The organism is Psychrobacter glacincola (assembly GCF_965118485.1).
Taxonomy (GTDB): domain Bacteria; phylum Pseudomonadota; class Gammaproteobacteria; order Pseudomonadales; family Moraxellaceae; genus Psychrobacter; species Psychrobacter glacincola_D.
In genome coordinates this window covers 1-42,238 of record NZ_CBCPJH010000028.1, presented here as the reverse complement: position 1 = coordinate 42,238, position 42,238 = coordinate 1, and the positions used below count along the sequence as shown (strand labels likewise).

35 protein-coding genes and 2 pseudogenes are annotated in these 42,238 nt (G+C 41.3%); 19 read left to right on the top strand and 18 right to left on the bottom strand.

The annotated features are described in order from the left end of the window. Positions 1-338: 338 nt before the first annotated feature. The gene (locus ACMHKH_RS10940; protein WP_413520674.1) at positions 339-686 is read right to left on the bottom strand and encodes a hypothetical protein; all 348 of its coding nucleotides are present in this window, start codon (positions 684-686) and stop codon (positions 339-341) included. Positions 687-947: 261 nt separating this feature from the next. Here ACMHKH_RS10940 and ACMHKH_RS10935 point away from each other — a divergent pair, with 261 nt between their 5' ends. Together ACMHKH_RS10935 and ACMHKH_RS10930 are read left to right on the top strand one after the other, a co-directional pair. After that, positions 948-3,584: a MobA/MobL family protein gene (locus tag ACMHKH_RS10935; protein WP_413520673.1), complete on the top strand. Its 2,637-nt coding sequence runs from the start codon at positions 948-950 to the stop codon at positions 3,582-3,584. A 30-nt stretch (positions 3,585-3,614) separates the two neighbouring features. Further along, positions 3,615-4,571: a DNA-binding protein gene (locus tag ACMHKH_RS10930; protein ID WP_413520672.1), complete on the top strand. Its 957-nt coding sequence runs from the start codon at positions 3,615-3,617 to the stop codon at positions 4,569-4,571. A 337-nt stretch (positions 4,572-4,908) separates the two neighbouring features. Here ACMHKH_RS10930 and ACMHKH_RS10925 read toward each other — a convergent pair whose 3' ends face one another. Then, complete coding sequence (locus ACMHKH_RS10925; protein ID WP_413520671.1) at positions 4,909-5,184, bottom strand: hypothetical protein; 276 nt, start codon at positions 5,182-5,184, stop codon at positions 4,909-4,911. 156 nt (positions 5,185-5,340) lie between these two features. Continuing rightward, positions 5,341-5,565, bottom strand: coding sequence for a helix-turn-helix domain-containing protein (locus tag ACMHKH_RS10920; RefSeq protein WP_413520670.1), 225 nt, complete (start codon positions 5,563-5,565; stop codon positions 5,341-5,343). A gap of 318 nt (positions 5,566-5,883) precedes the next feature. Between ACMHKH_RS10920 and parA the strand changes: the two genes are divergently transcribed. The 11 genes from parA (at position 5,884) to ACMHKH_RS10865 (ending at position 20,102) form a co-directional block, all read left to right on the top strand. Next, complete coding sequence (parA, locus tag ACMHKH_RS10915) at positions 5,884-6,522, top strand: ParA family partition ATPase (protein WP_413520669.1); 639 nt, start codon at positions 5,884-5,886, stop codon at positions 6,520-6,522. 3 nt (positions 6,523-6,525) lie between these two features. Continuing rightward, the gene (locus ACMHKH_RS10910; protein WP_413520668.1) at positions 6,526-6,735 is read left to right on the top strand and encodes a plasmid partition protein ParG; all 210 of its coding nucleotides are present in this window, start codon (positions 6,526-6,528) and stop codon (positions 6,733-6,735) included. Positions 6,736-6,990: 255 nt separating this feature from the next. Beyond that, the gene (locus tag ACMHKH_RS10905; RefSeq protein ID WP_413520667.1) at positions 6,991-8,532 is read left to right on the top strand and encodes a type I restriction-modification system subunit M; all 1,542 of its coding nucleotides are present in this window, start codon (positions 6,991-6,993) and stop codon (positions 8,530-8,532) included. Next, positions 8,529-9,800, top strand: a complete 1,272-nt coding sequence (locus ACMHKH_RS10900; protein WP_413520666.1) for a restriction endonuclease subunit S — start codon at positions 8,529-8,531, stop codon at positions 9,798-9,800. The genes ACMHKH_RS10905 and ACMHKH_RS10900 overlap by 4 nt, the downstream gene beginning before the upstream one ends. Positions 9,801-9,812: 12 nt before the next feature. Continuing rightward, complete coding sequence (locus tag ACMHKH_RS10895) at positions 9,813-10,856, top strand: virulence RhuM family protein (protein ID WP_149493394.1); 1,044 nt, start codon at positions 9,813-9,815, stop codon at positions 10,854-10,856. Then, a complete protein-coding gene (locus ACMHKH_RS10890; RefSeq protein WP_413520665.1) occupies positions 10,853-13,954 on the top strand; it encodes a type I restriction endonuclease subunit R in 3,102 nt (1,033 codons plus the stop codon). Before ACMHKH_RS10895 ends, ACMHKH_RS10890 begins: the two co-directional genes overlap by 4 nt. A gap of 185 nt (positions 13,955-14,139) precedes the next feature. Then, positions 14,140-16,119 (top strand): ATP-binding protein, encoded by a 1,980-nt coding sequence (locus tag ACMHKH_RS10885; protein WP_413520664.1) that lies wholly within the window; start codon positions 14,140-14,142, stop codon positions 16,117-16,119. Positions 16,120-16,353: 234 nt separating this feature from the next. Beyond that, positions 16,354-16,944: a recombinase family protein gene (locus ACMHKH_RS10880; protein ID WP_413520663.1), complete on the top strand. Its 591-nt coding sequence runs from the start codon at positions 16,354-16,356 to the stop codon at positions 16,942-16,944. Positions 16,945-17,594: 650 nt separating this feature from the next. Continuing rightward, complete coding sequence (locus tag ACMHKH_RS10875; protein WP_413520662.1) at positions 17,595-18,566, top strand: tetratricopeptide repeat protein; 972 nt, start codon at positions 17,595-17,597, stop codon at positions 18,564-18,566. A gap of 273 nt (positions 18,567-18,839) precedes the next feature. Continuing rightward, the gene (locus ACMHKH_RS10870) at positions 18,840-19,217 is read left to right on the top strand and encodes a hypothetical protein (RefSeq protein ID WP_413520661.1); all 378 of its coding nucleotides are present in this window, start codon (positions 18,840-18,842) and stop codon (positions 19,215-19,217) included. 255 nt (positions 19,218-19,472) lie between these two features. Beyond that, positions 19,473-20,102, top strand: coding sequence for a tetratricopeptide repeat protein (locus tag ACMHKH_RS10865; protein WP_413520660.1), 630 nt, complete (start codon positions 19,473-19,475; stop codon positions 20,100-20,102). A 582-nt stretch (positions 20,103-20,684) separates the two neighbouring features. Here the strand turns inward: ACMHKH_RS10865 and ACMHKH_RS10860 are convergent. The 9 genes and pseudogenes from ACMHKH_RS10860 to ACMHKH_RS10820 form a co-directional block, all read right to left on the bottom strand. Continuing rightward, a pseudogene (locus ACMHKH_RS10860) lies at positions 20,685-20,783 on the bottom strand (hypothetical protein); the annotation flags it as partial. 281 nt (positions 20,784-21,064) lie between these two features. After that, positions 21,065-21,685 carry a GNAT family N-acetyltransferase gene (locus ACMHKH_RS10855; protein WP_413520659.1) on the bottom strand — a complete coding sequence of 207 codons (621 nt, stop codon included), beginning with the start codon at positions 21,683-21,685 and terminating at the stop codon, positions 21,065-21,067. A 400-nt stretch (positions 21,686-22,085) separates the two neighbouring features. Next, positions 22,086-22,445 carry a DUF3817 domain-containing protein gene (locus tag ACMHKH_RS10850; RefSeq protein WP_413520658.1) on the bottom strand — a complete coding sequence of 120 codons (360 nt, stop codon included), beginning with the start codon at positions 22,443-22,445 and terminating at the stop codon, positions 22,086-22,088. Positions 22,446-22,691: 246 nt separating this feature from the next. Then, positions 22,692-23,393 (bottom strand): signal peptidase II, encoded by a 702-nt coding sequence (lspA, locus tag ACMHKH_RS10845; protein WP_110924232.1) that lies wholly within the window; start codon positions 23,391-23,393, stop codon positions 22,692-22,694. A 141-nt stretch (positions 23,394-23,534) separates the two neighbouring features. Beyond that, entirely contained in the window at positions 23,535-24,815 is a 1,281-nt protein-coding gene (gene ccmI, locus ACMHKH_RS10840; protein ID WP_413520657.1) for a c-type cytochrome biogenesis protein CcmI, read from the bottom strand. After that, positions 24,812-25,297 (bottom strand): cytochrome c-type biogenesis protein, encoded by a 486-nt coding sequence (locus tag ACMHKH_RS10835; protein ID WP_413520656.1) that lies wholly within the window; start codon positions 25,295-25,297, stop codon positions 24,812-24,814. Before ACMHKH_RS10835 ends, ccmI begins: the two co-directional genes overlap by 4 nt. An 80-nt stretch (positions 25,298-25,377) precedes the next feature. Continuing rightward, the gene (locus ACMHKH_RS10830) at positions 25,378-26,040 is read right to left on the bottom strand and encodes a DsbE family thiol:disulfide interchange protein (RefSeq protein WP_413520655.1); all 663 of its coding nucleotides are present in this window, start codon (positions 26,038-26,040) and stop codon (positions 25,378-25,380) included. Further along, a complete protein-coding gene (locus tag ACMHKH_RS10825) occupies positions 26,041-28,101 on the bottom strand; it encodes a heme lyase CcmF/NrfE family subunit (protein WP_413520654.1) in 2,061 nt (686 codons plus the stop codon). A gap of 138 nt (positions 28,102-28,239) precedes the next feature. Further along, positions 28,240-30,441, bottom strand: coding sequence for a heavy metal translocating P-type ATPase (locus ACMHKH_RS10820; protein ID WP_413520653.1), 2,202 nt, complete (start codon positions 30,439-30,441; stop codon positions 28,240-28,242). Positions 30,442-30,582: 141 nt separating this feature from the next. Here ACMHKH_RS10820 and cadR point away from each other — a divergent pair, with 141 nt between their 5' ends. Then, complete coding sequence (gene cadR / locus ACMHKH_RS10815; protein WP_413520652.1) at positions 30,583-30,990, top strand: Cd(II)/Pb(II)-responsive transcriptional regulator; 408 nt, start codon at positions 30,583-30,585, stop codon at positions 30,988-30,990. A gap of 157 nt (positions 30,991-31,147) precedes the next feature. Here cadR and ACMHKH_RS10810 read toward each other — a convergent pair whose 3' ends face one another. Then, a complete protein-coding gene (locus ACMHKH_RS10810; protein ID WP_413520651.1) occupies positions 31,148-31,864 on the bottom strand; it encodes a CHAP domain-containing protein in 717 nt (238 codons plus the stop codon). 796 nt (positions 31,865-32,660) lie between these two features. Further along, the gene (locus tag ACMHKH_RS10805; RefSeq protein ID WP_413520650.1) at positions 32,661-33,311 is read right to left on the bottom strand and encodes a DUF411 domain-containing protein; all 651 of its coding nucleotides are present in this window, start codon (positions 33,309-33,311) and stop codon (positions 32,661-32,663) included. Between the two features lie 227 nt (positions 33,312-33,538). Here ACMHKH_RS10805 and lnt point away from each other — a divergent pair, with 227 nt between their 5' ends. The 5 genes and pseudogenes from lnt to ACMHKH_RS10780 all read left to right on the top strand — a co-directional run bounded on the left by lnt (position 33,539) and on the right by ACMHKH_RS10780 (position 37,819). Beyond that, a complete protein-coding gene (gene lnt / locus ACMHKH_RS10800; RefSeq protein ID WP_413520649.1) occupies positions 33,539-35,152 on the top strand; it encodes an apolipoprotein N-acyltransferase in 1,614 nt (537 codons plus the stop codon). A gap of 27 nt (positions 35,153-35,179) precedes the next feature. Further along, positions 35,180-35,728, top strand: a complete 549-nt coding sequence (locus ACMHKH_RS10795) for a manganese efflux pump MntP family protein (RefSeq protein WP_413520648.1) — start codon at positions 35,180-35,182, stop codon at positions 35,726-35,728. 160 nt (positions 35,729-35,888) lie between these two features. Further along, positions 35,889-36,431: pseudogene (locus tag ACMHKH_RS10790) on the top strand (ATP-binding protein); the annotation flags it as partial. Between the two features lie 199 nt (positions 36,432-36,630). Continuing rightward, positions 36,631-37,515: a prolipoprotein diacylglyceryl transferase gene (gene lgt / locus ACMHKH_RS10785; protein WP_413520647.1), complete on the top strand. Its 885-nt coding sequence runs from the start codon at positions 36,631-36,633 to the stop codon at positions 37,513-37,515. Between the two features lies 1 nt (position 37,516). Then, positions 37,517-37,819, top strand: a complete 303-nt coding sequence (locus ACMHKH_RS10780) for a helix-turn-helix domain-containing protein (RefSeq protein ID WP_413520675.1) — start codon at positions 37,517-37,519, stop codon at positions 37,817-37,819. Between the two features lie 1,185 nt (positions 37,820-39,004). Here ACMHKH_RS10780 and ACMHKH_RS10775 read toward each other — a convergent pair. The 4 genes from ACMHKH_RS10775 to ACMHKH_RS10760 form a co-directional block, all read right to left on the bottom strand. Next, positions 39,005-39,973 carry a DNA-binding protein gene (locus ACMHKH_RS10775; protein WP_413520646.1) on the bottom strand — a complete coding sequence of 323 codons (969 nt, stop codon included), beginning with the start codon at positions 39,971-39,973 and terminating at the stop codon, positions 39,005-39,007. A gap of 182 nt (positions 39,974-40,155) precedes the next feature. Continuing rightward, on the bottom strand, positions 40,156-40,413 hold the full coding sequence (locus ACMHKH_RS10770; RefSeq protein ID WP_413520645.1) for a hypothetical protein: 258 nt from the start codon (positions 40,411-40,413) through the stop codon (positions 40,156-40,158). Between the two features lie 262 nt (positions 40,414-40,675). Continuing rightward, positions 40,676-40,915 (bottom strand): type II toxin-antitoxin system RelB/DinJ family antitoxin, encoded by a 240-nt coding sequence (locus ACMHKH_RS10765; protein ID WP_413520644.1) that lies wholly within the window; start codon positions 40,913-40,915, stop codon positions 40,676-40,678. A gap of 80 nt (positions 40,916-40,995) precedes the next feature. Beyond that, complete coding sequence (locus tag ACMHKH_RS10760) at positions 40,996-41,952, bottom strand: replication initiation protein (RefSeq protein ID WP_413520643.1); 957 nt, start codon at positions 41,950-41,952, stop codon at positions 40,996-40,998. Between the last annotated feature and the right edge of the window lie 286 nt (positions 41,953-42,238).

Genomic DNA, 42,238 nt, shown 5'->3' with positions numbered 1-42,238 from the left:
GTGAGGAAAAGAACAATCAACAGACGTCATAGGCTAAACTCAATGATTAAAATAAGACTGTGGGCACTCATAAAAGCTACTATAAAATTCTAAAACGCTCCAAAACTCCCTGTAGGCACTAAGAAAAATTTAAAATAATGAATCGTACGTAAATAACAATTAGAAGCCTTGTAGGTGCCTTTAATCGACATTTAAGCCCATCTACGACTTATATCTCTTACCACAATCACAGATCAAGCTTAAATAGTGAGGCATTATCTCAGTGAACCGCCAACGTTGGGTAATCTCTGAAAACCACTGTACCTCGCAAACAAAGCTTCGATTTACAGAACTCTCAATCACAATGAACTGTCTCCTGTGTTGTCATCAAAAGACAAGTTTTCCTGATTGTCCGATGTATTCTTAGGTGGTGTAAAACTGCTTGGTATCACTTTTGTTTTAGATTCCAATTTATTTGCAATCAACTTAGTCAATTCACGATGTCTTTTCAAGCGTAGATACTTAGCATTGCCATACTCAGCCATAAATATTTTCTGTAGCGCATCGTTATCGTCATCATCTAATGCATTGGCCAACCACTCACCCAATACTTGATAAACCTCATTTCTGTCTTGATCTATCTCATCTTTAAGTGCTTTTAGCTGCGATACTTTATCGGCGAATAAATCATCTGATACAATCGACATTTAAACATCCTTTTTTAATTAAATATGATAGAATTAATCCTAGCAGCATACACATAGGGATGCAAGGTAGTAAAATACACAAGACCACATCTTTTCGTGGGCGTAGTAGTATTTTAACCCTCTGTTAAGAGCGAACTTAGGAGTTTGTACAGAAAAGACCCTCAAGGGGTACTATTTTTCTATACAAACTCCGTCGTCCGGCAGGGGATAAAGCCCCCCTACAACCCCCAAAAGCCTCACTGTTGTCTTGGATCATCGACCATGAATAGTAAAGGATTTCACCTATCTGTTACAGCTATTAGCAAGGCAAAAAATCATAGTGTCGTGGCAAAATCTGCCTATAATTCAGGTTCAAAACTGATCGATGAGCAGTCAGGGGAAGTACATGATTACACCAGTAAAACCAAGGATAAAATCTTAAATTTAGTTGACAGTGATGGTACTAAGTACACACAAGTGATTGAGAAAAATGTGATGCATACGGCGTTAATAACGCCAACTGTTGCTGGGGATTTTGCAGTAACGCGTGAGGGATTTTGGAATGATATCGAACGAATCGATACTCGTAAAAACGCGCAATTGGGTACTGAGATTGATGTAATGTTTCCTGAGGGGATCACAGCTCATCAGCGTATAGTGCTGGCCGAGCGATACGCTCAAACCTTATCTGATCGCTATAATGTGCTTGTCGATGTGGCTATTCATCGGCCCCACAGTCATGAAAAGCATGTAGGAGAGGTTGAAGTGGTTGAGCTGACCAGCAGTAACTTTCATGCTCATATTTTACTCTCAAGCCGCGAGATAGCCGCAGATGCTGATAAGGGGTATATCTTATCAAAGCGCAAGAATTGGTTGCAGTGGTCAACCAGTGAACGGTTATCCAAAGGACTAAACGGGCGCGGCGACGAGCTTAAATTTCAACGTACCCTTTGGGCGGATATGGCCAATGAGCTATTGCCTGAGAACAAAGCTATTACTGAAAAATCCTACCGCGAGCAAGGGATCAATCGCTTACCAAAAATGAAACTGGGTAAATCCTTATACAAGGATGTGCTCAAAGGCAATCGCTCCCTGATTAAGGAGTACAACGAAACGATTGATGAGATCAACGCCCATATTGAACAAACGGGCCTAGTGATTGACTACAACGACAGTGGTCGCATTGACCTAAAGAGTAATGTGCAAGAAGTCAATGGAGTAACGGTACATTATAAGAAACGTAAGCCCTATGCCCGAATTGATCTGAATGAGATTCGCTTGGTAGACCCAGCCGTTGTACTCAAGCCTATCGCACCTGAAAGCGAGCGTGAGGTTGAGGATGAGATTGATATGAGGGTGCTCGATGATTTTTTAGACGTCTCAGACAACTTTGAGCAGCAAAAAAAGACCATGCGTAGTGCTTTGTTTTCAACCATCAATAAACTGTATGAGGATTTGGCCCACCAGTCTAAACAGACTATCGCCATTCAAAAAAATATGGATGATACACGTCGATTCACCCAAGAGGTGGGGCAAGACTATCAGGGTGAGCGTGAAAAAATGCGTGTCTTCACGCAACAAGTGCGAACGCAAGATGAGCGGAAAGCATTAGAATCTGCTTTAGAGTTGGTTGAGCAATTTAGACAAGACGATACCCTGCAAACCCAGCGTGCGATTACCCGTCTTGAGAAGCAGCTGTCACATATTGATAATACCGTGCTCAATAACAAATCGGTACTAAAAATACTGATTCCTATCAACAATAAGGTCATCGCTGAGTACAAAGCGCTCAAGGTGACGCTAAAACCGTTTGCGGCGCAGCTGGAGAAACTGGCAGATAACTTTAAGGCCCTTGATAAAATTGATATTGAGAAAACTGAGTTACAGCAGCACTGGCATGAGGCGTTTGAGGATCTGCAAAACATTGAAGTCACAAGCAATATGGAAACGTATCATAAATTTTCGGCACTTGCTGATCTTGACGTTGAGTACCTTAAAACGCTTGAGCAGGAACGTGATGCCCTAAGTGCTCTTAAAGCGGTTGATATCGATGTGGCGGCTAACACTCGCTTGGCGACGCTGGTGACTGATGTGCAGGCGTTTAAAACCGCCAATGATACCGATATCAAACAATTAAAGCAGCAAATCACCACCAGTGAAAAAACCTACCAGCGCCTATCGCCGTTTTATGAGCAGCGCCGTGAGCTACTTGATCAAAGCGGCGCGGTAATTTCCCAAGACGATGAGCTATATGATGAGATTGTCAGTACCAAAACTACCCAATTGAATGCCGTTCGACTTGATGAGTGGCGTACCCGCACCATGGCGCTACATCAGCAGCTCATAAAAGCGCATGAACAAGCCGAACTTGAGAACAAAGCCAAGCGTGAGCGAGAGGCGGCAGGTAAGAGGCGGCAAGCACAACAACAAAAAGAGCAAGAGCAGGCCGCCCTTGCCCGTACCCGACTGGCAGAGACTGAGGCATATCAGGATAGGTTTGATAATATGGTTGTACGGGTTAAGCGCCATGTTGATGAGATCGACTTTAAAGTCATTGATACGGCTGCTACGGTGATAGCGGCGGCTGAAAAATTGGCTGCTGAGGCCTTTGTTTTAGAAGCGCTTCAGCAGACGGATGACTTTACAGGGTTGCAACAGCGTTTGCGAGATACGGATGAAAAACGGGTGGTGATAGACGTTGAGCAATCTACCCAAACACTATTACAAGCGTTACGCACGCTTCCTGACAACCGCCATAAAATGGACACCATAAACGCACTCAATAAGCGCTTTGAGCGGGTTCCTGACATCCACGTGGACACAAAAACCTTAACCCAAATCTTGTCGGCACAAGTGCTAGAGGTAGACAAGGCTATTCAAGCAAAAACGCGCCGTTACTCGTCACCACGCCCATTTTAGCGGCGATTATTATCATAATGAGCATCTACTATGAATAAAAACGACAGCACTGAGCAAGACACACACGATCAACTCATCAACCTAGTGACTACCCTGAGACCGGTGATTAAAGCCTTACGTGAGCTGATTAAGCAAGCCGATGATGCGGTGGCAACGCGGCTTGAGCGCTCCCTTGGTCGTATTGATGGCACTGTGAATGAGGTGACCGCTGCTATTAAAGCACTCGGCGGTAGCGCAAGCACGACATCAAAGGCACTGAATCAGTATCAAACGCTCGTCCTAGAGCAGCTACAAGCAGCAGTGGTGCTGTTTACTGAAAATGAGATGCCCAGTCGGTATGATGACAAGATCAAACAGCTCATTGATGACATAAAACAGCAGATAGACACTGCTTTAGAGACAGTAGTGACCACTAAGAGCGACAGCCTAGAGGCTCAAGTGAGTGCCATGCAAGTGGTTGCTGATAAGCTTGATGATAGCGCGGCAAGCCTTGCACTATTTACCAGCCAGTACCACGCTGGTCATGAGCAGATTATTACCGACATTGAAACGTTTGAGACTTCCACAAAAGAACGGATTGGAAAGGTAAAAGAGGATGCTGATAAAGACTTAGATAAGATTTACAAATCCATTGAGTCCATGAGCATTAAAAGGATAGCAGCAGCGGCCGCTGCTGCTACGGCTGCGATGGTGATTAGTCTGGTGGCACTTGTCTTTTGGTATGTCCCAAGCCTAGCTAATATTAACGATCTAAGAGAACAGCAAGCAGCGCTGCAACAAGGCATTGATGAGCTAGAGACGGGATGGAAACAGGCCTTTAATAACGCTCGAAGTCAGCAGCTTATTTTGGCTTGTGATGTCAATGAAGAACAGCCCGATGTGATCAGCTGGTGCGTTAGAGCAGACAGCAAAAGCGTTTTGAGAGATGAGAAAGGCTTTGTTTATTATAAAATAGCTGAGTTGACGCGCGCGAAACCGACTGAGTAAAGGTCTATGATAATAGTGAACCATACTGCCCAAAGAGGACTTTATAGGCTTAGGGTGGTTTAGATAATTGTAAGCGCATTCTTAGGTTAGATATTGGCAGCTGATAGATCTGGTAAAGAATGAGTCTCCTAGAAAATATAATACTTAAAAAATGGTTTGTTTGGCTGCTGTTATCTTTGTCTATGTTAAAAAGCCACCGATATAGCGTCTGTTAAATTTTTATGGCTAGGTATACGGTAAATACTGTATGGCTAGATCAGATAAAGGCCAGATAATGATGGATCATCTGGCTTTTAAGGTTGTTGATCATTAGATCTGTGAGTGTAGGCTAAAACGGTTATGCCACTTGGTCGGTGTGAGCTATGACCAAATCAATAAATGCGGTTTCAAGGGTGCTTAAAGCATAATCGTCAACTATAAGACCGTCATCTAGCAGTCGTTGAACCCAGACATAAACCGCTTCATCATTATAAAGAATAGTATTAACACCAAGTAATGATGCCAACTGTACGCCTTGCTGTATTTGTAAATTTAATAATAGCTGAGAAGCTAAAGTTTTAGTCTGTTCGCTGAACCATGTGCAGCTGTTGAGCCGCGACAAATTGGTATTCATGGGTATTCTCCTGTAGATTATTATATATTAATAAAGGTTTAAATGACTTCTTACAGGTCAAATTATACCTATATTTTAATCTTTTGCAAGACAAAATAATCTTCTACAGGTCTTTTTGTTTTTTTGAAGGTAATAAAGGGTTATAAGTGAGGTTGTTTACGCTGGCGACACACTGCCGTCCTCAGTTATGATTTCGTATAAATCACCAACATTGATTCTAAGATAAGTGCATAAAGACTCGATGACATCTAGATCAACTCGGGTGGCTTCTTCATGGTACATGCGAGTAATGGTGCCACGATTAATGCCAGTATCTCTTGAGATATCGGCAATTTTAAGGCGTCTTTCACCCATGATGGTAGATAAGTGACACTTCACCATAGTGGTTTCCTCATTAGCGGTTAGTGGTTTTTGATTGGTGAGCGGATTATAACGAATATGAGCTGATGAAGTATTCCTTTTAGTAGCTCAAGTTGCTATTCAATAGCAGCAATTTATGTATTAGTAGGTAGTCTACTATGCTGGTATCAGTCTTTGCACATAGCGTCTATCATGATGGCTGTGTTTTATTTAGAAAAGGCGGTGCTATTTTAGCTATTGGTAGTGATGTGACGTACAGTTTTAGATATACTTATATACTTATATACTTATATACTTATATACTTATATACTCAATACATGCTACAGGGATCTGTATTTATGAAGGTAATCGCGGTATTAAATCAAAAGGGCGGCAGCGGTAAGACCACCATTGCAACGCATTTGGCGCGTGGGCTACAGCTAAAAGGTCATAGCGTGCTGTTGGTCGATAGCGATCAGCAAGGCAGTGCGCGTGACTGGAGGGCAGTGTATGAGGACAATCCGGTACCAGTGATTGGGCTCGATAGACCAACGCTCGATAAAGATTTAAAAAGCGTTTCTGATAAAGATTATGTGGTGATCGATGGGTCACCGCAAGCCACTAGTCTGGCCATTTCTGCTATTAAAGCAGCTGATTTTATACTAATTCCTGTGCAGCCGAGCCCCTACGATATTTGGGCGACCAGCGATTTGGTGGATCTAGTGCAACAGCGTATTGAGATGATGGATGGCAAACTAAAGGCGGCGTTTGTCGTATCACGTGCCATTCAAAACACCAATATAGGTAAGGAGATAGCGACAGCACTACTCGATTACAATCTTCCAGTGTTAGAAGCTAGAGTTATGCAGCGTGTTGCTTATCCTAACAGTGCTGCCCTTGGCAAGACAGTATTTGATACTGAATCGCCTAATAGCAATGCGATACAAGAGATAACCGCATTGGTCAGTGAGATTCAAACATTTTTTGGTGAGGAGTAAATCATGAGTTTATCAGCAGGTCGTCCTAGTAAAAACGCTAAAGATACTTTGGCTTTATCAGATGTGACAGACAGTCCCAAAAAGACGGTACGAGTAAATTTTAACTTAGATGAGGATAAGCACATTGCTCTTAAACGTTACGCACTTGAGAGCCGCAAAACGGTCACTGAGCTATTGACTGAGATGATTGAGGAAAAGCTGGTTGAGAGGTAGGTATAAAAAAGTGGATTTTTTATACTTATGAAAAGGATATGTATAAAAAACTCGAAAAACTATACATATTATTGAAAGCTGTGAACAGCTTCAGTACCATCGGATTTTTGTTTGCTTAAGTCAGAATCAGAACCAGAAACGGTTAGCAGTAATAAGATATATCGCCCCTGATCTTAGAAAATTAATTACAAATCGAAATTTATACAGAGCGTAGGGGCTTTTTAAGCCCCATCATTATTTCTATAGGATTTTATTATGACAAGTACCCAACAACGTGCCGAACTACATCGCCAAATTTGGCAAATTGCAAATGAGGTTCGTGGCTCAGTTGATGGCTGGGACTTTAAGCAATATGTACTGGGTACTTTGTTTTATCGTTTTATAAGTGAGAACTTTGCCACTTATATCGAAGGTGGTGATGATAGCGTCAACTATGCGGCGCTTCCTGATGAGGTGATTACTGATGATATTAAAGACGATGCGATTAAAACCAAGGGCTACTTCATCTATCCAAGCCAACTGTTTGTCACTATCGCAACAGGGGCGCACAGAAATGAAAACCTTAATACTGATTTAGCTGCTATATTCAAATCGATTGAAGGCTCAGCGAATGGCTACCCATCCGAGCCCGATATTAAAGGCTTGTTTGCGGACTTTGATACCACCAGCAACCGCTTAGGTAATACGGTTGCCGATAAGAACACGCGCTTATCAGCGGTGCTAAAAGGGGTGGCTGGTCTTAAGTTAGAGCAGTTCGCTGATAATCAAATCGATCTGTTTGGTGATGCCTATGAGTATCTAATCTCTAACTATGCCGCTAATGCTGGTAAGTCAGGGGGCGAGTTCTTTACCCCACAAAGCGTCTCTAAGCTGATCGCACAAATTGCCATGCATAAGCAGGAAACCGTCAATAAAATTTATGATCCAGCGGCAGGGTCAGGCTCACTGTTACTGCAAGCCAAAAAGCACTTTGATAACCATATCATCGAAGAAGGGTTTTTTGGTCAAGAGATCAACCACACCACATATAACCTTGCACGTATGAATATGTTTTTGCACAATATCAATTACGATAAGTTTAATATCGTGCTGGGCAATACGCTGTTAAATCCGCATTTTGGTGATGATAAACCTTTTGACGCCATTGTTTCTAACCCACCTTATTCCGTGAGATGGATTGGTGCTGATGATCCAACGCTGATTAATGATGAACGTTTTGCGCCAGCTGGCGTCTTAGCGCCCAAGTCTAAAGCCGATTTTGCGTTTGTGCTCCATGCGCTGAACTATCTATCTAGTAAAGGTCGTGCTGCAATCGTTTGCTTTCCAGGAATCTTCTATCGGGGCGGTGCTGAACAAAAAATTCGCCAGTATCTGATAGATAACAACTATGTAGAATCGGTGATATCCCTTGCGCCCAATCTGTTCTTTGGCACAACCATATCCGTTAATATCTTAGTGCTGTCAAAACATAAAACCGATAGCAAAACGCAGTTCATTGATGCCAGTAAGTTATTTAAAGCAGAGACCAATACCAATATTCTGACCGATGAGCATATTGCGCAAATGATACAGCTGTTCGATAGCAAAGCAGATGTAGAGTATTTAGCAGTGAGCGTTGATAACAGTGCGATTGCTGAAAATGATTACAGCCTAACAGTCAGTGCTTATGTGGAAGCGGAAGACACGCGTGAGGTGATTGATATTACTACCCTTAATGCTGAGCTAAAAATCACCGTTGCGAAGATTGACCAGCTCCGCGCTGATATCGATAACATTGTTGCGGAGATTGAAGCATGATTGATTTAGGTTATATGGATAATTTATCAAAGAGTGCTGAAGCAGAATGGAGAGCTCTAGGTGATATCTCCATAATTTACGGAGGCCTCACTGGTAAGAGTAAAGGTGATTTTGATGATGGTAATACTTCATATGTTCCATATAAAAATATTTTTTATAACACCGCTGTTGATTTTGATAACCTTGAATTAGTAAAAGTATCAAATACAGAGAATCAACGTGAAGTAAAATATGGGGATGTTTTATTTACAGGTTCATCAGAAACACCGGACGAGGCAGGTATGTCTTCCGCTATTACACGAGAACTGTCAAAAACTATTTATCTAAATAGTTTTTCGTTTGGTTTGCGATTTAATAGCGATATAAAAATAAATCCTCACTTTTCTAAACATTTATTTCGCAGTCATTTTATGCGTAAGGAAATCATAAAGACTGCAAGTGGTGTTACACGGTTTAATATATCTAAAGCAAGATTTAAAAAAATCCAAATCCCCATACCACCCCTCAATATCCAAGCCGAAATCGTCCGAATTTTAGACGCATTTACAGAGCTTACCGCAGAGCTTACCGCAGAGCTTACCGCAGAGCTTGTAGCACGTAAGCATCAATATGCTTACTATCGTAAACAATTATTAACGTTTAATGATGATGAAGTTGATTGGAAAACGTTAAAAGAAGTTGCGCTTGAACTTGGTCGCGGAAAATCAAGACATCGCCCTAGAAATGATCCAAAGCTATATGGAGGAGACGTGCCACTCATTCAAACAGGGGATATTAGGAATGCTTCTCATGTTATTAATGAGTACACACAAACTTATAGTAAATTTGGATTGGAACAAAGTAAGTTATGGCCTAAGGGGACGCTTTGCATAACCATAGCAGCCAATATCGCAGAAACTACCATACTTGGCTTTGATTCATGTTTTCCAGATAGCATTATAGGTTTTGTTGCAAATCCGGAAAAAACAACTGCTAGCTACGTCGAGTATCTTTTGACTTCATTCAAATCAGAACTTCAGGCGAAAAGTACTGGTAGTGCTCAAAGCAATATAAATCTTGCAACTTTCGAACGTATAAAATTCCCATTTCCATCTCTTGCCGAACAAGAACGCATCGTCACCATACTAGATAAGTTCGACGCCTTAACCACCTCACTTACCGAAGGCTTACCGCATGAGATTGCTTTGCGTCAGCAGCAGTATGAGTATTATCGTGAGCTGTTATTGAGCTTTCCTAAATTAGAAACATGCACAGACACCAATTTGTAAGGATAAACCTATATGTCTACTTCCGTGCCAAGCCTACAAAATCAAACTACTGAGTTTCTGCTCTACACCGAACCAAATGGAGAAGTAAAAGTTGAGGTGCTGCTAAGTAACGAGACAATTTGGCTAACTCAAGAACGTATGGCTGAGCTATTTGGAGTGCAACGCCCTGCTATTACAAAGCACTTGAAAAATATTTTTGAAAGTGGTGAATTGCAAGAACAAGTGGTATGTTCCATTTTGGAACATACCACTGAACACGGCGCGATTACTGGGAAAACTCAAACTCAACACGTGCGGTATTACAACCTAGATGCGATAATTTCGGTAGGTTATCGAGTCAATTCAACCCAAGCCACCCAGTTTCGAATCTGGGCAACACAACTGATTAAAGAATATATTATCAAAGGTTTTGTCATGGATGATGAACGTCTAAAAAATGGGCAGCTGTTTGGTAAAGACTACTTTAAAGAGCTATTGGATCGAGTGCGCTCTATCCGAGCCAGTGAAAGGCGTATCTATCAGCAGATTACTGATATTTTTGCCGAATGTAGCATTGACTACGATTCGAGTTCAGAAACCACTCGTTTGTTTTATGCCAGTGTGCAAGATAAGTTTCACTTTGCAATTACTGGCCATACAGCAGCAGAAATAATCTCATTAAGTGCTGATGCGAATAAGCCTTTAATGGGTATGACTAGCTACAAAAATGCACCTGATGGTCGAGTGTTAAAAGCTGATACAGTTATTGCTAAGAATTACCTAAGCGAAAAAGATATTAAAAAATTGGAACGCACTATATCGGCTTTTTTTGATTATATAGAGGGTATTGTTGAAAGACGTAATACTTTCACCATGGAAGCATTTGCTGAAAGTGTAGATAAGTTTTTAGCCTTTAATGAATATCAAATATTAGAAGGTTATGGAAATATATCTCGTAAAGTGGCAGAGCGTAAGGCTCATGCAGAATATGAAGTATTTAATAAGCAACAAAAGATAGAGTCCGATTTTGATCGTGAAGTTAAAAAACTGCTGCAAAAGAAGGATAGTAGTAAATGACTGAGCATACCAAAACGATTGCTGAATCGAACAACTTTATTATCCTCAATAAATATACCAAGTGCGATCAGCCCGATGGAGACTATCAAACTGAAGACGACTTAGAGCGTGAATTGCTCAAAGACCTACAAAACCAAGGTTATGAGTTTGTGGCCAGTTTAAACTCACCTCAAACCATGTTGGCTAACGTGCGTGTGCAGCTGCAAGCCTTAAATAAGGTGCAGTTCACAGATGATGAGTGGCAACGCTTTGTGATGGGTTACCTCGATAACCCTAGCGATAACAGCACCGACAAAGCCCGTAAAATTCATGATGACCATATCCATGATTTTACGTTTGACGATGGACGGCTGCAAAATATCGCGCTACTCGATAAGAAGAATATCCCACGCAACAAAGTACAGGTCATCAAACAGTTTGCCCAAACAGGCACACAAGCAAATCGTTATGACGTCACTATTTTGGTCAATGGCTTGCCATTAGTGCAAGTCGAGCTGAAAAAGCGTGGTGTGGCTATCCGAGAAGCCTTTAACCAAGTACATCGTTATAGCAAAGAAAGCTTTAACTCTGATAACTCCCTCTATAAATACATACAGCTGTTTGTGATCTCAAACGGCACAGACACCCGCTACTTTGCCAATACAACCAAGCGCAATAGAAACAGCTTTGATTTCACCATGAATTGGGCGCGATCAGACAACACCTTAATCAAAGATCTAAAAGACTTTACCGCCACCTTCTTCCAAAAACACACTCTATTGAACGTACTGATGCATTACACCGTCTTTGATGTGAGCGATACTTCATTGGTGATGCGTCCGTATCAGATTGCGGCTACTGAACGCATTCTGTGGAAGATAAACAGCGCCTATCAAACTAAGAAGTGGAGCAGCCTTGAGAGTGGCGGCTTTATTTGGCATACCACAGGCTCAGGCAAGACCTTAACCAGCTTTAAAGCGGCTCGTTTGGCGACTGAGCTACCCTTCATTGATAAAGTATTTTTTGTGGTAGACCGTAAGGATCTTGATTACCAAACCATGAAAGAGTACCAGCGCTTCTCCCCTGAGAGCGTAAACGGTTCAGACAGTACCGCAGGTCTAAAACTTAATCTTGAGAAAGACGATAATAAAATCGTCGTTACAACCATCCAAAAATTGAACAACTTAATCAAAGGTGAAGGTCACTTATCTATCTATGATAAGCAAGTGGTGTTTATTTTTGATGAAGCGCATCGCAGTCAGTTTGGTGAAGCACAAAAGAACCTGAAAAAGAAGTTCAAAAAGTTCTATCAATTCGGCTTTACAGGGACACCTATCTTCCCAGAGAACGCTTTGGGTGCAGAGACGACCGCCAGTGTGTTTGGTCATGAGCTGCATTCCTACGTCATCACCGATGCCATTCGTGATGAGAAGGTCTTGAAGTTTAAAGTCGATTACAACGACGTACGCCCACAGTTTAGCGGTATTGAAAGCGAGCAGGACGAGACCAAGCTGACCGCAGCAGAGAACAAGCAGCTGTTGCTACACCCTGATCGTATTCAAGAGATATCGCAGTATGTGTTAAAGCACTATAGGCAAAAAACCCACCGTCTAAAGTCTGGTGGTAAAGGCTTTAACGCCATGTTTGCTGTCAGTAGTGTGGACGCTGCCAAAGCCTATTATGAAGCCTTGAACCACTTGCAAAAGGACAGCGACAAACCGTTAAAGATCGCCACTATATTCTCTTATGCTGCTAACGAAGAACAAGACGCATTGGGGGACATTCCTGATGAAGGCTTTGAGCCTACCGCCATGAACAGCAGTGCCAAAGAGTTTTTAAGTAGCGCTATTGATGATTATAACGGCATGTTCAAAACCAATTATGGCGTAGACAGTAAATCCTTCCAAAACTACTATCGTGACCTTGCAGAGCGTGTCATCAAGCAGGAAGTGGACTTACTGGTTGTCGTTGGTATGTTCTTGACAGGTTTTGATGCGCCTACCTTGAACACCTTATTCGTGGATAAGAACCTGCGCTATCACGGCTTAATGCAAGCGTTCTCACGTACCAACCGTATCTATGATGCCACCAAGACCTTTGGCAATATCGTGACCTTTCGAGACTTAGAGAAAGCAACCATTGATGCCATCACCTTGTTTGGTGATAGAAACACTAAAAACGTGGTGCTAGAGAAAAGCTACAAGGAATATTTAGAAGGCTTTACCGATATCGCTACAGGCAAAGCTCGCCGTGGTTATCTAGAAGTGGTCAAAGAGCTGCAACAACGCTTCCCTAATCCTGATGAGATTGTCAAAGAGTCTGACAAGAAAGACTTTGCCAAGTTATTCGGGGAGTATTTGCGTGTTGAGAATATTTTACAAAACTATGATGAGTTTGCAAGCTTAAAAGCACTGCAAAACTTGGATGTGACCGACGCTGACGCTGTTGAAACGTTTAAGGATGAGCACTACCTAAACGACGATGACTTAGCTGCTATGCAAGCCATTAAAGTACCTGCTGAACGTACTGTACAAGATTACCGTTCTACCTACAATGACATAAGCGATTGGCTCCGTCGTGAAAAAGCGGGTGAGCAGCAAGATGAGTCCTCGATTGATTGGGATGATGTGGTTTTTGAGATAGATTTGCTCAAATCACAGGAAATTAATCTTGATTACATACTCGAGTTAATTTTTGAGCATAATAAAAACACAAAGGACAAGTCTGCCTTAGTTGAAGAGGTACGACGTTTGATTCGGGCAAGCCTTGGTAACCGCGCTAAAGAGAGCTTGGTGGTCGATTTTATTAATCAAACCAACTTGGATACCATCCCTGATAAGTCCAGTATCATTGATGCCTTCTTTAGTTATGCTCAGGTAGAACAGCAACGCGAAGTCAAAGATATGATTGCCACTGAAAATCTGAATGAGGATGCCGCTAAGCGTTATATCACCGCTTCTTTAAAGCGTGAGTACGCCAGTGAGAACGGTACAGAGCTGAATGCTATCTTACCTAAGCTTAGTCCACTCAACCCACAATACTTAACCAAGAAGCAAAGCGTTCTGCAGAAAATTGCTGCCTTTGTTGAGAAGTTTAAAGGGGTTGGTGGGAAGGTCTGATTGATGACCTGAAAGATGGGTATACTAAATTTTGTGTCAGTGTCAGTATAAGCGCAATGACAGTTGCACAAAGTTTGGGATGTTCTCGTTTTTTCTATAGATTATCATATTATCTAATAGCTTTGAATTAGAATCACTTTTTAAAAAAGCACTGCCCAAAATTATCTTGTAAATAGGATTACGGTATGTCCAATATAAGCACACTAGAAGTCAATTTATCTGACGATCATCTGAAGCGTGTATCGAGAGCTTCCCCAATCCAAGCTATTGAAGAGCTGATCTGGAATAGCTTGGATGCCGATGCTACCAATATATCTGTACGTATCGAATCTAATGACATAGGCAACCAGTCCATTACTATTGAAGATAACGGCACTGGTATATCTGAGAAACAAGCAAGAAATTATTTAGGTTACATTGGCAACTCTTGGAAAGCTTCTAGGTCAGAAACTGAAAGTGGTAGGCCTATTCATGGCCAAAAAGGTGAAGGGCGCTTTAAAGCATTTTCATTAGGTAGAGTTGTTGATTGGGAAAGTGTATTTCAGCAAGATGATAACTTTCATAAGTTAGTCATTTCTTTAAATTCTGATAGAGCTAACAAGTTTGATGTACTTAAAGCAGCCCAATCAAACGATAAGGAAACTAAGTCCGTAATAAGAATAAGTGAGTTAAATAAAAAAGTTGCAGGGCATAATTTCAATGAGCTACGAAACAAACTTACCCAGACTTTTTCACCTTATTTGTACGCTTATTCTGATATTAAAATACTGATAAATGGCTATCCAATTAATCCTGATGAAGCTATAGAAGGTATTAGCGAATATGAATTAGAGTTAGATAGCATAGTGGGAACTCATAAAGTTAAAATTATTGAATGGTTAGAGATCAAGTCAAAACAGCTTTTACTATGCAAAAGTAACGGTACTGTTCTGAAGGAGCAAAGAGTTGAACCTCATCGCATCAGAAGCTTGGGATACTCTTTTTCTGCCTACTTAATAAGCGATTACATTACTAAATTAAACAGTGAGTCTAGTTTAGACTTGGTGGACTTGGATGCTGATGGCAAAGATTTGCTAGAAGCAGCCTATCAACAAATAAATAACCACTTCAAAACAAAAAAAGCAAAGGAGCACTTGCTTAGACTTCAAAGATGGAAGGAAGCAGGTATTTATCCATTTGAGGAAAATAATGATCTAGGAGTTATTGAAACAGCCAAACGTGAAATTTTTGATATTATCGCTTCTAAAGTTGAGGATAATTTACCTAAATTTGCAAACTCAAATGATAAGACAAAAAAGTTCACCTTTAAATTACTGTCGCAAGCACTTGAAGATAATCCGCAGTCGATGCAAGCCATTATGACGGAGGTATTGAACCTAAGCACAGAAGAACAAGATGAGTTTGCTAAATTATTAGAAAAAACCAGCTTATCTCATATAATCAAATCAGCCAAAATTGTAGCTGATCGTTTAGATTTTATTGAATCATTACATACGCTCGTTTTTGATCATAAAAAATCGTTGCTAGAAAGAGATCAGCTGCATAAAATTCTGGAAACTGAAGGCTGGATTTTCGATGAGCACTTTTCTTTAGCAGGTAGTGAGAAACGCCTTGAAGATGTATTAGATATACACCTCAAGTTACTTGGAAAACGCAGTGAAGATGATGGAGACGTTTTAATAAATGATGAAAGACAGGGAAGAGTAGATCTAATGCTATCTAAATCGGTAGAAGTTAGGCCAGGTCATAAAGACTTCTTAGTCGTTGAGTTAAAGCGTCCTAATAAGAAAATAGACAATGATGTTATAGGTCAGCTTATGGGTTACGCCCAAGCAGTTAATGATGACGAAAGATTTGATAAGTCTAATTGCAAATGGAAGTTTATAGCAGTTTCCAATCAATTTGATTCTATAGCAAAAATGAGAGCAAACAATATCGGACTCCCCAAAGGTTGCGTTCATCAAGTAAGTGGAATAGAAATTTATATTATGACGTGGTCAGAAGTTATAACCAATGCTAAAGCACGGCTAAAATTCTATCAAGAGCAGCTACGTTATGAAGCTGATACAGAAACTAGTCTCTCTTACCTTCATAAAATGCATAACGAATTTATACCTAAAAACATTCAGAAACAGGATTTGGAGTGTTTACTGGATTCTGTATAAGCGCATTTTAAAAAGACCGCTTATCTAAATTAATAATAGAGCTAATAGCCTACCTAGAATAAACTAAGGTGTAAAACCGCTGCAATTAACCTATCATTAGCCTATACCCAAAACATAAAATCCCTATACGATAATCTACCTATCATTAGACTTGTTTCTGTTATTAAATGATAGTAATATCTTGCTATTATCAATGAACATTGATTATCAAGTCTAAATAGTAGAGGTAGCTTTATGACCGTTCGTATTTATGTGAGAGCCAGTACTAAGGATCAAGACGCTAAGAGAGCCTTGTCTGACTTGATTAGCTTTAGCAAAAGCTATGATGATAGCTATGCTCAATATATTGAGCATTTCAGTGGTACAAAGCTCGATAGACCATTACTCACTCTATTACTCAATGCCGCTGAAGAAGGCGATATCCTATTAGTTGAAAGCGTGGATAGATTAAGTAGGTTATCTCAAGATGACTTTGCAATTCTAAAGCAGCGTATCAAAGACAAGGGATTGCGATTGGTGGTAGCTGATCTGCCAACGACACATACGGTAAGTAATGGCATGACCGGTGAAATCCTAACAGTGATTAACCATATGCTGATCGACTTATTAGCAACGATGGCAAAGCTTGATAACGACAAGCGTAGAGAGCGTATCAAGCAGGGATTGGCAAACAGTGGATATAAACCTACTGGTAAGAAAGCCAACATAGTAAAACATAACCGTATCAGAGAATTAGACAGTCAAAGCAATATGACAAAAGAGGAAATCGCTAAGGCCGTTGGTGTTGGGGTAGCTACCGTTTATCGGGTGTTAAAGCAGGGCTAATCGCTGAGGTATTTTAAATATTAATTTACCTTTTTATAGACATAACGCCATCAGATATATAATGATTAAGTTGATAGATTTTAATCATGTATCCTGATTCAAAAAATACTGTGATATTTTTTGGGTAGTTTATATTGAATTCAAAAGCCCTAGGACTGTCGGAGCTTCAACATTCTTCAATTGAAGATTTGAAGAATACTAACTTAACAGTAATCAATACATTTTTTGAGTATTTGAGTATTTGAGTATTTGAGTATTTGAGTATTACTTTGCTTTTTTAACTATGATAGCAATCAGATGCATCAGATTTGTACGTCCTAGCGTTGTACCTGACTTATTTTCTATATAGAACGTAGCAATTTTATGCCCATGGTCTTGAGCAAATGCTATGAGCTCATTTTTGACACGCTTGGCATCTTGCTCATGGGTTGATGTCTAATAAACATAATTAAATTAATAGTCTGTTATAAGTGGTTCCGTTATATCAGTCTATTTTAAGTGGTCTATTAATTGATTAATGACTCTAATTAGTTGGTTTCCTTGTGGTATACCTAATAAGACCATCTAATGGTGTATTTAGAATACATCATGATAGGCATGTAAATTATAAATTATAGTGTTACTTTGATTAAATAACAGGACAAGCAGCTATGAAAAAAAGGCTATTAACATTTTTACTGACTGGCTTAATGCTCACAGGATGTCATAAAGTCATTAATACTCAGACTATTAGTATTCCTAGCGATGTCTTACCCGTAAAATCAGATATTGAAAAAGAATTTGAAGACCTGACAGTACAAGCCAATGAAGGCAATGCTGAGGCTCAATATAGCCTTGCAGTAATGTATGACGATGGCGAAGGTACACTCGAGGATAACGCTAAGGCCGTTGAGTGGTATACAAAATCAGCCAACCAAGGATATGATCTTGCTCAATATAACCTTGCAATAATGTACGACGATGGTGAAGGGGTAGATCAGGATCGCTCTACAGCTATTGAATGGTTCACAAAAGCTGCTAATCAAGGCTACGCTAAAGCTCAACTCGAACTTAGTAAAACTTACTACAATTACGATGGCAAAGGTACAGACGAGGATTACGATAAACATATCGATTGGCGTACAAAAGCTGTTAACCAAGGGATTGGTCCGATGAAATTCATCAATGGCGTACCACATCGAAAGAGCGAGCGTGTGCGTCAAAATGATGCCAAAGTCGTTGAGCAGTGGCAGAAACTAGCCAACCAAGGCAATACTGAGGCTCAATTCAATATTGGTAACGCTTACTACGAAGGTAAAGGGGTACGTCATGATTATCCTAAAGCTATCAAGTGGTATACAAAATCCGCTAACCAAGGATATGTTCCTGCCCAATACCAACTTGGAACAATTTATAGCTATGGCGAAGGTGCGCCTCAGGATTATGCTAAAGCCGGTAAGTGGTATCTAAAAGCCGCCAATCAAGGTGATGCTAGATCTCAATATAACCTTGGTATGATGTATCTTAATGGGATAGGCGTACGTCGAAATACAGTTATAGCAAAAAAGTACTTTTCCAAAGCTTGTGACAATGGATATCAATTAGGTTGTAACAACTTGGGTATAAGGACAGAGGATGAATAAAGACTAGGTTATTAGGGAATATCCTAGTCAAAGAATCACAAAGCCAAGCTTATCAAGTACACTCAGATGTACACTAATTAAACCCAGTAGCCTATAACTATTGAAATCGCTTAGCTACAGGCTAAGGTTCAAGTCCTCACTAGGGTACCAAACTGATTCAATCAGTTCGGCAGTTATCAAATCATTAAGTTAGTTCAGTGCGCTATACAAACAGCGAACTGTAAGCTATATTCTCAATAATTATGGCAGGTTCTGTAAAAACTGGACATTGAAATGAAGGCTAATATACGAACGTATCTTTGGGGTCATGAATCCTTTACTAATACATTAAAGAATGATTTTGTTTGGGACGTTGATAAATATTGGGATCTAGAAATCTTTTTACTAAATATTATTAAAGAGATTGAAAATAAGAAAACTGTAGACAAGGCGGTGATGGCCGATGTTTATTATTTAGGAAGATCGATTGAAACAGCATTTTCTTCAACTCTAAACCCATATGATGCTTGGAGTGTAGAAAATATAGATATAGAAGAGTTAACAGAATATTATGATAGGTTTACTCATATTATGAGAATTTTTTGGGGAAGAATCCCTTTACGTGAGGATGACTACTTACTGAAAGAAAACCCCTTATTTAAAGATCTTTAGAGATATTTAATTATAACGCTTTATTAAAAACCCTCACACTGTAAATATTTCAGTGAGTTAAAGCGCCGATGACATTAGCACACAGCCGAGCATTCAAATCCTCACTAGATAGGAGCCCTTATTCCCATAACGGACGTTATGTTAAATGGCTTTAACTACAAAAAATTCATCGGTATAATTGGCTTTTTTTATTACATCATCGTTTCAGTCAAATGGTATGCTTAACGAATAATCTTCAATCAGTGAACGAGATACATGACCTTATCTAAAACTAAATTAACCGTTACTCTTATTTGTCTTTCTTTCTCACCTATTTTGATAACGAGCTGTCAGAAAACGCAAAATGACGACCGTAATGAAGTTTTTCACGTACAACCAGTAACTGAAGAGAGTGATGACGTTATAGAATTACAGAGATTAGCTGAACAAGGCGATACTATAGCGCAATTCGATTTAGGTGTTGCTTACGAGAATGGGCAAGGAGTACCGCAAGACTACGCTAAAGCTATCGAGCTATATACAAAAGCGGCTAGCCGAGGTGATGCAGATGCACAAAATAACTTGGGCAGAATGTATGATGAAGGCAAAGGAGTAGATCAAGATTATACTCAGGCTATTGAGTGGTACACAAAAGCGGCTAACCAAGGTAACTCCACTGCACAAACTAATCTCGGTCTAATGTATTTCGAGGGTGTAGGTATAAATCAGAATTATGATCAAGCCATCAAATGGTTTCAAAAAGCTGCCGATCAAGGAAATATGGATGCTCAATATAACCTTGGTGTTCTATATATGGATAGTGATGAAAATTATCAAAGTTATAGTAAGGCGATTAAGCTCTTCGAACCGTTAGCTAAACAAGGTCGTTCTGTAGTGGTCAACTAAATTAAGACACCTGACCAGAAGTTTTTGTTAAAGTAGCGTTTCTCTTCTTCTAGCGGTGTTAAACAATCATTGAAGCTGTGCGGTCTCACGGACTGATAGTAGCCCCATATATAATCACTGTTTGTGCGTCTTTTACTGGCAGCTTTTAAGTCCCATTTGCTTCATAAGCTGACCTGCCATGTAGCAGGTCAGCCTGATGCTGTAAGATGGCAGTAATAGTGCGAGTCCATGCTGAGTCTTTTGAGTCATTAAATACTTCACGTATCAATGCTTTGATCTTGATACGCTTCACATCAATAGATTTAGTTTATATGCCATAGTAATAACTGCTTCTCACCACACCAAATAGGTCACATAGCTTACGCTTGCCCAATCATTTGTCCTGCTCTGCAAGCTTACTTATTGGTAGTAGCTTTTTAGACTGTCCGATGCCAACAGAGCTGAAGCCTTTTTTAAGATGTCACGCTCCATTCTTAGACGTTTGTTCTCTTTTCGTAGTTGTTGTAGCTATCGCTGCTCATCAGTTAAAGCCGAGCCTTGGGTTGGAGCAACGCCTTGTTGCTCTAACCGATATTTTCGTACCTAGTTGTCTAAGGTCGATACACCAATCCCCAAAGACTTTGCTACTTCAGCTATCTTGCGATTGTGATCAACCACTAATCTGATGGCCTCTAACTTAAATTCTCGGGTGTATTACCTATTCTCTACGTTTGTTATTCATACTAGTGTCTTCTTTGAGTTAGTATAATCTCTTAAACATGGTCTAAGTTAATTATGCCACTACAGGTTCCATTGAGGTGGTTATAGGTAAATTAGCTTCGCGCGCCAAAATATAAGCTGCATTTTACATTAGCTTTAACAAGTTGTTTGCGAGTATCTCTGAAGTTGCTTGTATCCAGTAACCTGAATAGTGTTATCGTTGCAATCAAATTAATGTGTATTTAGAAAACCATTTATCTTTCTTACATTGTAAAAAAACTATATTCTCGATTACTGTTTTCTATGAGATTAGCAAGATTCACTTCAACCTCGTCCCATTCCGTATCAAGAACCGAGAAGAACGCTGTATCACGATACTGTCCATCGTGCATTAAAGTGTGCGAACGAAGTACACCTTCTTTCTGCGTACCTATCTTTTTAAGCGCTCTGCAAGCACGAGGGTTAGAGTTGTCAGTCTTAAACTCTATGCGATGTACGCCAAAAACCTCAAAGCCATGTTTCATCATGAGGTACTTAACCACATTATTTAGGCCTTTACCGTGAAATTCTTGCGCTAGCCACGTCCAACCAATTTCAATCCTGTTATCTTTAGTAGAAACATTTCCAAAACTAGAACTACCAACAATTTTCTCACTACCCTCTAAACAGATTGCAAAAGAAAGCCTCTTCTTATCGCTTCGATCTAATAATGCTCTATCAACATACTTAGCAACTTCATCCGTATTTGAAATAGCTTCAGTTGTGAATCTCCAGGTATGCGAATCGACTACAGACCCAACAATCAACGATGCGTCTGAACTAAGCCAAGGTCTAAGAGTTACACCCCAAGCACTCAATTCAATATTTTCATTAAAATTAATCATGATTTATCCTCATTACTCTCAATTGACATAGTGCCCTCTCCTAAATTTTCAACCAAGTCCTCACTGAGGTAATGAGCCTATCTAATCATATTGTTTAACAATTCGACGCTCGAATTGACGCAATACCTGAAGCTACTAGATAAGTATACTTTTTGTAATAGCAAATCCATTACAGACGATAAAACCTTTTTAGCTTTCGAACTAGACAGGTCTGTCGATAGGGTATGAGGTAAGTTGGAAAAGCGGGTAGGGTTTTAGATTATTCATACTGAGCCTTAATTGAAATTTTTTTGTGAGTAGCTTCTGTTTGATGTTATTCATTTGTCGCCATGATGAGTCATGGCGACTTGTAAGTTAATCAGGAAAAGTAATCTTGAGCAATAAGGTAGGCTTGCAGAGCTTATTCTTTACTTACGCTTTTCTGTAGATTCTTTTTTAGTAAATGATCAAATATAAACGGGCCAAACGGTAAGAGTGATCCGAGTACGCCCGCAGGTATTGCCCAAAGAGGCATTTTTATTTTGATGGCTGAGCCTATAAGTATTATGACATAGGCAATGAATAATATACCGTGTGCCATACCGATGTATTTCACACCTTCTGGAATATCCATCATATATTTTAGCGGCATGGCGATACAGAGCAATAATAAGAAAGAGGTGCCTTCTAGGTAGCCTATAATGGTTAGGCTTTTTAACGCGGTCCCTTGTTTTTTTCTAAGGCTGTGAATTTTTTCAATAGTTGGCTGAGCCTGTGACACTATATTTTCCTTTTGTTATTATCAATAAATAATTTATGAGTTATTCAATGTCGCCATAATAATGGCTCTACGCAGAGCTTTGAAGTATTGGGTTTTAAGAGCTAAAATGAGTGAGTACCTATACCAGTCATACATTACCTTCCAGTTCACATTTTTATAAACATACTCAAGTATAAAAAGTATTTTTCCGTATAGAGCGACTACGACGCTAGTTCATTTTGTTTGTGCTAATCGACATCAATATGCTTATTTATTACGCTTACTTTCAAAAAATATCATATCAATAATAATCAATGCGACACCGACACAAACACCTATATCTGCAATATTAAAAATAGGATAATTCCAGACATCAGCATAATGCACATGGATAAAGTCAACCACTTTGCCAATTCTTAAACGATCGATTAAGTTGCCAATCGCACCACCAAGCACTAAGGCTAACCCCACAGACAATAGCTTGGCTGTACGAGGCGCTTTGATTAAATAAACCGTCAAAAAGATAGCCATTATAAAAGCTAAGCCTGAGAAAAACCATTTCTGCCAACCGCCAGCATCGGCTAAAAAGCTAAATGCTGCGCCATAGTTATAAGCGAGTGTCCAGTTGAGAAAGGGTTCAATGACCGGTACGGGATCATTGAAAGATAACTTGGTTTGGGCCAACCACTTAGTCCCTTGATCCAGTATTAATACCATTAGCGCCAGCAAATACCAAATAAAAGCGCGACTGCCATTGGCAACCATTTTTGGCGTTTTGTCCAACTGACCTTTAAGCGTTATCGATTTGCCTGAAGTCACGTACGTAGCTTCAGGCGTATGACTCATAGTTTCAGAGTCAATCCGTTGATGAGTGCTATTCACAGCTGCTTTATTGTCAGCAATATTAGTACTAGTCGATTCAACGCTATTTAATTTAGTACTATCTAATCTGTCGATAGGTTTAGTCATAGTTGTTGTCTTTATCTGTGTTTATACAATGAACAATGTTAAACGTATATGTTTTTGGTATACGACTATTAATAGCGCCACTTTCAAAAACTGCTCCAATTACCGCTCTAGTATTATGAAACTTACGGTAATAATTTTTTATTAGGGAATCTGTTGGTTGATTTCAACATTAACCTGAGTCTGTTCAGCGCTAATCACTATCGGATTACCCGATAAGTCGCCTGACTCTGCTATGGCATTACCGCTATGACTAATACGAGCAACGACTGCTAACTGAGTTTTGTCACTACGGGCGGAGTTTAACGTGCGCTCCGGCATCATCGCATCAAGATTACTTAAGCGGATACTGGCTTCACCTTGCTTGATAACACCAATGGGTAAACGTTTAGCGGCAAACGGTGGGCCCCCTTTAACGTCACGAATAGCAATAAATAGCACATCATCACCCTTTACTAACGGCAATAAACTGGCGTTAATCGTCACTGTCACTTCAATACCTTCTAGTGCTTGCTTTTCTTGCGTACTAACGTAGGCGCTTAACTCATCTAAGCTTGCTAAAGCTTTAGTATGGTCACCTGGTTTGGATATAATACTGTCTTGTAAACGTCTAATCCAACCTTGCGCTTGGGCAAAGTTACTACTGCGCGCCTCACCCATTGCCATTAACATTTGAGCTCGTTCATGCTGCGGATTTTTGGCTAATACATCTTGTAATACACGGCGAACATTTGCGTCTAACTGACCCTTATTAACAAAAAAGCTAGTCTGAGCATAAGTGATTGCAACTCCTTCGTCATCAGGCGCTAAACGATAGGCGCGCGACAAGGCTTCTAATGCAGAATCAGTCGCCTCCATAGATAAGAAAAGCTCTGATAGGCGCATCCAACGATCAGGATCATTAGCATGACGGTGGACATTGGTTTGCATAGCGCTAATCAACTGACGACCGTTTTCAGTCGCCCACTTTGGTGGCGTGTCGATCTTAGCCGTTAATAAGTCATCAGCTACTTGTCCTACTTTGTCTTCAGCCGCCCATAGATCAAACACGGGCGTACGATTACCTATTAATAAATACGCCATCGTGGCCAATATTGGGATCCAAGCTGCGACAATTAGACGGCTTTTAACATTAGGGGTGACCATTGGCGCTATTTGACGCTGCGCATCTAATAGCTGACGCTCAAGCTCCAGCTTTTGGTTTTGATAATGGCTGTTATCAATAGTACCGCTGTCTTTATCCGCTTGTAGCTCAGCCAAACGTTCGCGAAATACCGCAACGTTAATGTCTAACAGTTGGTTATCTATCGGTTTGGACTGCGAGCGTGCGGCTCTTAGCCATGGAAAAATAGCAATCAGCGCAAATACAAGAGCAATCAATAAGCCTAGAGCTATAAATAAACCAAAAGTAGAAAATAGGGTCATTTTTTGTCCTTTGGGATAGTAATGTCGTGGTCAATATTCTCAGCTTGCGATAATAGACGATCAAGTTCAGCTCTTTCCGCAGGGGTTAGAGCAGTGGCAGTATGGTCTACTGTGACGCCGCCTTGACCACGAGCGACTACTTGGCGACGCTTACTTTGCCAAAACCAGCCGATGACTAAGACGAGCAGTAATAATGGTGGAAAAAACCACAGTATCCATGTCGATGGTCGCATAGGCGGCTTATAGCTAATAAAGTCACCGTAGCGCTCTTGCATATAGGTGCGTATTTCAGCATCACTACGTCTATCTTTAATTAAATCATAGATTTTTTGCTTTAGATCTTGGGCGATAGGTGCATCAGAGCCTGCAAGGTTTTGATTTTGGCATTTTGGACAGCGAAGCTCTTCTATTAGTCCACGGTACTGAGCTTCTTGCTGTGGTGAGTCAAAATCGTATACGTCAATAGCTGCATATGTCGTCATGCTAAGCAGACACGCTAGTATTAAGCTTGCTAGTTTCAAAACAATATTAGATTTAAGAGGAGCTTTCATTCGAGCAACGTTCATTTGCATACCTTTTCAAGTTGACTCGGATCGGGGCTATCGTTGTTCTTGTTAGCCTCATTAAGCATTGTTAGGCACGGCTTAACACGCTGTTGCCAATTGGCTTCATTGATCTCACCAAGAATATGCTGACGAATGATACCGTCTCCGTCCACAACAAAGGTCTCGGGTGCACCCGTTATGCCTAAGTCTAGAGCAAACTGACCCCGTGAATCTTGAATAGACATAGAAAATGGATCGCCGCCTCGATTCAAGTAGCTGAGCGCATTGCCAATCTCATCCTTATAATTCACGCCAATGATATTAACTCCACGTTCTTCTAGTTGCATTAAAAACGGATGCTCAATAACACAAGTTGGGCACCATGAGCCCCAAACATTGATCAAAAACGGCGTATCTGGCAAACCATCATTAGTGATTATACGAGTCGTATCTGCTAATAACGGCAGCTCAAAAGTAGGCACTGGACGCTCAAGAGCGGTATTGGTCACAATATTTGTTGGTTTACCCAAGCGCATGTACAGTATCACTACTAAACCAAAAAAGAGGATAAGTGGAATTAAGAACCATAGCTTCATTTGCTTCTTATTCATGGTCTTTGGGTTACGCTGGGTACTGTTTTGGCTGTCCCCTTGCTCAGGAGCATTGTTAGACATAGTCATTTATTGCTCCCTTGTTGTCGACATCGTCGATGCTGGAGCTACGGTCTTATTTACATTACCAATAGCTCTATCATTGACTCCATCAGTAGCCAGATTACCACTAGCTAGCAACGGGGCTTTAACTTTTTTGATGCGATAGCGCTTATCGAGCATGCTGATTAAGCCACCTAAAGCCATGATGATTGCGCCCAGCCAAATCCAACGAATCAGCGGCTTCACATAGATACGTACGGCCCATTGATTGCTGTTCTCAGCGATAGGCTCACCAAGTGCTACGTATAAATCACGCATGAGACTGGCATCAATAGCCGCCTCGGTTATCGGCATCATACTGATAATATAGGTGCGTTTTTCAGGGTATAAAGTGGCGACCTCGCGACCCTCTTTCGTTATCTCAACTTGTGCTCGCGTACCATCAAAGTTACTTTCTTTAACTTCTTGAAAATCAACAAGTTTGAAGTCGTAACCTTGTACATTGACCGTATCGCCAGGTGCCATCGCCACATCGCGCTCAATACTTAAGCTACTGGTAAACGCCACCCCAATAACTGCTATTAAGACACCAATATGTGCGGTTTGTTGACCCCAATAGCTGAGACGTAATTGACCCAAACCGCTAAATATATTTGCAGCATTTTTAGTCTTATCTCTAAAATCAACCACCATCCAAAACAGTACCCAAAAGCTAACCGCTAAAGTGACACCAATATTAAGTATAGATGAGGGGTTGACAAAGTAAGTGACAATAGCGGCTAACACTAAGCTGCTAACCGCTATAACCATTCCAACGCCCAATAAGGGACGGCTATCTTTTTTCCAGCGAATATTTGAACCCATACCCATCGATATTAACAACAGCCACGTTAAGGGTACAAACAATGCATTAAAGTAAGGAGGGCCTACCGATACCTGACCTAAACTAAAGGCGTCGGCAATAATTGGATAGAGCGTGCCAAGCAGCACCACTAAGGTTGAAATCAAAATGATGGCGTTGTTGATTACTAAAAAGGACTCACGTGAAACCAGCTGATATTGACTCTCAACCGTCAAGCGCCAGCCGCGAATGGCAAACATTAATAAGCCGCTACCGGTGATAATGCCAAGAATAGCTAAGATGACCAAACCACGCGTCGGGTCAGCGGCGAACGAATGCACTGAGGTAAGGACTCCAGAGCGCACTAGAAACGTGCCAAGCAAACTTAAGGCAAAGGCAAAAATAGCCAGCATAATGGTCCAGGCTTTAAAGACTCCGCGCTTTTCGGTGACCGCTAAAGAATGCAATAATGCCAATCCAACAAGCCATGGCATAAACGAAGCGTTTTCTACCGGATCCCAGAACCACCACCCGCCCCAACCAAGCTCGTAGTAGGCCCACCATGACCCCAGTGCAATACCGATGGTCAAAAATCCCCAAGCCGCTAGCGCCCATGGACGTGACCAGCGTGTCCAAGCAGCATCTAAACGCCCTTCCCACAATGCCGCCATACAAAAAGCAAAGGGTACTACCATACCTACATAGCCCATATATAGCATGGGGGGATGAATAATTAGGCCAAAATCTTGTAGGACAGGATTTAAGTCAGCGCCATCGACTGCTAGATTGGGTAAGGTGCGCTCAAATGGTGACGAGGTAAATATCAGCATCGTTAGCATCATTAACTGCACACCGGCCAAAATCACTAATACCCGCGCGCGCATTGATAATGGTAGACCACGACTAAAATAAGATACCAGTGCACACCATGTCGCCATGATGGTCATCCACAGCAGCAATGAGCCTTCGTGTCCACCCCATGTCGCCGATAACTTGTAGTACCAAGGCAACAGAGTATTGGAGTGCTGAGTGACATAAACTAGGCTGAAATCGTTGTAATAAAAGCCCGCCATCAAAGCGCCAAATGACGTTATCATAGCGGTAAACTGTGCCCAAGCAAGGCTTGGGGCTAAACGCTGCCAGGCAACTCGATTACGCATAACACCAACGGTTGGCAGAACCACTTGCAATATTGCCAACACAAAAGCAATAAGCAAAGCAAAATAACCTAACTCTGTAATTAACATACGGTCTAACCTTGTCCACTTTGGTACAGTCACAGCTTACTGTGACTAACGCAATTTATAATATTAGAAGCAGATTGCCCAGCTCGTATGACTACTATCCATTTATAGCCAATTATCGTCAATTGATCCTATAGGCTTTCATTTAACTACTTTAGAGGGAGTTTCCAGTGGAGGCGCACCTTTGAAGCGCAGTAAACGCAGCGCATTAAGAGTGACCAGCACGGTCGCTCCAGCGTCAGCTAGCACCGCAATCCATAGACCAGTAATGCCGAATACAGTGGTGATTAGGAATACCCCCTTTAAAGCTAATGAGAAAATGACGTTTTGATGAATATTACGCATCGTTGCGCGCGATAGCGCAATCAGATGAGCCATGTCCGTAACCCGACTTTTCAACAATGCGATATCAGCCGTCTCTAGAGCCACATCAGTACCACCACCCATCGCAATACCGACATCGGCGGTTGCTAGTGCTGGCGCATCATTAATACCATCACCTACCATCGCTATTTTGCGATTATCTTTCATCTCGTTAAGCAGGCGCAGTTTATCTTCGGGCAACAGCTCCGCTTTCCACTCAATATCTAAATTACTGGCAAGCGCCTGAGCGGTTAAGCGGTTATCGCCTGTCAGCATAACGGCGTTCACACCCATTGCTTTAAGCTGAGCTACCCCTTGATGAGCGTCGTCTCGTAACTCGTCTCTTAATGCGACTAACCCAAGTGCTGCTCGACTTTGCTCATCAAATAGAACTGAGACGGTCTTACCTTGATTTTGCAGCGCCTCAATTTGTGCCTGTTGTTTGGCAGAAATGACTGCTTCGTCAGCCGCGTAGACGGGCGAACCGATAGCTAGCGTGCGGCCTGACACAGTTGCATGCACCGCTTTACCCGCAGTAGCAGAAGCTTTAGAGGCTACAGGTATGACCACATTGGCAGCTTTAGCATGGCTGACAATGGCTTCAGCAAGCGGGTGACTAGAACCGGACTCCACACTAGCAAAGAGCGCCAATACCTTATCTTCATCTTGAGAATCCTGACCTTGAGAGTCCGTATACTCTTGCGTAAAGGCAACAACATCAGTCACGCGGGGCTTGCCTTCCGTTAAAGTACCTGTCTTATCAAAAGCGACCGTCTTCACTTGACCAATAGTTTCTAAGGCACTACCGCCTTTAATGAGCAGACCACGACGCGCACCGACCGCCAGACCAGAAGCAATAGCAGCTGGTGTTGAGAGCACAAGAGCGCAGGGACAGGCTATTAATAATAGCGCCAGACCACGATACAACCAAGTTCCCCACTCTCCACCCATCGCTAAAGGTGGCACGACGATAATCAATGCGGCAATGACCATCACTGCTGGAGTGTAATAGCGACTAAACTTTTCAATAAAACGTGCGGTGGGCGCTTTAGAAGCTTGTGCTTGCTCTACCAGCTCAATAATTTTTGCAATCGTATTATCGGCAGCCGTTTTCTCCACCCGCACGTGTAGCACGCCATCGATGTTAATCGACCCCGCGAATACAGTGTCACCCATCGTCTTAGCAACAGGAACCGATTCTCCAGTCACAGGCGAATCATCGAGGCTGGATGTACCTTGAACAATGGCGCCATCGGCAGATACTCTATCGCCAGGGCGCACGAGCACAAGATCATTCACTTGTAGTGAGGACGCAGGAACGTCGCGCTGTCCCCCTTGCGCGTCAAGTAAAATGGCAGTTTTTGGAACTAGTGATGCCAAAGCTCTGATACCAGCGCGAGCGCGATCAGCAGCGATACTCTCAAATAACTCACCGATCGAAAACAAGAAGACAACCGCTGCGGCCTCTTCAGCCTCACCAATGATAAGGGCACCAAGCACGGCGACGGACATCAGCGTTTCAATGGAAAAAGGTGAACCCGACTTAGCCAGTGCTACCGCTTTGCGCACAAATGGAAAGACGCCCACAATCACGGCAACAGCGAACACCCATATGCCATAAGCGGGGAAAAGTAGTGACAGAATATAAGCGCTGCCCATCAGAATGCCGAGACCAACAACCTGTTTGCCTTTTTGAGTTTGCCACCAACGCTGACGTTGCGAGGTCAACGGATTGTCGCTGTCAATATCAATAGCCGATACAGTCTGTTGGCCTGTATTAGCAGAGATGCCAAACCCTAGGCTTTTAATGGTTTTTTCGATATCACTGACCTGAGTTATAGCCTCAGGGTCTAGCGTCAACTCTAGTGATTCTGTAGCAAAATTTAGCTTAATATCAGAAACCCCAGGCATACGTATCAAGGCTGTTTCAATCTTGCCGATGCAACTAGCACAGTCCATACCTTCAATACGATATTTCATAATATTCTGCCCTTCAAATAGTGTTATTATGAACCCTCTAGTGGGTTCAGAGTCAAGGGCTGTATCTACAGATTTATGAGTTTTATTTCTCCAACATCAAGCTTAAAAGTCACTTCAACGTTCTGAACCATCGAGGTTATTATGTTAATTAAAATTGGTGAACTTGCTGAACGCACAGAGACCACAGTAGAGACCATTCGCTATTATGAAAAAGAGCGTTTATTACCTGAGCCTGCTCGTAGCTCAGGAAACTATCGTTTATATAATGAGGAGCACATGGAGCGTCTACAATTCATCCTACATTGCCGTATGCTTGACATGGCTTTAGATAAAGTGCGACTCTTACTTGATTTTTGGGAATCTCCTAGCGAGGACTGTGGCGATGTGAATACCTTGCTAGATGAGCAAATTCACGCCGTGGAAATACGGATGAAAGAGCTGACGCACTTAAAACAGCATCTCACGGTTTTACGTCATAAATGCACCAGCAGTGTACCAACGACATCCTGTGGCATACTCAATGCCCTTGCTGATAACTCTTGTCATTAATAGCATCTATTTTTACTAGTCAAATTCTGAAAGATTGAAAATGGCATAGTAGCAAGCACAAAAAAACCCAGCAATGATAGTAAAATCACGACTGAGCTGGAGGAAAATCAGAACTATGCTGCGTTAATTTATTAGGACTGTGTTGACTTATTAAATCTTATTTGTCAGCCATAGCAAGGTAGATGCCACGATCCGATGCGTCATCAACATATTTTGAATCGCGCCATGTTGTATAAGCATAGACACCACTGTATGGGCTAATGCTGTTCTGACGGAAGTCAGAAATCCAATCTGCACCATCGAAAATTTGGATATGGCCATTTGGACGCTTTGATGAGCGATCATAGACAATAACATCACCAACTTGGGTTGGCATATCATTGCTGATTTTGCTGAAACCTGCTTTATCAAGCGTGCCACGAGTAGCGTACTGATAGGCTGAAGGGTTCGGGGTAAACTCGTAACCTGCAGACTGTAGCGCTTTACGTACGTAACGGGCACAGTAACCTGAGCTTTTAGATAGCGCAACTCGTGAGGCACGTGCAGCGGCAATAGCGGGTGCTGAATTACTGTCAGGAACCGTATTAACTTGTTGCTGTTGTTGTTCAGTATATAAACGGCTGTTCAATGAGGAAAGCTGACTCTCTTTTTGTTTGGCCTGCATACTTAAAGTGCTAATGGCTTGACTGATTTCGTCATTGCTAGAAACGTAAGCACCACTGCTAGTACTATAGATGTTTTTTGATGAACCGTAGTTTGATGCCACAGAAGCATTAGTGATGGTATTATTTGTTTGAAAGGTCGTTACAGCAGCACCACTTGTTTGTGCTATGCCCATGCCCAGTACTGACAAAATCAATAAAGCCTGTTTCATAAATTTACTACCTATGGTTAATACAAAATAGCCTGTCATCCATAACAGAGCGGTCAATTACATGTCAACAACTCGAGCATATACACGTCGTAATGAGTAATACTTATGCTGTGAAATGCTTATCTAAAGCAGTTAGTAGTGCTGGCAACCTTGCTAAAGTATTACAAATTCAATAAAAATCAGGTGGTTAGCCAAAACACAGAGCCGACTTTAGCATAGGGTGTAAAACATGTCACCACTAATAAAAATCTCAAAAACACTCTTTTATTGCGGATGAAATGACTAAAAAATTCAATTTTACAATGTAAGTTTGTGTATCTTTTAGGAGGTGCAGCTGGCCAATTTGACATGTTTTTTATTATTTTATGAGCAAAAAAAAGGTCTGATTGTTAAATCGATAATTTGGATTTAACAATCAGACCTTTTTTTATTGGATGAAATTACTATCGCATATAGGATTAAGATGATAGTAGTCACAATATAATGGTCTATATCATCACTGCGACTTTTAATTAATTAACAATGTATGTAATCTTACGTAATTGTTTCGATACATCCTGTATGTTCTTGTATTAATCCTTAATTACTTATCTATTTCAGAGGTAAATAATGGATAGATTAGCTTACATTGTCATCAAAAGTTACAAATTTAGCGTTATTTTCGGATTCCAAAGTTTCAGTAACTACTGAATTACTCTACAAAAAGTCGTTTTTACAAACAATAAAACAGTCTCATATCTTTCTCATTTGCTTTCAACGCTAATACTATAGTCAATTATTCTTATCTGCGAATATTTTATAGTTGCTGTTCTATCGATTTAATATCAGCATAAATTTGGCTTGTCCCGTCTTTATTAATCTGCATAACTTGGTAAGGCGTGAATTTATTTTGATACTCCATACCTGGGCTACCTACAGGCATACCGGGCACAGCAAGACCGATTGCTTGTACTGGCGGATTTCCTAAGAATTTCGCCATATATTTAGCGGGAACATGGCCTTCAAAAATATAACCATCAGTAGTGACTACTGTATGGCAAGAGCGCATCTCAGTTGGCACTTTGTAGCGGTCTTTAAGGGATGACAAGTCTTTTGGATGCTCAGCCGTTGAGCTCAATCCATTACTTTGTGCATGGTCAATCCACCCCTTACAGCAACCACAATTGGCATCTTTATAAACCGTTGCTGAGACGTTCTTAAGTAAACTTGGATTATTTCCTGATGTTGCCGTTATAGGAGCGCTTTGAGCGTTTGGTTCAACTTCCTTTAAAGTGATTGTCGCTGAATTTTCGGTTGGTACTGATGTTGCGTTTGCATTAGAGACGCTACTATTCGATTGGTTACAAGCAAATAGTGATGTGGCGGCAAGTAACACTAGCGTACCACGCAACCCCTTAGACAATTGACTATCACACATAAAGCTGGATTTTAGTTTCAAGGGGGTCATAGTGCTGCCTCATGTATTGTGAATATTGTAAGCCATAGAAGGCTAAGTGACACTTCATATCGTTTGATAATGTAGCATAATAACCCATCAAATAAGGTATGCAAATTTATCCATTGAGCAGTGCGGACTGGTATTATAGGCAGATTTTATTTTGAAGTACTGTCTGTAGTAATGAAGAGTCTATCTAAGTCTTAGATTTTGAGACTCATATTTTTGGATGATTTGCGATGCGCCTGTCTACTATTAATCTACAAAAGCGTCTAAATACTAAGTCAAAGCCTCTGCCACTATGGCTTACGCTGCCAACAGCCTGGCTTGCAGGGGCTGTTTTCTTATTAGCGCTAGCACCTTATGGGTTCTGGCCGCTAGCAATAGTGTCACCAGCGATTTTATATTCGCTATTAGTACCACAGATGAGCGGTCGCCGCGCTTTTATTATTGGTGAAGCTTACGGTATGGGACTATGGTGTGTCGGTGGCTTTTGGTTATATACAGCCATCCATGATTATAGCGATACCCCGACGTGGCTTGCGTTGATTCTGATTGCGTTGATGGGTCTCGGTATGGGGCTGTTTCATGGCTTTTTAGCACTAATCTTTAACCGAATGGTAGGCAAACAACCCTTTTCCTTTGCTGCGCTTTGGGTGTTACAAGAATGGCTAAAGACTTGGCTGTTTACAGGCTTTCCGTGGCTGTTTGTTGGTTATGCATTTACTGAAGAGTACTGGTTGTCGTCCTTAGCACCTATTGCTGGTGTCTTTGCCGTCTCTTTTGTTGCCATACTATTGGCTGCAAGTTTGGTAGAGTTAATGCGTCAGCGCAGTAGTTATGCCGTCGTTTCTGTAATGTTATTAGCCATTAGCACATCACTATGGCTAATCAATCCACAATGGACGAAACCTAAGGGCACACCTGATCTGTCTGTTTCATTGATTCAAGGCAATATTTCACAAGATATAAAGTGGCTGACTCAATATCAAGTAGAAACCCTAAAGATTTATGCAAAACTAACGCGCACTGAGTGGGGGCGTGATGTTGTGGTATGGCCTGAATCATCTATTCCGATGTTTCAAGATGAGGCTGTGGGCTTTATTAGTGAAATGGTAAAAATGGCTAATGCGACCAATACGACATGGATAACCGGTATTCCTTATAAGGATAAAGCAGCGTTCAATGCCAGTACTGACAAGTATCCTCCATTTTATAATAGCGTGATGGCTTTGGGCGCAGAAGCCGATGGTCTATATAAGAAGCAGCGCCTGGTACCGTTTGGGGAATATATTCCATTTGAAGGTGTGCTTGATATTTTCCCTAGTTTGGCTGGTAGTCAGGACATTAAAAGCTATAGTCGCGGTAGTGATCAACAGTCACCGCTGCAGGTGCGTGGACACACTATAGGAACAGCTATCTGCTATGAAGTCGCCTATCCAGACACCACACGCAAAAACGCAATGGATACTGACTTTTTATTAACGGTCTCTAACGATGCATGGTTTGGCACTTCAGCAGGCCCATTGCAACATTTGCAAATGGTACAGATGCGCGCGCTTGAGAATGGTCGATGGTTTATACGAGCGACCAATACTGGCGTTACTGCTATCATCGACTACAAAGGGCGTATTGTAAAACGCGCACCGCAGTTTGAGCGTACTGTATTGCGCGGTGAAATAGAGGCACGAGTTGGCAACACCCCCTTCATGCTTATGGGTAATTACCCTATTTTGATAATAATAGCGCTGCTATTACTAGTAAGCTATCTTGGCAGGCGTTCAAGATCAACGAGAGATAGAAGAAGTATTGTCCATACTAAAAAATCATTTAAAGTAGAAAATAAAGAATAAAAACATCTTAAAAGGAACGATTTTTTGATGTTAGAAATACTATTATTGGCGTTAGCGCTTACTGCGGATGCGTTTGCCGCATCAATCGGTCTTGGCTCCACGCACAGAGGTGATTCTAAGCCGCAGTTTATAAAAATGACCTTACTGGTTGGTTTGTATTTTGGGGTTGCTCAGGGAATAATGCCGCTGATTGGTTATGCGCTTGGCTCTACCATGCTGGGTTGGTTTGCTGAAGGCGCTTCTTGGATTGCTTTTGTCATACTAGTAGCGCTTGGCATCAAGATGCTCTATGAGTCGCGTTCCGTTAATGACGATGATACTCGGATTAATTTAAGTCATAAAACACTGCTATCGTTGGCTATCGCCACCAGTCTTGATGCGATGGGCGCAGGATTTACGTTAAACCTGTTGGCGGTTAATGCTTATGTTGCCTGTTTAATCATTGCACTCACGACAGCTATATTAAGTTTTTTAGGTGCTTATATAGGACGCAAGTCAGGAACGTGGCTTGGCAGTTGGGCAGAAGCGCTAGGTGGTTTGGTGTTGATCGCTATTGGTGTGAATATGGTGCTATAACTTGTAATGAGAGGTACTCATCACGAGCGTAGCCACCATTTTATTATACCGTTAGATTGAGTATTTCTACCTTCGTTAGTAGCAGCATTTTTGAAAAAAAGGCTAGTGAGCGCGCAAGCTATCGTCAATGACAGCAGCATCGAAACTAAAGTATAGCTAACTAGCAAAAACTCAAAAAGAGCTGAGCGATTCGCAAATCAGTCATGTCTATATAGAGAGCTTGATCACAAAGCTTATAGACTATTATGAGATGATTGCCGAGGATCGTGAGATAACCTTTGAAAAATCGGGTGATTTTAAAACAGTATTAGGTGATGAAGGCTTATTGCAACGGCTGTTTGCCAACCTGATGTCAAATGTGATTTATTATGCGGCTAGTGACAGCACTATCATGATATCCTCTACTGTCCTCACTTCAAGCACCTCACTCAATGAGCCAAAAGACGATGTTCAATCCCCAGAGCAGCTCTGGTTAAGAATAACTATGACCAATCGTTTAGACAAACCATTAGATCAGATTGAAGCCGATAAACTGTTTGAGCGATTCTATCGTCATGATAAAACGAATACGATGCATTCAGGAACAGGCTTAGGCTTATCTATTGTGCAAGCTATCTCCAATGCCCATAATGGCAAAGTTAGTATTACTATCAAAGATGAGTGTCTTTTTGAGGTTACTGTGAAGTTGTTGATTACCAGGTAGTAAATACCTTCATACTATCTATGAACCGCTCCGATTATATCGAAGGCTAGTTTACTTGGAAGGTCTCTCTATCCATAAGATGAGGTTCTGACTTGCGATAGTTGTACTTTGCAATTACTGGACAAAAAATTCTTATATAAGTCTATTCACTTATAAACCTTATTTTATACATTCTATTACCAATAATTATGATGCCTTTATGATGATTCATCCTCAGTATGATCCGATAGCGCTTTCCTTGGGTCCAGTAGAAGTGTACTGGTATGGCCTCATGTATCTGCTAGCATTTGCCGCGGCTTATGGTCTGGCTTGGTATCGCAGCACCAAACGCGACAATTGGACCACCGATATGGTGTCTGATTTAGTTTTTTACGGGTCGCTTGGCGTTATTTTAGGCGGTCGGATTGGTTATGTGCTGTTTTACCAGTTCGGCGAGCTAATGCAAAACCCTGCCTATCTACTAAAGGTTTGGGAAGGCGGAATGTCTTTCCACGGCGGCTTTATCGGCGTCATGTTGGGCATGTGGTTCTTTACTCGTAAATACAAAAAAACCACCTTCCAAGTATTCGACTTTATCGTTCCTTGTGTGCCAACTGGTTTACTTTTTGGTCGCATTGGTAACTACATCAATGGTGAGTTATGGGGACGCGTATCAGACGGTGGCTATAACTGGCTAACGTATTTCCCGCAAGCCGCTGCCTTTGACAGCCAGCAATTACAGAGCAATCCACAGTTGCAAGAATTGATGATCGAGATTAATGGTCAGTATGTGCTGCCTCGTCATCCATCGCAGCTATACGAAGCCTTTGCCGAAGGTCTGCTATTATTTATCTTTTTATGGTGGTATTCATCGAAGCCGCGCCCACGTATGGCCGCCTCTGCTGTGTTCTTACTAGGCTACGGCATCAGCCGCTTTATCATTGAATTTTTCCGCCAACCAGATGCTGACCAAGGATTTATCCTATTAGGCTGGATGACCAAAGGGCAATTATTAAGTGCACCAATGATTATTGCTGGTTTAATCATGCTGATTTATGCTTATAAACGCGGCATCTATGATTGGGGTAAGCAGTCAGCTTATTAAAATGGCTAAAATATTGCAAGAACTGTTAGCTAGCCGCTCTTCGGAAAGCCAAGCTCGTATTCAACAACTGGCTGAAAATTTGTTTTTAGAAAATCAGCTTTACCGTATCCGTGAAGAGTTAGAAATTTCTCAAAAAGAGCTTGCTCAAACCCTTGGCATTAAGCAACCCTCACTATCTGCTATAGAAAATCGTGGCCATGATCTTAAGATATCAACCATGAAGAGATATGTTGAAGCTATGGGCGGCACGCTTCGTATCGACGTTGAGCTGCCAACAGGAAAACATATAAGATTTAATGTTTAACCATCTCTCGCAAAAGTCTTCTTCCTCTAGGATAATGAGAAGAATGCATATTCCGCAATCCTTGCCTCAAGATTGAAATGAGCTTTGAGACGCCCTTCATTAATTGCTTTTTGAAACCACCTTGAACAGCCCCTAGTTTGTCGTATTCTCTCAGAATGGTTAGTCTCCGAAAACCTGAGGCGGTTCAGATAGTTTTTTTTGAGAGACTATGACACTCCCAAAGCGATCTGAAGTACTTGAGCCAATTGATTATGACAGCACCTAAAGATTTTACGAGAATTATATCAAAAGACTAAACAAAAAAATGCCTCTGGGAGTTGACTCCTAGAGGCATTTAGTTTTAAATGTAGATAACGGTTACAGCGTGTTGAAGCACACTGTAACGAACAAATAAGCATGTACAGTGCGTTATTTGAACAGCATTAAATGCCCGTATATGGTCATTTTATCTAAATTATGCTTTCATATCAACCTTATTCACTATACATTTTAATAAGCTACTTATTCGTTCGTTACCTCCTTGTACTGCTCTCTCTGTAACCGTTACCCGTCAAATGGGTGGCAGGCCTCGGCGACGACTGCGTTTGACATAAGGGTGAGCTCCCTACAGGGGTGACTAGACAAAGGATCAGAGCAACGCAATGAGTGGTTACTCGTGCATATCGTAGCGGTATATTGGGCGAACGCCCTTACTAGCGTATGACAGCACAGTAGCGGTTATGAGCGTGTCTAGGCGGTGCTATCAGCCGTAATCATAACAACCGTAGCTTGATACAGTGATACGGTCTTGATGACGCGATGGGCGATGAAGTCGGCATACGATGAATCACATCAAATCCAAGGAATGCACTAAAGTGTTTATGAGTATGACAAAATACTCAAGATTGCTTTAGGGTGAGTGTTCCTTGAAATCTGCTCAAGGCTCCAAAATTAGCATGAATTTACTTAGGCTAATTTAAGTGGTATATAGCCCACTAGGCTATATACCATAAGAGTACAGAGAAAAATTCAGAATGTATATTATACAACATTCACTTATTCAGTGAGTCGATATTGTCATGGTTGATTCATAAGTTTAGTGTGAATAGAACAGGATCTATCTCTTGGGTGGAGCCCATCCCAGACTCTGTGCAACTGTCCTTTAGCTTGAAACCTTGATTACATCAAAACCTCGGACACTTTTATTTAATCAGCACCCGAATCATTATTTTTATTCTGAGCGACAGCCAGCTCTCTTTGCGCTTCCTTAATTTCAGCTTGTAACGCGGTCACTCGTCCCTGCTCTGATAGGTAATTAGTTGATAGCTCATCATACTGCTTATTCAATACTCTATGCTCGGCTTCAATCTTAGCTTGCGTTTGAGTCAGCTGATCATAGATTATTGACAACTTATCACGTTCAGTGGTTATCGCCTTTAGCTCTCCTTTCACCTCTGCCGTGACGGTCGTTATCTCATTGCGCTCAGTAGTCACCGTTTTTAGCTCACCCTTAATCGTTTCAAGCTCTGTCTTCAAACGTGCGATCTCTGCTTTATCACTCTCAGCTGTGGCCTCAAGCTTAGCCACTGTTGATACACTGGAACTCAGCTCTGTAGACTGCTTATCAAGCGCGGTGCGTGCCTCAATAAGCTGCACCTGCGCAGTATCTGCTTTAATGTGTTCAAGCTCTAGCTGGTGCTGAGTATCACTTAGCGTCTGTTTAAGATTGTCACGTTCAGCTGTGGCTTGATTCGCTTTTATAGCTGCCGTCTCTGAAGTCGCCATTACCTCGTCCAGCTGCTCTAATAAATCGGACTGCTCACCTTCCAACATCTTCACCGCCTCTTGCGCCTCGTCCGTCTCAGCTTGCGCCTTCGCCTTAATGACCTCTAACGCCTCACGCTCTTTCACCAGCCGATCATTGGCCATATCAATAGCCGTCTGCCACACATCCGCACCAAGCGTATGCAAGCGCTCAGTGATACCGCTGGGCAAGTCCACCTGTCTTAACTGCTCTTCTTCTTGGTGATCCTGTCGCCAAGACTTCATTGCCTCACTGATAGTAGTAAATGAGCCACCACCCAGCGCTTTACGCACCTCAGCCAATGTCGGCTTGATTCCTTGCTCTTGTAGCTGGTCAGCGGTGGCATGAATTTGCTGCGTCGTAATCGCCATGATGGTCATCCTTAATTTTGTAGGATCAGATAGTACTTGTATAATATGTATGTAGTATAATACTATATACAACATATTACAATATAAGATAAAAAAAAACCTTAAGGTATCTTAAGGTCTCTGCTCTGATGATAGCATTAATGATCAAGCAGATACTCTTCTAGTGCGTCATTAATCACGTCTTAGTAGTTACCGCCTGTTTGTTGGTCCCTGTCTTTAAATTTGGCGATGATGCTTGGATTGATGACGCTTACTTCAGTAGAGGTCGCTTGTGGCTCGATGTTGCCACGGATAGCACCTGACCAATGGATGACTTCTGGGATATCCGACAAATCTATATCGTCGTCCGGCAGTGTGGCCAGATGTTGTAAATCCTTTTGCTGTTTGCTGTTTGCTGTTAACGGCTGCAGTTCATCTAAGTGATATCTAACATTGTTCATAAAACCTTCTTTCAGCTTTGGTGGCACGCTTTGCAGAAATGATTCTTATGACTCCACCACCGTTTATCTCTCTTTGTGTATGAGCAACCAATAGTACAGCTGTGCCATTTACTTCACCTAATGCTTACCACCGATCCTCGCCATTTTCATGCCGATTTTGTTAACGCAGACATAAAGGATCAAGAAACACACGCACTGCTACGTCAAATGCTAATCGGTACTTTTGCTGATTGATGATTTTTTTTATTCCACCCAAATTCAATCATCTACCATTAACACCGTGTAAGTTTTGACGGTTCTCATTCTTGATCCCATCAGCTAGCGTATTTATGCCAGATGTCGCTTGATACTCAAAAGACAGCGGCACTGTTTTTGTCTGCGCCACTTGTGTGAGAAATAATTTGATCGCTTGCGAGGGCGTTAAACCATAACTTTCAAACACGGCAAAAGCACTATCTTTGAGTTCTTGCTCGAGCCGGATATTATAATTAGTTGTTGTCATTGCATCACTTGTCGTTTACGTAGGTACGCTTAATATAAGCCAATTGTATAGGCAAAGTATATTACTCACTTTCTTCTATTCTATTTTTGCTGCTTAGGATAGGTATAGCCTACCGCCAGCAGATGCTTTTTGTGAGTCTTTAAAAAAGCTTCATCTCTTAATTGGGTATGTAACCAGCTGATCACTTCTTGGGTACTTTTCCCTGAAGGCGCATAGCTACCAAATGGGGCATAGTTGGCCAACAGAGGAGCAAAACGGTCAATCTGTTTGACGGTTAAGGATGGTATATCTCTATTCTCATTATTCTGATTTAGCTCTTTAAGGTTTTTTTTCTTAGTAGGCTTAGCTTTAACCGTGAATGTCAAACCCGTGACGGTACGTCCACGTTTTATGTTCTCATAAGTTATTTTGATGTCGGTTTTTTCCGTAATTTCTTCAACGCTTGGATTGATAACTCGAGTTTTTAGGTTGTTAATACGCTCATAAGATCTAGAAAGTGTCAGCTCCTCTCTAATTTCTTCAAGCGACATTGTCCATGATGTCATACCCTCATGTTTTTTGGCTAAGTGATACATATCTATTGAATACTCACCCTTTAGCTTAAGGACATCTTCTTTTTTATATTTGGTGAATGGGTTATTTTCATCAAAAACTTTTAACATCAGTAGTACTTCATCTGTAAAACACAGAGATACATAGCCATCTTCATATATTGATCTGATAACCCACTGCACATTGACACGGCTACCGCGTTCGTTTCTATAACTAAAGAACCGCCGCATCATCTTCTCACTAGCCTCTTTTAATTGCGTATAAGCAGAATCCACCTGAATATTGCAAGCCTCTGCAAATGCTTTTGCGGTTATTTCTATAGTGTCTTTTTCAGTAGCATCTCTCAAACGTACTACTGAACTAGCAAGCAATAGTAGCCGTTTTTCATCAAGCGTCATTTCATAAAATGCTTGTAAAATACGATTTTGCATAACAACCCAGTTTGCAGGATACTTCTTTTCATATAGATCAACTTGATTACTCATAGCCACGCCTTAATGCTCATTATTTTCTAATTGTAGCATATTACCTGCTGATTGTAGCTTTTAACCTAGCTGATTGTAGCTTTAACCTAGCTGATTGTAGCTTTAACCTAGCTGATTGTAGCTTTATAGACTGTAAGACCCTTTACGCTCAAGGCCTGCAAGCTGCCTAAAAGTATTTAAAAGTATTTAAAAGTAAAAAATATATTTTTGTTTTAAATACTAGAAAAAAAGCGACTCAAGAGCCAAATCTAAAACTATATTTTGGACCTATACTTTGTATTTTAGA

Excerpts from the sequence above, each read along its gene's own strand:
- ACMHKH_RS10940 (WP_413520674.1), bottom strand. The coding sequence starts at position 686 with ATGTCGATTGTATCAGATGATTTATTCGCCGATAAAGTATCGCAGCTA.
- ACMHKH_RS10935 (WP_413520673.1), top strand. The coding sequence starts at position 948 with ATGAATAGTAAAGGATTTCACCTATCTGTTACAGCTATTAGCAAGGCA.
- ACMHKH_RS10930 (WP_413520672.1), top strand. The coding sequence starts at position 3,615 with ATGAATAAAAACGACAGCACTGAGCAAGACACACACGATCAACTCATC.
- ACMHKH_RS10925 (WP_413520671.1), bottom strand. The coding sequence starts at position 5,184 with ATGAATACCAATTTGTCGCGGCTCAACAGCTGCACATGGTTCAGCGAA.
- ACMHKH_RS10920 (WP_413520670.1), bottom strand. The coding sequence starts at position 5,565 with ATGGTGAAGTGTCACTTATCTACCATCATGGGTGAAAGACGCCTTAAA.
- parA (WP_413520669.1), top strand. The coding sequence starts at position 5,884 with ATGAAGGTAATCGCGGTATTAAATCAAAAGGGCGGCAGCGGTAAGACC.
- ACMHKH_RS10910 (WP_413520668.1), top strand. The coding sequence starts at position 6,526 with ATGAGTTTATCAGCAGGTCGTCCTAGTAAAAACGCTAAAGATACTTTG.
- ACMHKH_RS10905 (WP_413520667.1), top strand. The coding sequence starts at position 6,991 with ATGACAAGTACCCAACAACGTGCCGAACTACATCGCCAAATTTGGCAA.
- ACMHKH_RS10900 (WP_413520666.1), top strand. The coding sequence starts at position 8,529 with ATGATTGATTTAGGTTATATGGATAATTTATCAAAGAGTGCTGAAGCA.
- ACMHKH_RS10895 (WP_149493394.1), top strand. The coding sequence starts at position 9,813 with ATGTCTACTTCCGTGCCAAGCCTACAAAATCAAACTACTGAGTTTCTG.
- ACMHKH_RS10890 (WP_413520665.1), top strand. The coding sequence starts at position 10,853 with ATGACTGAGCATACCAAAACGATTGCTGAATCGAACAACTTTATTATC.
- ACMHKH_RS10885 (WP_413520664.1), top strand. The coding sequence starts at position 14,140 with ATGTCCAATATAAGCACACTAGAAGTCAATTTATCTGACGATCATCTG.
- ACMHKH_RS10880 (WP_413520663.1), top strand. The coding sequence starts at position 16,354 with ATGACCGTTCGTATTTATGTGAGAGCCAGTACTAAGGATCAAGACGCT.
- ACMHKH_RS10875 (WP_413520662.1), top strand. The coding sequence starts at position 17,595 with ATGAAAAAAAGGCTATTAACATTTTTACTGACTGGCTTAATGCTCACA.
- ACMHKH_RS10870 (WP_413520661.1), top strand. The coding sequence starts at position 18,840 with ATGAAGGCTAATATACGAACGTATCTTTGGGGTCATGAATCCTTTACT.
- ACMHKH_RS10865 (WP_413520660.1), top strand. The coding sequence starts at position 19,473 with ATGACCTTATCTAAAACTAAATTAACCGTTACTCTTATTTGTCTTTCT.
- ACMHKH_RS10855 (WP_413520659.1), bottom strand. The coding sequence starts at position 21,685 with ATGATTAATTTTAATGAAAATATTGAATTGAGTGCTTGGGGTGTAACT.
- lspA (WP_110924232.1), bottom strand. The coding sequence starts at position 23,393 with ATGACTAAACCTATCGACAGATTAGATAGTACTAAATTAAATAGCGTT.
- ccmI (WP_413520657.1), bottom strand. The coding sequence starts at position 24,815 with ATGACCCTATTTTCTACTTTTGGTTTATTTATAGCTCTAGGCTTATTG.
- ACMHKH_RS10835 (WP_413520656.1), bottom strand. The coding sequence starts at position 25,297 with ATGACGACATATGCAGCTATTGACGTATACGATTTTGACTCACCACAG.
- ACMHKH_RS10830 (WP_413520655.1), bottom strand. The coding sequence starts at position 26,040 with ATGACTATGTCTAACAATGCTCCTGAGCAAGGGGACAGCCAAAACAGT.
- ACMHKH_RS10825 (WP_413520654.1), bottom strand. The coding sequence starts at position 28,101 with ATGTTAATTACAGAGTTAGGTTATTTTGCTTTGCTTATTGCTTTTGTG.
- ACMHKH_RS10820 (WP_413520653.1), bottom strand. The coding sequence starts at position 30,441 with ATGAAATATCGTATTGAAGGTATGGACTGTGCTAGTTGCATCGGCAAG.
- cadR (WP_413520652.1), top strand. The coding sequence starts at position 30,583 with ATGTTAATTAAAATTGGTGAACTTGCTGAACGCACAGAGACCACAGTA.
- ACMHKH_RS10810 (WP_413520651.1), bottom strand. The coding sequence starts at position 31,864 with ATGAAACAGGCTTTATTGATTTTGTCAGTACTGGGCATGGGCATAGCA.
- ACMHKH_RS10805 (WP_413520650.1), bottom strand. The coding sequence starts at position 33,311 with ATGACCCCCTTGAAACTAAAATCCAGCTTTATGTGTGATAGTCAATTG.
- lnt (WP_413520649.1), top strand. The coding sequence starts at position 33,539 with ATGCGCCTGTCTACTATTAATCTACAAAAGCGTCTAAATACTAAGTCA.
- ACMHKH_RS10795 (WP_413520648.1), top strand. The coding sequence starts at position 35,180 with ATGTTAGAAATACTATTATTGGCGTTAGCGCTTACTGCGGATGCGTTT.
- lgt (WP_413520647.1), top strand. The coding sequence starts at position 36,631 with ATGATGATTCATCCTCAGTATGATCCGATAGCGCTTTCCTTGGGTCCA.
- ACMHKH_RS10780 (WP_413520675.1), top strand. The coding sequence starts at position 37,517 with ATGGCTAAAATATTGCAAGAACTGTTAGCTAGCCGCTCTTCGGAAAGC.
- ACMHKH_RS10775 (WP_413520646.1), bottom strand. The coding sequence starts at position 39,973 with ATGGCGATTACGACGCAGCAAATTCATGCCACCGCTGACCAGCTACAA.
- ACMHKH_RS10770 (WP_413520645.1), bottom strand. The coding sequence starts at position 40,413 with ATGAACAATGTTAGATATCACTTAGATGAACTGCAGCCGTTAACAGCA.
- ACMHKH_RS10765 (WP_413520644.1), bottom strand. The coding sequence starts at position 40,915 with ATGACAACAACTAATTATAATATCCGGCTCGAGCAAGAACTCAAAGAT.
- ACMHKH_RS10760 (WP_413520643.1), bottom strand. The coding sequence starts at position 41,952 with ATGAGTAATCAAGTTGATCTATATGAAAAGAAGTATCCTGCAAACTGG.